General features: G+C 31.3%; 57 protein-coding genes, 1 other RNA gene and 2 other annotated features (2 of these 60 only partly in view). Of the genes, 54 read left to right on the forward strand and 4 right to left on the reverse strand.

Annotation, left to right across the window (positions count from 1 at the left end):
* The 3 genes from hemB to HMPREF2930_RS02785 form a co-directional block, all read left to right on the forward strand.
* A protein-coding gene (gene hemB / locus HMPREF2930_RS02775) for a porphobilinogen synthase (protein ID WP_002448944.1) crosses the window boundary here: on the forward strand, positions 1-958 show its 3' portion. Its footprint begins 17 nt before the window's first position; 958 of the gene's 975 nt are visible here — the last part of the coding sequence; the start codon falls outside the window, past its left edge; it ends in the stop codon at positions 956-958.
* A gap of 21 nt (positions 959-979) precedes the next feature.
* Entirely contained in the window at positions 980-2263 is a 1284-nt protein-coding gene (hemL, locus tag HMPREF2930_RS02780; RefSeq protein WP_017176147.1) for a glutamate-1-semialdehyde 2,1-aminomutase, read from the forward strand.
* Positions 2264-2366: 103 nt separating this feature from the next.
* Positions 2367-3425, forward strand: coding sequence for an AbrB family transcriptional regulator (locus HMPREF2930_RS02785; RefSeq protein ID WP_070597236.1), 1059 nt, complete (start codon positions 2367-2369; stop codon positions 3423-3425).
* 61 nt (positions 3426-3486) lie between these two features.
* On the opposite strand, the gene HMPREF2930_RS02790 is transcribed toward HMPREF2930_RS02785, so the two are convergent.
* Positions 3487-4044 carry a DNA-3-methyladenine glycosylase I gene (locus HMPREF2930_RS02790; RefSeq protein WP_002448956.1) on the reverse strand — a complete coding sequence of 186 codons (558 nt, stop codon included), beginning with the start codon at positions 4042-4044 and terminating at the stop codon, positions 3487-3489.
* Positions 4045-4102: 58 nt separating this feature from the next.
* Positions 4103-4329: a binding site (T-box leader), on the forward strand.
* Positions 4330-4368: 39 nt separating this feature from the next.
* Here HMPREF2930_RS02790 and HMPREF2930_RS02795 point away from each other — a divergent pair.
* The 5 genes from HMPREF2930_RS02795 to HMPREF2930_RS02810 all read left to right on the forward strand — a co-directional run bounded on the left by HMPREF2930_RS02795 (position 4369) and on the right by HMPREF2930_RS02810 (position 10278).
* The gene (locus HMPREF2930_RS02795; RefSeq protein WP_002449015.1) at positions 4369-6999 is read left to right on the forward strand and encodes a valine--tRNA ligase; all 2631 of its coding nucleotides are present in this window, start codon (positions 4369-4371) and stop codon (positions 6997-6999) included.
* Positions 7000-7010: 11 nt separating this feature from the next.
* A complete protein-coding gene (locus HMPREF2930_RS02800) occupies positions 7011-8279 on the forward strand; it encodes a bifunctional folylpolyglutamate synthase/dihydrofolate synthase (RefSeq protein ID WP_017176149.1) in 1269 nt (422 codons plus the stop codon).
* A 249-nt stretch (positions 8280-8528) separates the two neighbouring features.
* Entirely contained in the window at positions 8529-9218 is a 690-nt protein-coding gene (locus HMPREF2930_RS11200) for a prepilin peptidase (protein WP_080580607.1), read from the forward strand.
* A gap of 23 nt (positions 9219-9241) precedes the next feature.
* Entirely contained in the window at positions 9242-9919 is a 678-nt protein-coding gene (gene radC, locus HMPREF2930_RS02805; protein ID WP_017176150.1) for a RadC family protein, read from the forward strand.
* A gap of 77 nt (positions 9920-9996) precedes the next feature.
* A complete protein-coding gene (locus tag HMPREF2930_RS02810) occupies positions 9997-10278 on the forward strand; it encodes a hypothetical protein (protein WP_017176151.1) in 282 nt (93 codons plus the stop codon).
* 90 nt (positions 10279-10368) lie between these two features.
* Here the strand turns inward: HMPREF2930_RS02810 and HMPREF2930_RS02815 are convergent, their stop codons facing one another.
* Positions 10369-10548, reverse strand: a complete 180-nt coding sequence (locus HMPREF2930_RS02815) for a hypothetical protein (protein WP_002455241.1) — start codon at positions 10546-10548, stop codon at positions 10369-10371.
* Positions 10549-10715: 167 nt separating this feature from the next.
* Here HMPREF2930_RS02815 and HMPREF2930_RS02820 point away from each other — a divergent pair, with 167 nt between their 5' ends.
* From HMPREF2930_RS02820 to HMPREF2930_RS02930, 24 genes are all read left to right on the forward strand, one after another.
* The gene (locus tag HMPREF2930_RS02820) at positions 10716-11186 is read left to right on the forward strand and encodes a DUF4930 family protein (RefSeq protein WP_017176152.1); all 471 of its coding nucleotides are present in this window, start codon (positions 10716-10718) and stop codon (positions 11184-11186) included.
* 80 nt (positions 11187-11266) lie between these two features.
* Entirely contained in the window at positions 11267-11395 is a 129-nt protein-coding gene (locus HMPREF2930_RS11740; RefSeq protein ID WP_017176153.1) for a hypothetical protein, read from the forward strand.
* Positions 11396-11563: 168 nt separating this feature from the next.
* Positions 11564-12397 (forward strand): rod shape-determining protein MreC, encoded by an 834-nt coding sequence (gene mreC / locus HMPREF2930_RS02825; RefSeq protein WP_017176154.1) that lies wholly within the window; start codon positions 11564-11566, stop codon positions 12395-12397.
* Positions 12397-12897: a rod shape-determining protein MreD gene (gene mreD, locus HMPREF2930_RS02830; protein ID WP_017176155.1), complete on the forward strand. Its 501-nt coding sequence runs from the start codon at positions 12397-12399 to the stop codon at positions 12895-12897. The genes mreC and mreD overlap by 1 nt, the downstream gene beginning before the upstream one ends.
* Before the next feature lie 54 nt (positions 12898-12951).
* Positions 12952-13035: a sequence feature (ribosomal protein L21 leader region), on the forward strand.
* 13 nt (positions 13036-13048) lie between these two features.
* Positions 13049-13357, forward strand: coding sequence for a 50S ribosomal protein L21 (rplU, locus tag HMPREF2930_RS02835; protein ID WP_002448968.1), 309 nt, complete (start codon positions 13049-13051; stop codon positions 13355-13357).
* Positions 13358-13359: 2 nt separating this feature from the next.
* A complete protein-coding gene (locus HMPREF2930_RS02840; protein ID WP_017176156.1) occupies positions 13360-13680 on the forward strand; it encodes a ribosomal-processing cysteine protease Prp in 321 nt (106 codons plus the stop codon).
* 11 nt (positions 13681-13691) lie between these two features.
* Positions 13692-13976: a 50S ribosomal protein L27 gene (gene rpmA, locus HMPREF2930_RS02845; RefSeq protein ID WP_002449010.1), complete on the forward strand. Its 285-nt coding sequence runs from the start codon at positions 13692-13694 to the stop codon at positions 13974-13976.
* A 143-nt stretch (positions 13977-14119) separates the two neighbouring features.
* A complete protein-coding gene (gene obgE, locus HMPREF2930_RS02850) occupies positions 14120-15412 on the forward strand; it encodes a GTPase ObgE (protein ID WP_017176157.1) in 1293 nt (430 codons plus the stop codon).
* Between the two features lie 12 nt (positions 15413-15424).
* Positions 15425-15880 (forward strand): ACT domain-containing protein, encoded by a 456-nt coding sequence (locus HMPREF2930_RS02855; protein WP_017176158.1) that lies wholly within the window; start codon positions 15425-15427, stop codon positions 15878-15880.
* A gap of 11 nt (positions 15881-15891) precedes the next feature.
* Entirely contained in the window at positions 15892-16497 is a 606-nt protein-coding gene (gene ruvA, locus HMPREF2930_RS02860; protein ID WP_017176159.1) for a Holliday junction branch migration protein RuvA, read from the forward strand.
* Positions 16498-16526: 29 nt separating this feature from the next.
* Positions 16527-17522, forward strand: coding sequence for a Holliday junction branch migration DNA helicase RuvB (gene ruvB / locus HMPREF2930_RS02865; protein WP_017176160.1), 996 nt, complete (start codon positions 16527-16529; stop codon positions 17520-17522).
* 9 nt (positions 17523-17531) lie between these two features.
* Positions 17532-18557, forward strand: a complete 1026-nt coding sequence (queA, locus tag HMPREF2930_RS02870; RefSeq protein ID WP_017176161.1) for a tRNA preQ1(34) S-adenosylmethionine ribosyltransferase-isomerase QueA — start codon at positions 17532-17534, stop codon at positions 18555-18557.
* Between the two features lie 19 nt (positions 18558-18576).
* Entirely contained in the window at positions 18577-19716 is a 1140-nt protein-coding gene (tgt, locus tag HMPREF2930_RS02875) for a tRNA guanosine(34) transglycosylase Tgt (RefSeq protein WP_017176162.1), read from the forward strand.
* Between the two features lie 16 nt (positions 19717-19732).
* Positions 19733-19993 carry a preprotein translocase subunit YajC gene (gene yajC, locus HMPREF2930_RS02880; RefSeq protein ID WP_002448938.1) on the forward strand — a complete coding sequence of 87 codons (261 nt, stop codon included), beginning with the start codon at positions 19733-19735 and terminating at the stop codon, positions 19991-19993.
* 195 nt (positions 19994-20188) lie between these two features.
* Positions 20189-22474, forward strand: coding sequence for a protein translocase subunit SecDF (secDF, locus tag HMPREF2930_RS02885; protein WP_017176163.1), 2286 nt, complete (start codon positions 20189-20191; stop codon positions 22472-22474).
* 125 nt (positions 22475-22599) lie between these two features.
* Entirely contained in the window at positions 22600-24873 is a 2274-nt protein-coding gene (recJ, locus tag HMPREF2930_RS02890; RefSeq protein WP_017176164.1) for a single-stranded-DNA-specific exonuclease RecJ, read from the forward strand.
* 21 nt (positions 24874-24894) lie between these two features.
* Positions 24895-25413, forward strand: a complete 519-nt coding sequence (locus HMPREF2930_RS02895; protein ID WP_017176165.1) for an adenine phosphoribosyltransferase — start codon at positions 24895-24897, stop codon at positions 25411-25413.
* Positions 25414-25746: 333 nt separating this feature from the next.
* Complete coding sequence (locus HMPREF2930_RS02900) at positions 25747-27936, forward strand: RelA/SpoT family protein (RefSeq protein ID WP_017176166.1); 2190 nt, start codon at positions 25747-25749, stop codon at positions 27934-27936.
* 15 nt (positions 27937-27951) lie between these two features.
* Positions 27952-28404: a D-aminoacyl-tRNA deacylase gene (gene dtd / locus HMPREF2930_RS02905; RefSeq protein WP_017176167.1), complete on the forward strand. Its 453-nt coding sequence runs from the start codon at positions 27952-27954 to the stop codon at positions 28402-28404.
* Positions 28401-29276, forward strand: coding sequence for an N-acetylmuramoyl-L-alanine amidase family protein (locus HMPREF2930_RS02910; RefSeq protein WP_017176168.1), 876 nt, complete (start codon positions 28401-28403; stop codon positions 29274-29276). Before dtd ends, HMPREF2930_RS02910 begins: the two co-directional genes overlap by 4 nt.
* A 351-nt stretch (positions 29277-29627) precedes the next feature.
* A complete protein-coding gene (gene hisS, locus HMPREF2930_RS02915) occupies positions 29628-30905 on the forward strand; it encodes a histidine--tRNA ligase (protein ID WP_017176169.1) in 1278 nt (425 codons plus the stop codon).
* The gene (gene aspS / locus HMPREF2930_RS02920) at positions 30905-32671 is read left to right on the forward strand and encodes an aspartate--tRNA ligase (RefSeq protein ID WP_017176170.1); all 1767 of its coding nucleotides are present in this window, start codon (positions 30905-30907) and stop codon (positions 32669-32671) included. The genes hisS and aspS overlap by 1 nt, the downstream gene beginning before the upstream one ends.
* 212 nt (positions 32672-32883) lie before the next feature.
* Positions 32884-33074, forward strand: a non-coding RNA gene (ssrS, locus tag HMPREF2930_RS02925) — 6S RNA.
* 88 nt (positions 33075-33162) lie between these two features.
* The gene (locus tag HMPREF2930_RS02930) at positions 33163-33939 is read left to right on the forward strand and encodes a tRNA threonylcarbamoyladenosine dehydratase (protein WP_002455249.1); all 777 of its coding nucleotides are present in this window, start codon (positions 33163-33165) and stop codon (positions 33937-33939) included.
* Between the two features lie 55 nt (positions 33940-33994).
* Here the strand turns inward: HMPREF2930_RS02930 and HMPREF2930_RS02935 are convergent, their stop codons facing one another.
* The gene (locus HMPREF2930_RS02935; protein WP_017176171.1) at positions 33995-35263 is read right to left on the reverse strand and encodes a replication-associated recombination protein A; all 1269 of its coding nucleotides are present in this window, start codon (positions 35261-35263) and stop codon (positions 33995-33997) included.
* 83 nt (positions 35264-35346) lie between these two features.
* Here HMPREF2930_RS02935 and cymR point away from each other — a divergent pair, with 83 nt between their 5' ends.
* A complete protein-coding gene (gene cymR / locus HMPREF2930_RS02940; RefSeq protein ID WP_002448977.1) occupies positions 35347-35769 on the forward strand; it encodes a cysteine metabolism transcriptional regulator CymR in 423 nt (140 codons plus the stop codon).
* Between the two features lie 109 nt (positions 35770-35878).
* The gene (locus HMPREF2930_RS11395; RefSeq protein ID WP_017176172.1) at positions 35879-36022 is read left to right on the forward strand and encodes an SAS049 family protein; all 144 of its coding nucleotides are present in this window, start codon (positions 35879-35881) and stop codon (positions 36020-36022) included.
* 98 nt (positions 36023-36120) lie between these two features.
* Here the strand turns inward: HMPREF2930_RS11395 and HMPREF2930_RS02945 are convergent, their stop codons facing one another.
* The gene (locus tag HMPREF2930_RS02945) at positions 36121-37125 is read right to left on the reverse strand and encodes an LLM class flavin-dependent oxidoreductase (RefSeq protein ID WP_017176173.1); all 1005 of its coding nucleotides are present in this window, start codon (positions 37123-37125) and stop codon (positions 36121-36123) included.
* A gap of 199 nt (positions 37126-37324) precedes the next feature.
* On the opposite strand from HMPREF2930_RS02945, the gene HMPREF2930_RS02950 reads away from it, so the two are divergent.
* The 20 genes from HMPREF2930_RS02950 to HMPREF2930_RS03045 form a co-directional block, all read left to right on the forward strand.
* The gene (locus tag HMPREF2930_RS02950) at positions 37325-38464 is read left to right on the forward strand and encodes a cysteine desulfurase family protein (RefSeq protein WP_017176174.1); all 1140 of its coding nucleotides are present in this window, start codon (positions 37325-37327) and stop codon (positions 38462-38464) included.
* Positions 38465-38467: 3 nt separating this feature from the next.
* Positions 38468-39580 carry a tRNA 2-thiouridine(34) synthase MnmA gene (gene mnmA / locus HMPREF2930_RS02955; RefSeq protein WP_017176175.1) on the forward strand — a complete coding sequence of 371 codons (1113 nt, stop codon included), beginning with the start codon at positions 38468-38470 and terminating at the stop codon, positions 39578-39580.
* A gap of 86 nt (positions 39581-39666) precedes the next feature.
* Positions 39667-40338 (forward strand): tetratricopeptide repeat protein, encoded by a 672-nt coding sequence (locus HMPREF2930_RS02960; RefSeq protein WP_017176176.1) that lies wholly within the window; start codon positions 39667-39669, stop codon positions 40336-40338.
* A 1-nt stretch (position 40339) separates the two neighbouring features.
* Positions 40340-42763, forward strand: coding sequence for an SF1B family DNA helicase RecD2 (locus HMPREF2930_RS02965; RefSeq protein ID WP_017176177.1), 2424 nt, complete (start codon positions 40340-40342; stop codon positions 42761-42763).
* A 279-nt stretch (positions 42764-43042) separates the two neighbouring features.
* Positions 43043-45673, forward strand: a complete 2631-nt coding sequence (gene alaS, locus HMPREF2930_RS02970) for an alanine--tRNA ligase (RefSeq protein WP_017176178.1) — start codon at positions 43043-43045, stop codon at positions 45671-45673.
* Positions 45674-45737: 64 nt separating this feature from the next.
* Complete coding sequence (locus HMPREF2930_RS02975) at positions 45738-45998, forward strand: IreB family regulatory phosphoprotein (protein ID WP_002448947.1); 261 nt, start codon at positions 45738-45740, stop codon at positions 45996-45998.
* Complete coding sequence (ruvX, locus tag HMPREF2930_RS02980) at positions 45999-46427, forward strand: Holliday junction resolvase RuvX (RefSeq protein WP_017176179.1); 429 nt, start codon at positions 45999-46001, stop codon at positions 46425-46427.
* 14 nt (positions 46428-46441) lie between these two features.
* Complete coding sequence (locus HMPREF2930_RS02985) at positions 46442-46756, forward strand: DUF1292 domain-containing protein (RefSeq protein WP_017176180.1); 315 nt, start codon at positions 46442-46444, stop codon at positions 46754-46756.
* Positions 46757-47016: 260 nt separating this feature from the next.
* Positions 47017-47652: an O-methyltransferase gene (locus tag HMPREF2930_RS02990; protein ID WP_017176181.1), complete on the forward strand. Its 636-nt coding sequence runs from the start codon at positions 47017-47019 to the stop codon at positions 47650-47652.
* A gap of 2 nt (positions 47653-47654) precedes the next feature.
* Entirely contained in the window at positions 47655-48578 is a 924-nt protein-coding gene (locus HMPREF2930_RS02995) for a peptidase U32 family protein (protein WP_017176182.1), read from the forward strand.
* Positions 48579-48591: 13 nt separating this feature from the next.
* A complete protein-coding gene (locus tag HMPREF2930_RS03000; RefSeq protein ID WP_017176183.1) occupies positions 48592-49860 on the forward strand; it encodes a peptidase U32 family protein in 1269 nt (422 codons plus the stop codon).
* Positions 49860-50483 carry a uridine kinase gene (gene udk, locus HMPREF2930_RS03005; protein ID WP_017176184.1) on the forward strand — a complete coding sequence of 208 codons (624 nt, stop codon included), beginning with the start codon at positions 49860-49862 and terminating at the stop codon, positions 50481-50483. The genes HMPREF2930_RS03000 and udk overlap by 1 nt, the downstream gene beginning before the upstream one ends.
* 57 nt (positions 50484-50540) lie before the next feature.
* Entirely contained in the window at positions 50541-51017 is a 477-nt protein-coding gene (gene greA, locus HMPREF2930_RS03010) for a transcription elongation factor GreA (RefSeq protein ID WP_017176185.1), read from the forward strand.
* Positions 51018-51353: 336 nt separating this feature from the next.
* The gene (gene pxpB / locus HMPREF2930_RS03015; RefSeq protein ID WP_017176186.1) at positions 51354-52082 is read left to right on the forward strand and encodes a 5-oxoprolinase subunit PxpB; all 729 of its coding nucleotides are present in this window, start codon (positions 51354-51356) and stop codon (positions 52080-52082) included.
* Positions 52072-53076: a 5-oxoprolinase subunit C family protein gene (locus tag HMPREF2930_RS03020; protein WP_017176187.1), complete on the forward strand. Its 1005-nt coding sequence runs from the start codon at positions 52072-52074 to the stop codon at positions 53074-53076. The genes pxpB and HMPREF2930_RS03020 overlap by 11 nt, the downstream gene beginning before the upstream one ends.
* Positions 53077-53078: 2 nt before the next feature.
* The gene (locus tag HMPREF2930_RS03025; RefSeq protein WP_017176188.1) at positions 53079-53519 is read left to right on the forward strand and encodes an acetyl-CoA carboxylase biotin carboxyl carrier protein; all 441 of its coding nucleotides are present in this window, start codon (positions 53079-53081) and stop codon (positions 53517-53519) included.
* Between the two features lie 14 nt (positions 53520-53533).
* Complete coding sequence (locus HMPREF2930_RS03030) at positions 53534-54895, forward strand: acetyl-CoA carboxylase biotin carboxylase subunit (protein ID WP_017176189.1); 1362 nt, start codon at positions 53534-53536, stop codon at positions 54893-54895.
* Positions 54895-55647 (forward strand): 5-oxoprolinase subunit PxpA, encoded by a 753-nt coding sequence (gene pxpA, locus HMPREF2930_RS03035; protein ID WP_029376819.1) that lies wholly within the window; start codon positions 54895-54897, stop codon positions 55645-55647. The genes HMPREF2930_RS03030 and pxpA overlap by 1 nt, the downstream gene beginning before the upstream one ends.
* 12 nt (positions 55648-55659) lie before the next feature.
* Positions 55660-56898: an NRAMP family divalent metal transporter gene (locus tag HMPREF2930_RS03040; RefSeq protein WP_017176191.1), complete on the forward strand. Its 1239-nt coding sequence runs from the start codon at positions 55660-55662 to the stop codon at positions 56896-56898.
* A 167-nt stretch (positions 56899-57065) separates the two neighbouring features.
* Positions 57066-57671, forward strand: partial view of a 5'-methylthioadenosine/adenosylhomocysteine nucleosidase gene (locus HMPREF2930_RS03045; RefSeq protein ID WP_017176192.1) — the 5' portion only. The gene runs 81 nt beyond the window's last position; only the first 606 of its 687 coding nucleotides appear in the window; the start codon lies at positions 57066-57068; the stop codon falls past the right edge of the window.

Consider the following 57671-nt stretch of genomic DNA (forward strand, 5'->3'; position numbering starts at 1 on the left):
TAGAAGATTACGTTCTTCAGCTACAATGAGAAGTTTAGTAAGAGAAAATCATGTTAGAAAAGAAGATTTAATTTATCCAATTTTTGTAGTAGAAAAAGATAATGTTAGAAGCGAAATTAAATCGTTACCTGGTGTATATCAAATAAGTTTAAATCTATTAGATGATGAAATTAATGAAGCATATGATTTAGGTATTAGAGCGATTATGTTCTTTGGCGTACCTAATGAAAAAGATGATGTGGGTTCTGGTGCATACGATCATAATGGCATTGTTCAAGAGGCAACACGTAGAGCAAAAAAACTTCATAAAGATTTATTAATCGTTGCTGATACTTGTTTATGTGAATATACGGATCATGGTCATTGCGGTATCATTGATGATCATACGCATGATGTTGATAATGACAAATCTTTACCATTATTAGTTAAAACAGCAATTTCTCAAGTCGAAGCTGGCGCTGACATTATTGCTCCAAGTAATATGATGGATGGTTTTGTTACCGAAATTCGACAAGGTTTAGATGAAGCTGGTTATTATAATATTCCAATTATGAGCTATGGCATTAAATATGCTTCTAGTTTCTTTGGACCATTTAGAGATGCTGCAGATTCAGCTCCTTCATTTGGAGATAGAAAAACGTATCAAATGGATCCAGCTAATCGTTTAGAAGCACTAAGAGAATTAGAAAGTGACTTAAAAGAAGGCGCAGACATGATGATTGTCAAACCAGCTTTAAGTTATTTAGATATTGTTAGAGATGTAAAAAATAACACTAATATTCCTGTTATTGCTTATAATGTTAGTGGTGAATATGCTATGACTAAAGCAGCATCTCAAAATGGTTGGATAGATGAAGAACGTGTGGTTATGGAACAAATGGTATCAATGAAACGTGCGGGCGCAGATATGATTATTACTTATTTCGCGAAAGATATTTGTCGTTACTTAGATAAATAATGGTTAAGGAGGAACAAGTTAATGACTTATGAAAAATCACAAGAAGCAATGCGCATTGCTGAAACACTTATGCCTGGTGGTGTCAATAGCCCTGTAAGAGCATTTAAATCAGTAGATACACCAGCAATTTTTATGGATCATGGTGAAGGTTCGAAAATTTATGATATAGATGGCAATGAATACATTGATTATGTATTAAGTTGGGGACCATTAATTTTAGGTCATAAAAATAAACAAGTCATTAGTAAATTACATGATGCTGTAGATAAAGGCACTAGTTTTGGTGCTTCAACACTAGAAGAAAATAAATTAGCTGAACTTGTTATTGAAAGAGTGCCTTCAATTGAAAAAGTAAGAATGGTTTCTTCAGGTACTGAAGCTACTTTAGCGGCATTAAGACTGGCTAGAGGTTACACTGGTAGAAATAAAATTGTTAAGTTTGAAGGATGCTATCACGGACATAGCGATTCATTGCTTATCAAAGCAGGTTCAGGTGTAGCAACTTTAGGTCTTCCAGATTCACCAGGAGTACCTGAAGGCACAGCTAAAAACACAATTACAGTACCTTATAATGATTTAGATGCGATTAAAGTAGCATTTGAAAATTATGGAGATGATATTGCTGGTGTGATAGTAGAACCAGTTGCAGGAAATATGGGTGTTGTACCCCCTAAAAAAGGTTTCTTAGAAGGATTAAGGGAAGTCACTAAAGAATATGGTTCTTTACTTATCTTTGATGAAGTCATGACAGGTTTCCGTGTAGGGTATAACTGTGCTCAAGGTTATTTTGGTGTGACACCAGATATCACATGCCTAGGAAAAGTGATTGGCGGTGGCTTACCTGTAGGTGCTTTTGGAGGCAAAAAAGAAATTATGGATAAAATTGCTCCAGTAGGTAATATTTATCAAGCGGGAACTCTATCTGGTAATCCTTTAGCAATGACAAGTGGTTATGAAACACTAAGTCAATTAACGCCTGAATCATATGAGTATTTCCAAGAATTAGGCGATATATTAGAAAAAGGACTTAAAGAGGTATTTGCTAAACACAATGTTCCTATTACAGTAAATAGAGCTGGTTCTATGATTGGTTATTTCTTAAATAAAGGACCTGTAACCAACTTTGAAGAAGCGAATCAAAGTGATTTAGAGTTATTTAGTAATATGTATAGAGAAATGGCTAAAGAAGGCATATTTTTACCACCTTCTCAATTTGAAGGAACATTCTTATCTACCGCACATACCAAAGAAGATATTGAAAAAACGATTCATGCTTTTGATAATGCATTAAGTAGAATTGTTTAATATTTAAAAGTTAATATAATAAAAGTGGAACAAAGATGAGATAATATCATCGTTCCACTTTTTTTAATTTAAATGCTTTTAATCTAGAAAGAAGTGATGATTTTTGAGGCGAATTTGGCTAAATAATATTATATTATTAATAATAGCGATGATCATGAGTTTAATATTAAAATTATCTCATATGCTTTTACCCTTTATGTTTGGGCCCATTATAGCCTCAATTATTGTGGTTAAAGTACTAAAATTAAATATTAAATGGCCTTTTTGGATTAGTCAGATTGGCTTAATATTACTTGGAGTACAAATAGGATCTACGTTTACGTCACAAGTCATTAATGATATCAAAAATGAGTGGTTAACCATTGTGACGGTGACTGTTTTACTCATCACGTTATCATTATTGATTGCTTATTTTTTCAAAAAAATTGCAAGAGTTAATACTGAAACTGCTATCTTGAGTGTAATACCTGGCGCTTTAAGTCAAATGTTAATTATGGCTGAAGAAGATAAAAAAGCGAATATCTTAGTAGTAAGTTTAACCCAAACTTCTAGAGTTATTTTTGTAGTCGTACTTGTACCACTTATTTCTTTTTTATTTAGCAATTCATCATCAAGTGAAGAGATGATTCATAAAGCTACACCATTAACAAGAGCTTTAAATGTGCCCCAAATTGCTTTAATTATGATTGCTATAGCTTTTGTTTATTTCTTAATGTCAAAAATAAATTTTCCAACAAAACAATTACTCGCTCCAATTGTCGTTTTAATTGTTTGGAATTTATCAACTCATCTGACTTTTACTTTAGATAATTATATTCTTGCTTTTGCACAAGTGATTTATATGATTAGAATTGGTTTACAAATTGCACATTTATTAGGTGATTTAAAAGGTCGCATTGCTATAGCAATTATGTATCAAAATATAAGTTTAATTTTAGGATCATTTTTGATGGTCTTTATTGTTCATTTGTTTACTCATAATTCATTAAACGAATTATTTTTAGGTGGAGCTCCTGGAGGTATGAGTCAAATTGTACTAGTTGCCATAGCTACTGGTGCAGATGTTGCTAAGATATCAAGTTTTCATATCTTTAGGATATTTTTTATATTATTTTTAGTAGCACCAATAATTAATTACTTTTTAAAACGAAAAAAAAAGTGATAATCAATCATAAGGAGTAGAACTACGAATTCAAAATAATCTGTTCTACTCCTTTTAATATTTAATGATTAGGTTTTGAAGGACATCCTTCTAAGTGAGCATCATATAGACCAGCCGCTTCCATAAACGAGAATACAGTCACAGGTCCTAAAAATTTAAAACCATAAGCTTTTAAATCTTTTGAAAGTTGTTTTGCTCTTTCATCAACTGTAATACGTTCTGAGGGAGTTTTATAGTGCAAGTCAATAGGATGTCCATCAACATATGACCATAAAAACTTACTGAAGCTACCATATTCTTTTTCAATTTGTAAATAACCCTTAGCTTGAGATACTATGGCTTCTAATTTCTTTCTATTATGTACGATATTTGGAAAGGTCATTAAAGCATTAATATCTTTCTCTGTCATTTTAGAAATTTTTATAGGATCAAATTGATGAAATGCTTTTTCATAAGCCTCTTTCTTTTTTAATATAGTTAACCAAGATAAACCAGCATGTTGAGATTCAAGTGCAAGTAATTTGAAAAGTGAAAGACTATTAAAATCTGGTTGTCCCCATACTTTATTATGATAATCTAAATAAATAGGGTCTGTAGTTCCAAAGGCACATGCGTTCATAAATATTCCTCCAAAAGATTGACTTATCATTGTTTTCTATTATACTATTAATTAGTAATTAAATATATTTTTTGGGAAGAGTACGTTTGATACTTATCAAAGAGAGCATATGGACGGTGTAAATATGTATAATGATCAAACTGAAGGTAGCCCACAAGTTCTTTTATTGAATACACATATAATAGTAGATAGAAGCGTGTATGAGCGTTAATCATAAATAAGTGCAAGAAGATATGGAGGTATCGTCTTGAATTTAGGTGGTACCACGGAGCATCCGTCCTATATATTAGGAAGGATGCTTTTTTATTTTAGGAGGTTATTTCAATGAAAATGGAATCAAAGTATAATCCTCGTGAAGTTGAAGCGGGACGTTATGAAGAATGGGTAAAAAATGAATACTTTAAACCTCTAGAAGATGAATCTAGAGAAGCATATACAATTGTTATTCCGCCGCCGAATGTGACTGGTAAATTACATTTAGGACATGCTTGGGATACAACATTACAAGATATTATTACTCGAATGAAACGTATGCAAGGATACGATACGCTTTATTTACCTGGTATGGATCATGCGGGTATTGCAACACAAGCTAAAGTAGATGCTAAATTAAAAGAACAAGGTATTTCTCGTCATGATATAGGACGTGAAAAATTTTTAGAACATGCTTGGTCTTGGAAAGAAGAATATGCATCTTTTATTCGTAAACAATGGGCTAAATTAGGCTTAGGTCTTGATTATAGTAGAGAACGTTTTACTCTTGATGACGGCTTAAGTAAAGCGGTTAGAAAAGTATTTGTTGATTTATATAATAAAGGAATTATTTATCGTGGAGAGCGAATTATAAATTGGGATCCAGTCGCACGTACAGCATTGTCAGATATAGAAGTGATTCATGAAGATGTGCAAGGTCATTTTTATCATTTTAAATATCCTTATGCTGATGGTAATGGATATATTGAAATTGCCACAACTCGTCCTGAAACAATGCTAGGGGATACTGCTATAGTCGTTAATCCAAATGATGAACGTTATAAAGATGTTATAGGAAAAAAAGTGATTTTACCAATTATAGGTAGAGAATTACCAATTTTAGCAGATGAGTATGTTGATATTGAATTTGGTAGTGGAGCTATGAAAGTTACACCTGCACATGATCCTAATGACTTTGAAATTGGTCAGAGACATCATTTAGAAAACATTATCGTAATGGATGAAAATGGAAAAATGAATGACAATGCATCTCAGTATGCTGGTTTAGACCGTTTCGAATGTCGTAAAAAATTAGTAGAAGATTTAAAAGCTCAAGATTTAGTGATTAAAATTGAAGAACATATGCATTCTGTAGGTCATTCAGAACGTTCTGGTGCAGTAGTAGAACCTTATTTATCTACACAATGGTTTGTAAAAATGAAACCACTTGCGCAACAAGCACTAGATAATCAAAAAACAGATAATCGAATTGATTTTTATCCACCACGTTTTGAAAATACATTTAATCGTTGGATGGAAGAAATTAGAGATTGGACTATTTCTAGACAATTATGGTGGGGTCACCAAATTCCAGCTTGGTATCATAATGAAACAGGTGAAGTATATGTTGGAGAAGAAGCACCTGCTGATATCGAAAATTGGACTCAAGATGAAGATGTGTTAGATACATGGTTCTCAAGTGCGTTATGGCCATTCTCAACTTTAGGTTGGCCTAATGAAGAAGCAAAAGATTATCAACGTTACTATCCAACGAATGTTCTTGTAACCGGTTATGATATTATCTTCTTCTGGGTAGCAAGAATGATTTTCCAAGGATTAGAATTTACTGGTAAACGACCATTTAATGATGTACTTCTTCATGGTTTAGTAAGAGCTGAAGATGGTCGTAAAATGAGTAAATCACTTGGTAATGGTGTAGATCCAATGGATGTCATCGAAAAATACGGAGCAGATAGTTTACGCTACTTCTTAGCAACTGGTTCTTCTCCAGGTAATGACTTACGTTATTCTACCGAAAAAGTTGAATCTGTATGGAACTTTATTAATAAAATTTGGAATGGTGCTCGCTTTAGCTTGATGAATATTGGAGAAGACTTTAAAGTGGAAGACATTGATTTATCTGGTAATTTATCTTTAGCGGATAAATGGATTTTAACACGACTAAATGAAACAATAGAGACCGTTACTAATCTGAGTGAAAAATATGAATTTGGTGAAGTTGGACGTGCTTTATATAACTTTATTTGGGATGAATTCTGTGATTGGTATATTGAAATGAGTAAAATACCAATGAATGGTGAAGATGAAGCTCAAAAACAAACAACACGTTCTGTTCTAAGTTATACACTTGATCAAATAATGAGAATGCTACATCCATTTATGCCATTTGTAACTGAAAAAATTTGGCAAAGTTTACCGCATGAAGGAGAAACAATTGTAAAAGCAGCATGGCCGACAGTTAAAGAAGAGTTTGTGTTTGATGAAAGTAAACAGACAATGGAACAATTAGTTGAAATTATTAAATCTGTGAGACAATCACGCGTAGAAGTAAACACACCACTTTCTAAATCAATCCCTATTCTCATTCAAGCTAAAAATGAAGAAATTAAAACAATCTTAGAAAAAAATGCGGATTATATTCATAGATTTTGTAATCCAAGTGAATTAACCATCGATACAAATGTAGATATTCCTGAAAAAGCGATGACAGCGGTAGTAGTTGCTGGTAAAGTCATTTTACCGTTAGAAGGACTTATTGATATGGATAAAGAAATTGAACGTTTAGAGAAAGAGTTAGACAAACTTCAAAAAGAATTAGACCGTGTTGATAAAAAATTATCAAATGAGAATTTTGTTAATAAAGCACCTGAAAAAATTATAAATGAAGAGCGCGAAAAACAACAAAAATATCAAGAAAAATATAATGGTGTTAAAAACAGAATTGAACAATTAAAAGCATAGGAGAATTGTCAATGAATTACCTAGATAGCTTATATTGGATACATGAGCGCACTAAGTTTGGTATTAAACCTGGTGTTAAAAGAATGGAATGGATGCTTAACCACTTAAATAATCCTCAATTAAATATTCGCGGTATTCATGTGGGTGGAACAAATGGTAAAGGTTCTACAGTAGCTTATTTAAGAGCTGCATTAGTTGAGAATGGATATGAAGTTGGAACATTTACTTCTCCTTTTATTGAAACGTTTAATGAACGAATTAGTTTAAATGGTTATCCGATCTCAAATGACGAAATAGTTGAATTAGTAAAACGAGTTAAACCAGTAAGTGAAGCGTTAGAACAAGAAACCGAACTCGGTTCTGCAACAGAATTTGAAATTATAACAACAATGATGTTTTTATATTTTGGAGAGATACATCCTGTAGATTTTGTTATTGTAGAAGCGGGACTAGGAATTAAAAATGATTCAACTAATGTGTTTACTCCTATTCTTTCAATTTTGACAAGTATAGGATTAGATCATACTGATATTTTAGGAAGTACGTATTTAGATATCGCAAAAGATAAAGGTGCTATCATAAAACCTAATGTACCCGTCATCTATGCAGTCAAAAATGAGGAAGCTTTAAAATACATTAGAGATTTAGCGGAAAATCAGAATGCAAAGCCAATTGAACTAGATAGAGAAATCATTATTGTATCTGAAGATGATGAATTTACTTATAGATATAAAGATTATGAGTTAGAAACAATCATCTTAGATATGATAGGTGATCATCAAAAAGAAAATGCTTCATTAGCTATTACAGCTTTAATAGAGTTGAACGAAGAAAATATTATTGAATTAGATTTTAATAAAATGATTGATGCTATTGAAAGTGTTTGTTGGACAGGACGTATTGAGCAAGTTAAAGAAAAACCTCTTATTATTATTGACGGAGCACATAATAATGAAAGTGTTGAAGCATTAGTTTCAACAATCAAAAATTATTATGATCTTGAGAAAATGGATGTTTTATTTTCAGCCATTAAAGGTAAACCTGTAAACGAAATGTTAAGTAAATTACAAAATTTAGCTGGTACATTTTATTTTACTGAATTTGATTTTCATAAAGCCTTATCTAAACAAGAATTACTTGAGAGTATAGATGCTGATAACATCGAATATATTGATGATTATGTAGATTTTATAAATCATTATGATGGTGAGGGCTTATTGATTACAGGCAGTTTATATTTTATAAGTGAAGTAAAATCGAAAGTTGAATTTAATTCATAATATATAGTATGTTAAATATCTAAATATAGCTATGAAGAAAGTTACAAATTAAACTTCTTCATAGCTTTTTTATTAGTTATATAATTGATAGATTAAGAGTGGACTGATTATTTTTAATAAAGGTTTTATTCATTTTATTGAATTTAAAATGCTTTAAAGAAGATATATTTATTTATTGAAATGAATTTAATCTAATCCTCGTTATTCCATTTACTTAGACCATATTTTAGTTATAATGAATGATATGAGGTGATCAGTATAATAGTATTATTAGCATTTACGTGTAGTGTAATATTTAGTTTTTTATATCAATTTTCAAGTATAGAGAAAGTGAATCTTCAATATTTCAAGCGACGATCACAATGTGATTATTGTCATACATCATTAAAGTGGTTTGATACTATACCATTATTAAGTTTCATATTCTTAAAAGGACACTCGAGATGCTGTTCAAATCCTTTAAAACGCTCCTATATTATAGGTGAAATATTATCGTTTCTTATTGTCCCATATTTAATATTTATCGATATACATATAAATTATTCTCTCTTTATATTAACTTGTTTAATGTTGATAACGATGTCTCTAACCGATATTCAAACATTAACAATCAACAGTAACTTAATCCTCGTTTTTTTCTTTGTCGGTATCTATATTTCTTCATTACATTTGATTTCATTTATATTTATTTTCTTTCTATTACATACATTTTTTCTGTTAAATTCTAAAAGTATAGGGTACGGTGATATTTTATTACTTAGTATACTTTCTATATTTTATACTTATGAATTTATACTTCATCTAATATTATTAACTTGTGCAATTGGTCTTATGTTTTATATCATCTTGTTTCGTTTTAAGATACGTAAAATCCCACTTATTCCTTTTATTTCAATCTCATATATTTTATTAATTAATTTTTCCAACAATATTATGTAACTAATAAAGAAAAGGTGATGTTTTTGAAAATTAAAGATATGGCCAAAAGTGAGCTTCCTAAAGAGAGACTCATTCAATATGGTGAAAAAAGTTTGTCTAACAGTGAATTATTAGCAATTTTAATTAACACTGGACGACAAGGGGTTTCAAGTATTGATATTGCAAATGAAATGATTAATAAAGTAAATAATTTAAAAGAATTAAAATTACTTTCAATACATGATTTGTTAAAAATAAAAGGTATAGGATTGCATAAAGCAGTGACACTAAAAGCTGCTTTCGAATTGGGAGAAAGAATAAATAAACGTAATTCAATTGAAAAAGTAAAGATTAAATCTCCTAAAGATGTCGCAGATATGATGATGTCTAAAATGAAAGATTTAACTCAAGAGCATTTAGTTGCTTTATTTTTAAATACTAAAAATATAGTGATAAAAGAAGAAACTATATTTATAGGAACATTAAACTCTTCAGTGATACACCCAAGAGAAGTCTTTAATGCTGCCATTAGAGCTTCATGTAATGCAGTAATTGTGATTCATAATCATCCATCTGGAGATGTGACGCCTTCAAAAGAAGATATTGCTACTACCATTAGACTTAAAGAATGTGGACAAATTCTTGGCATTGAATTACTTGACCACATTATTATCGGTGATCAAAAATTTACTAGTTTAGTAGAGGAGGGGTATTTCGTATAAAAGATTAAAAATTATTTATAGTCTCATTGTTAAAATTTTAGTATAATAAGCCTTAATTATATATTTAGAGGTGTATGATGACTTTAATTTTAATCATAGGGGTATTAATACCTATTATTTACATAATGAGATTGAATATTAAACAAAAAACAATTCGTTTAAAAGAAACGCTTAATACCGTGTTATTATCGATTGTTGGTATTACCATTTTTTCTTTTATTGGAGTATTCGTCAACCATACGCATACTCAATTATATATTTTACTCATTAGTGATATAGTAACTGGAACGATATTTGGGTTACTATTAGCAACAATATATAAAATTTATGAATACTTGTCTCAAAGCAATCGTAAATAAAGCTAGTTAACTTTTCATACAATACAATCATAAACGAATTAATAAAGGGTAGATTGTATTAATTACATTGAAAAGTAACTAGCTTTTTCATTATCTTATATAAGCTGAAAGCACATTAAAATTTTCTAAAATCCAAAGAACACCTTGATAGGCTAAATACAGTCCGAGAATAATAAAAGCAGCAGAGATTAAAAATCTTAAAAGTGCAAATCCTACTTTAAAAAGTATAACTGCAAGCAAGATAAGTAAAATAATTGTAAGAATGTTCATTTCTCACACTCCTCTAAATTTATTTTACGAGTGATATTAATTATTATAATATATTTTAAGAAAATGTTAATCAGTCTTAAGAATTTACTTAATTTACTTCTTTAGACCGATGGATAAAATCTATTTTATATTTATAATAATTTAGATTTAAAATTGGAGGGATTTTATTGCGAATGGTTTTTAGTATTTTTAAAAATATAGTAGCAGTTATTGCAATCCTTAGTATTGTTTATTTTGCATTAAAATATGCCCCGTTTTTAAGAGAACAGGACTGGAATCCTATGAATCAACCTCCCAATAACCAATTCGAGCTCTTGCCAAGTAATCAAACATCAACACCAGTGCCTACTAATGGAAAAAGTTATACTATAGAAGAAAATCATTTACTTCAGAATATTCCTGCTAGTCAAACAAAAAATGTGTTTAAATTTATAGATAAAAAAGAATTTATGGAAGTTTCAGGTATAGTTAGAATGGGATATAATGATAATTACATTGTAGGGCAAAGAGATAATGAATTTATCATCTATAAATTCGGAAGTGATACGATTAAAGTCTTTAGTACGGAAATTGAAATGGAACAGGAATTAAATCGCCTAGGACAATCAATCACTTTAAAACCTCAGAATGAGTATTAAAAAATATAATTTGAAAAAAATAAATAAATGCGTTAATGTCTAAAATAGATACAATAATCTTTTGAAGGTTGGTGTAATGTATGTCTGAACAATCTAAAGAAAAACAGGCAAATGAACAAGCAAAAGCACAAAATTTATTTTCTAAATGGAGAAAAGACGAAACGCTCTATGAAGAAGATAAAAAAGATAAGCCGAATAAAGAATCGTAAAATTAAATAAGATGACATTTGATAGGAGCAAGTACTAGAATTCAATGAAGATTCTAACTTGTTCCTTTTTTTCTTTGAAGATAATATTTAATATTATTCTTTATTTCAATCCTAGAGTAATATAAAATAGAATATAATAATTTAAAATAAATAGTAGAGGTGTTATGAGTGTTAAATTTTTTTAAAAATAACAAGTTAATTGTTGTTTTTTGTGCAATAATTATTTTTATTGCATTGATTGGTTTGTCCATTCGTTCACAAACTCAATCACCTCCTGAGCAATATGTGGGGGACTCAGTGTCATTTGGTCAGAGAGTAATTAGTTACCCTGTCAATTTTGTGACTGGAGCTATAGGTAACTTCTTTCAATCTAACAAATCAAATCATAATGAAGTTAATCAATTAAAAGCAAAAAACGAAGCATTAGAAGCGGAAAATAAAAACTTAAAAAAAGAACTTGATATGACTGATGCTTCAAAATACGATGCAATTTCAGGTGCCATCATAGCACGTAATCCAGATCAATGGATGAATACTGTGATTATTGATAAAGGTAAAAAAGCTGGTGTAAGCAATAATATGGCAGTGTTTACTAGTGATGGTTTAATTGGAAGAGTAACTAGAGTGAATCAATTTTCTTCTCAAGTTGATTTACTTTCAACGAATACAAGAGCTGGAAAACTATCAGTCAATATTCAACATCATTCTAAAAATGTTTTTGGATTAATTGATCACTATGATAATAAAACTCAGGAATTAATTATTAGTAATATCAATAATAAGGATAAAATTTCAAAAGGTGACAAAGTAGTAACAAGTGGATTAGCCGATCAATTGCCAAGTGATTTATACATAGGAGAAGTGACGAAGGTAGAAAATGATGAATATGGTTTAGCAAAAGAAGTGAGGGTGAAAACGGGAGCAAATTTATCAGATATTCAACATGTATACATAGCGAAAAAAAGTAATAACACGGATTTCAATGAAAGAGAGACTCGATAATGAAAGCGTTCGTTTATATAATGATCGGTATCATCGTTTTTTATCTTGATACACTTATTGGTTTGGTTATTCCTTTTCATATAGGCAACCTAACATTTATCTTAGTTCCTCATTTAACTCTAATGTATTTATTACTTTTATCAATTTATAGACCATTTATGGTCACATTATTACTAAGCATTTTTTTAGGTATGATAACTGATATCTACTTTGGCAGTGTATATGGTTTATATTTGTTTGGTTATATATTCTTAATAACAATATTTAATAAGTTCTTGAAGATTTTTTACCGAGACTATATTATGGTATATTGGTTCAGTATCATTGGTGTAATGATTCTTGAAATATTTGTAGCAATTATATATTCTGTTATTAGCTATGTAGAATTTGATTTACTAAACTTTATATTACTACGTATTATCCCAACACTTATATTAAATATTATTTTATTAATTATTTTGATGCCTATATTCTTTAAATTCTTTAAAAAGCCAATATAATAGATTGACATTGAATATAAGTAATGGTAAGATGCAATAGTTGAGTAGTTTTATAGCTACATACAACCGCTCAAATACAGGTTTAAGCGTTAAAATGTTATATTTTATCACCTGTATATGGCGTGACTTATAATTATAGGAGGTGCAAGGTATGTTTGCTATTATCGAAACAGGCGGTAAACAAATTAAAGTAGAAGAAGGTCAAGAGATCTTCGTTGAAAAATTAGATGTTAATGAAGGTGATTCATTCACATTTGATAAAGTATTATTTGTAGGTGGAGATTCAGTTAAAGTTGGTGCTCCAACTGTTGAAGGAGCTACAGTAACTGCTACTGTGAACAAACAAGGTCGCGGTAAAAAAATTACTGTTTTCACTTACAAACGTCGTAAAGATTCAAAACGTAAAAAAGGTCATCGTCAGCCTTATACTAAATTAACAATTGATAAAATCAACGCTTAATTATGATTACTGTTGATATTTCAATTAATGATGAAGGTAAAGTAACAGACGTCATCATGGATGGCCATGCTAATCATGGTGATTATGGCTATGATATTGTTTGTGCAGGGGCTTCAGCTGTTCTTTTTGGAAGTGTGAATGCTATTTTAAGTTTAACTTCTGAAAATCCGGATATTGATTATGATGATGACGGTGGTCATTTTCACATTAGATCAGTAGACACTAACAATGAGCAAGCACAATTAATTCTTCAAGCAATGCTTGTGTCTTTACAAACGATTGAAGATGAATATAATGAAAATATAAGATTAAATTATAAGTGAGGTGTATCCCGATGTTAAAATTAAACTTACAATTCTTCGCATCTAAAAAAGGGGTAAGTTCTACAAAAAACGGTCGTGACTCAGAATCAAAACGTTTAGGTGCTAAACGTGCAGACGGTCAATTCGTAACAGGTGGCTCAATTTTATATCGTCAACGCGGTACTAAAATTTATGCTGGTGAAAATGTAGGTCGTGGTGGCGATGATACATTATTCGCTAAAATCGACGGCGTTGTTCGTTTCGAACGTAAAGGTCGCGACAAAAAACAAGTTTCTGTATATGCAGTAGCTGAATAATTTTTGTCTAATTAACACCAGAAGTGAAGACTTCTGGTGTTTTATTTTTGTTTAAAAATGATTATAATAGAATCTAACGTTTTAGAGTTAATGATATAATATTAGCGATGAATTAATAAAATATATAAAAAGAGGTGAGATATATGTTTGTCGATCAAGTAAAAATATCTCTAAAAGCAGGCGATGGAGGTAATGGTATTACTGCTTATCGTAGGGAAAAATATGTACCATTTGGTGGCCCTGCTGGTGGCGATGGAGGTAAAGGTGCTTCAGTCATTTTTGAAGTTGATGAAGGTTTAAGAACACTTTTAGACTTTAGATTTCAACGTCATTTTAAGGCTAAAAAAGGTGAAAATGGTCAAAGTAGTAATATGCATGGTAAAAATGCGGAAGACTTAGTTTTAAAAGTGCCTCCTGGTACCATTATTAAAAGTGTAGAAACTGAAGAAGTTTTAGCAGATTTAGTTGAAGAAGGTCAACGTGCAGTTATTGCTCATGGAGGTCGTGGAGGTCGTGGAAATTCACGTTTTGCAACCCCTCGAAATCCAGCTCCAGACTTTAGTGAAAATGGAGAACCTGGAGAAGAACTAGATGTTACCTTAGAATTAAAGCTACTTGCTGATGTGGGACTCGTTGGATTCCCAAGTGTAGGGAAATCAACATTGTTATCTATTGTATCTAAGGCAAAACCTAAAATTGGAGCTTATCATTTTACAACAATTAAACCAAATTTAGGTGTGGTTTCAACACCTGATCATAGAAGTTTTGTGATGGCGGATTTACCAGGTTTAATTGAAGGAGCTTCAGAAGGAGTCGGTTTAGGTCATCAATTTTTACGTCATGTTGAAAGAACAAAAGTTATTGTTCATATGATAGATATGAGTGGTTCTGAAGGAAGAAATCCACTTGAAGATTATCAAATCATCAATAATGAACTGATAAATTATAAACAAAGATTAGAAGATAGACCTCAAATTATAGTGGCAAATAAAATGGATATACCGGAATCAAACGATAACCTAGAATTATTTAAAAAAGAAATTGATGAAGATGTAACTATTGTTCCAGTTTCTACAATTACAAGAGATAATATTGATCAATTACTATATACAATTGCTGATAAATTAGAAGAAGTAAAAGATATTGATTTTAGTGTAGAAGAAGACGAAGATGCAGGTGTTAATCGCGTATTATATAAACATACACCATCTCAAGATAAATTTACGATTACAAGAGATGATGATGGTGCCTATGTAGTAAGCGGTAATGCAATCGAACGCATGTTTAAAATGACAGACTTTAATAGTGATCCAGCAGTAAGACGTTTTGCACGTCAAATGCGCTCTATGGGTATTGATGATGCATTAAGAGAACGTGGATGTAGTAATGGTGATATTGTTAGAATACTTGGGGGAGAATTTGAATTCGTCGAATAGGAGGGCTTTTTAGTGGACAGCAAAGATTATAAAAAGTTTTATTTAATACGTGAAGACGTTTTACCAGAATCAGTGGTTAAAACGCTTAAAATTAAAGACGCTTTAAAAAATGATGCCACACTGTCCATTTATGAAGCAGTTAAGCAGTTTAATCTATCAAGAAGTGCTTTTTATAAATATAGAGATACTATTTTTCCTGTAGATGAAAAGATTTTTGAACACCGTGAATTCACCTTAATTCTCTATGTTAATGATATAGTAGGAATGCTTGCTCAAGTATTACAAACTATTTCAAAATTAGCGTTATCCGTTTTAACTATTCATCAAAGTGTTCCAATGGAAGAAAAAGCAACGATTACACTCTCTTTGAGTGCAAAAGATCAATCATTATCAATAGAAAAGGTCATGGGCACTTTGAGAAATATTCAACATGTTTATAAAGTTGAATTAATTAGTATGAGTATGTAAGGAAGGTATCTATGTACGCTTATATAAAAGGACATTTATCTCAATTGTTTCCAACACATATTGTTGTAGAAACGTCTAATGGTATCGGTTATGAAATTCAAACTCCAAATTCATATCGATTTCAAAAATATTTAAATCAAGAATGTAAAGTCTTTACTTCACTGATTGTAAGAGAAGACGCACAATTATTATATGGTTTTATTAGCGAAGAAGAAAAAGAGATGTTCTTAAGCTTAATAAAAGTTACAGGTATAGGCCCTAAATCAGCTTTAGCTATTCTAGCAACAAGTACACCTAACGAAGTTAAACGTGCAATTGAAAATGAAAATGATACTTATCTAACTAAATTTCCTGGTATAGGTAAAAAGACTGCACGACAAATTGTATTAGATTTAAAAGGTAAAGTTAAGATTACAGAAGAGACTAGTGAGACCTTATTACAGGTTGAGGGACAAGTTGAAGAAAATGACAATATAATTAAGGAAGCGTTATTAGCGCTTGCAGCTTTAGGATACTCTAAGAGAGAGCTTTCTAAAGTTGAGAAAGTGCTTAATAAAACATCCATCCACTCTGTTGATGAAGCAGTTAAGATTGGTTTAAAAACGCTTATATCTTAATATTATGAACGATAACTGGGGGGATAAATATGGATGATAGAATGGTAGATCAATCATTACACAATGAAGAATCTTCTTTTGAATTCTCACTCAGACCAACTAAATTAAAACAATATATTGGGCAATCATCAATAAAGAATAATTTAGAAGTTTTTATAAAAGCGGCTAAACTAAGGGATGAGCCATTAGATCATGTATTACTTTTTGGTCCTCCAGGATTAGGTAAAACAACACTTTCAAATATTATTGCTAATGAAATGGAAGTCAATATAAGAACTGTATCTGGTCCATCATTAGAGCGACCCGGAGATTTAGCGGCAATTTTATCAGGTTTACAGCCTGGAGATGTTTTATTTATTGATGAAATCCATCGCTTAAGTAGTGTAGTAGAAGAAGTTTTATACTCTGCTATGGAAGATTTTTTCTTAGATATTATTATCGGTAAAGGTGATGAAGCACGTAGTATACGTATTGATTTACCACCTTTTACTCTAGTAGGCGCGACAACACGTGCTGGAAGTCTAACAGGCCCTTTAAGAGATCGATTTGGTGTTCATTTAAGATTAGAGTACTATTCGGAATCAGATTTAAAAGAAATCATTATTCGAACTGCTGAAGTATTAGGTACAAAAATTGATGATGAAAGTGCAGTTGAGCTTGCTAAGCGTTCAAGAGGAACACCTCGTGTTGCAAATCGACTACTAAAAAGAGTAAGAGATTTTCAACAAGTAAATGAAGATGAACAAATTTATATCGAAACAACAAAGCAAGCTCTAAACTTATTACAAGTGGATGATGAAGGCTTAGATTACATTGATCATAAAATGATGAATTGTATTATTAATCAATATAATGGAGGTCCTGTGGGACTGGATACGATAGCAGTGTCAATTGGAGAAGAACGTATTACAATCGAAGATGTCTATGAACCCTTTTTAATACAAAAAGGATTTATAGAACGAACACCAAGAGGTAGAAAAGCGACACCATTTGCCTATGAACATTTCAAAAAAATTAAAGAATGAGGGAATAATATGAACGTTGAGGAGTTTGATTATCATTTACCTGAATCATTGATTGCTCAGACACCTTTAAAAAATAGAGATCAAAGTAGATTACTTGTGCTAGGTAGAAAGACCGGAAATATTGCACATAAACACTTTACAGATATTATGGATTATTTTGAACCTGGAGATACATTAGTATTAAATGATACACGTGTTATGCCAGCACGTTTATTCGGTTTAAAAGAAGAAACAGGTGCAAAGGTAGAAATGTTAATGCTTACTAGAATAGAGGACAATGACTGGGAAGTATTATTAAAACCAGCAAAACGTATTAAAGTAGGTAATACTTTATCATTTGGTAACGGCAAAATCATTGCTGAATGTATAAAAGAATTAGAACAAGGTGGGCGCATTATGCGTTTACATTATGAAGGTATTTTAGAAGAACGCTTAGATGAGTTAGGTGAAATGCCTTTACCACCTTATATTAAAGAACGTTTAGATGATCCGGATAGATATCAAACTGTGTATGCTAAAGAAAATGGTTCCGCTGCAGCGCCTACTGCAGGGTTACATTTTACAGATGAGCTTTTACAGAAAATAAAAGACAAAGGTGTCAATATTGCATTTATTACACTACATGTTGGCCTAGGTACCTTTAGACCAGTAAGTGTGGAGGATATTGATGATCATGAAATGCATAGTGAGTACTATCAAATGACTAAAGAAACGGCAGATATGCTGAATAAAACTAAAGAAAATGGGCATAGAATTATTTCTGTAGGTACGACGTCTACTAGAACGTTAGAAACAATTCGTCGTGATCATGAACAATTTGTCGCTACAAGTGGTTGGACAGATATATTTATTTATCCAGGGTTTGAATATAAAGCAATTGATGGGTTAATTACTAATTTTCATTTACCCAAATCAACATTAGTGATGTTAGTCTCTGCTTTTAGTAGTCGTGAATACATTTTGAATGCTTATAAAGAAGCGGTAAAACTTAAATATAGATTCTTTAGTTTTGGAGATGCAATGTTAATAATTTAATGAATGAGAGGTACAGATTATGCCAGCAGTAACTTATGAGCACATTAAAACATGTAAGCAATCAGGTGCACGTTTAGGGATTGTTCATACACCCCATGGCTCATTTGAAACACCCATGTTTATGCCAGTAGGTACGAAAGCAACAGTTAAAACAATGAGTCCAGAAGAGTTAAGACAAATTGAAGCTAGAATTATATTAGGAAATACGTATCATTTGTGGTTACAACCTGGAAATGATATTATCAAACAAGCTGGGGGCTTACATAAGTTCATGAATTGGGATGGCCCTATTCTTACAGATTCTGGTGGTTTCCAAGTGTTTAGTTTGAGTAATCTTAGAAAAATATCAGAAGAGGGTGTCGAATTTAGACATCATACAAATGGCTCTAAGTTGTTTTTAAGTCCAGAAAAATCAATGCAAATTCAAAATGACTTAGGTTCAGATATTATGATGGCATTTGATGAGTGTCCGCCTATGCCTGCCGAATATAAATACGTAAAAGATTCAATTGAACGTACAACAAGATGGGCTAAACGATGTCTTGAAGCACATCAACGTCCAGAGGACCAAGCATTATTTGGTATTATACAAGGTGGAGAGTACAAAGACTTAAGAGAACAAAGTGCTAAAGAACTTGTATCATTGGATTTTCCTGGATATGCTATTGGTGGTTTATCTGTAGGTGAACCAAAACCAGTGATGTACGATATGGTTGAACATACGGTTCAATTTATGCCAGAAGACAAACCAAGATACTTAATGGGAGTAGGATCACCTGATGCATTAATAGAATGTAGCATTCGCGGTATGGATATGTTTGATTGTGTGTTGCCAACACGCATAGCTAGAAATGGAACATGCATGACATCTCAAGGACGATTGGTTATAAAAAATGCTAAATATGCAGATGATTTTAGTCCTATAGATGCGAATTGTGATTGCTATACTTGTAAGAATTATACACGTGCATATATTAGACATCTAATTAAAGCAGAGGAAACGTTTGGTATCCGTCTTACTACTATTCATAATTTACATTTTCTGCTAAAATTAATGGAAGATATTAGACAGGCCATTCGAGAAGATCGTTTATTAGATTTTAAAGAAGAATTTTTCGAACAATATGGGCTAAATGTAGAGAACCCTAAAAACTTTTAATAAGGAGAACAATATAATGAATGTTTCAGCATTAATCTTGCCTATAATTTTAATTATAGTATTTTATTTCTTTTTAATTAGACCGCAACAAAAACGTGCGAAAGAACATCGTGAAATGATTAGTCGTATCGAAGCAGGTCAAAAAATTACAACTATTGGTGGAATCAAAGGAACTGTTAAAGCTGTGGATGAAACAGCAGTTGTAATCACAGTAAATGGTCATGGTACTGAAATGACATTTGAAAAACCTGCGATTAAACAAGTTGACCCATCATAAATTATAATAACAAGACATTCCAGACAACAAATTGTCGTGGAATGTTTTTTTATTAACTAGCTATCGTGATTACACTAATAAAAAGGTTATGTTAAGATAGATAAGTCTTGTCACATAGATGTAATCTTTAATTCACTTGCACATGGTTTATTAAAAGATTATTCTAATTACATAATTAAATAATGAGGTGTTCATGTGAAAAAAACAAGTAGAATAATTGCATTCATACTCATTGTAGCGCTACTATTTGTAGGTATGGGCTTTACATATAAGAATGTAGTTAAGAATGTAAATCTAGGTTTGGATTTACAAGGTGGTTTTGAAGTATTATATCAAGTTAAACCACTTGGCGGTGATGGTAAAATCGATGATAAGGCTTTACAATCTACTGCTCAAACTTTAGAAAATCGTGTTAATGTATTAGGCGTATCTGAGCCTCATATTCAAGTTGAAGACCCTGATAGAATTAGGGTACAGCTCGCAGGGGTAAAAAATCCTGATGAAGCTCGGAAAATTTTGTCTTCACAAGCAAATCTGACTATACGTGATGCTAATGATCATGTTAAATTAACAGGTAAAGATATTGTACAAGGTTCTGCAAAACAAGAATTTAAACAAGGTACAAACGAACCTGCAGTCACTTTTAAATTAAAAGACCGCGCGAAATTTAAAAAAGTTACAGAAGAAATTTCTAAAAAACAAGAAAACATGATGGTAGTGTGGTTAGATTATAAAAAAGGTGATAGCTATCATAAAGAGTTGGATAAACCTGAAGATAAACGGAAATACGTTTCAGCCGCTTCGGTGGATCAACCTATTAATTCAGACAGTGTAGAAATTTCAGGTGGCTTCCAGGGTCAACAAGGCGTAGAACGTGCTAAGCAAATTGCAGAATTGTTAAATGCAGGTTCATTACCAGTTGATTTAAAAGAAGTTTATTCTAATTCTGTAGGTGCACAATTTGGTCAAGATGCATTAGATAAAACAATCTTTGCATCAATGATTGGTGTTGCAATTATCTATTTATTTATGGTAGGTTTTTACAGATTACCAGGTATTGTGGCAGTGATTGCTTTAACAGTATATGTTTATTTAACATTAGTAGCATTTAACTTTATTTCAGGTGTACTTACATTACCAGGTTTAGCTGCCTTAGTATTAGGTGTAGGTATGGCTGTAGATGCAAATATCATCATGTATGAACGGATTAAAGATGAACTTAGAGTAGGACGAACGCTTAAACAGGCTTATTCTAAAGCAAATAAAAGTTCTTTCTTAACGATTTTTGATTCAAACTTAACAACTGTTATAGCAGCAGCAGTGTTATTCTTCTTTGGTCAAAGTTCAGTTAAAGGATTTGCTACGATGTTATTATTAGGTATTTTAATGATATTCATCACAGCTGTCTTTTTATCAAGAGGACTATTATCACTTTTAGTTTCTTCTAATTACTTTAAGAAGAAATATTGGATGTTTGGTGTAAATAAAAATAATCGCCATGATATCAATGAAGGTGTAGATGTTCATGACTTAAAAACAGCTTTTGAAAAATGGAATTTTGTTAAATTAGCAAAACCATTAATTGGAGTAAGTATTTTAATTTTAGTAATTGGTATAATTATTCTAAGTATATTTAAACTTAACTTAGGTATTGATTTCTCAGCTGGTACAAGAGTAGATCTTGATTCTGATACGAAGTTATCTCAAACTAAAGTTGAACGTACGATAAAAGATGTTGGTTTGACACCTGATCAAATTCAAATTAATGGTAATGATAATAAACAAGCAACAGTTCAATTTAAAAATGATTTATCTAAAGATGAAACTTTGAAACTTAATAAAGTTATTAATGATCAATATGGTCATAAACCGACAGTGAACACAGTTTCTCCAATGATTGGTCAAGAGTTAGCTAAAAATGCAATGAAAGCATTAATTTATGCAGCTATTGGGATTATTATCTATGTTTCATTAAGATTCGAATGGAGAATGGGGCTTTCTGCTGTCTTAGCATTACTTCATGATGTATTTATTATCGTTGCTTTATTCAGTTTATTAAGACTTGAAGTAGATATTACGTTTATCGCTGCAATCTTAACGATTGTAGGTTATTCAATAAATGATACAATTGTTACTTTCGACCGTGTAAGAGAAAATCTTCATAAAATCAAAGTAATAACAGATCCTCATCAAATTGATGATATTGTTAACCGATCTATTAGACAAACAATGACTCGTTCTATTAATACAGTTCTTACAGTCGTTGTAGTAGTTATCGCCATACTTATCTTTGGTGCATCAAGTCTGTTTAACTTCTCATTAGCATTACTTATTGGATTATTATCTGGTGTATTCTCTTCTATCTTTATTGCAGTTCCACTATGGAGCATCATGAAGAAACATCAGTTGAAAAAATCTGAGAACGGTAAGCTTGTAGTTTATAAAGAGAAAAAATCAAATGATGAAAAAATCTTAGTATAATTAAATACATGATATAAAATTAGTGGAAGAAACAAAAGAATTCTAATTGAATTCAGTGTTTCTTCCTCTTTTTATTTATTCTTTTTTTAGGTATAATTGCTTGTGGAAAAAGGAAGGATAACTTTATGATTCAATCTAAATATAAATGGCTTTATGAAGCACCTAAACAAGATATATCGTCTGAGATTATTAAGGAATTTAATTTATCTTCTATTGTAAGAAAGATTTTAGAAAGTAAATCGATTACACAGTATGATGAGATAAATACATTAATTAATGGTACAAATAAAAAGCATGATTCATGGCTAATGAGTGATATGCGAAAAGCTGTTGATCGAATTAATTTAGCGATTGATAAACATGAAAGAATATTAGTGTATGGAGATTATGATGCTGATGGCGTAACATCTACAACGATATTAGTTCAAACACTGCAAAAATTGGGCGCTGAAGTCGGTTGGTATATTCCTAATCGATTTAGCGAAGGTTATGGTCCAAATAAATATGCCTTTCAAAATGCTTACGATGAAGGCGTATCACTTATTATTACAGTTGATAATGGAATACAAGGTCATGAAGAAATTGAAATGGTACAAGCATTGGGAGTCGATGTAATTGTTACAGACCATCATGAAATAGGCCGTACATTACCAAAAGCATATGCCATTATTCATCCTATGCATCCAGAATTTGAATATCCATTTAAATATTTATGTGGAGCTGGTGTCGCATACAAATTATCGCAATGTTTAATAGATCATCCTCCAGAATATTTCATAGCGCTTGCAACTATTGGGACGATTGCAGATTTAGTGTCACTGACTGATGAAAACAGAACGATTGTTCAAGAAGGTCTTAAATATTTAAATCAATCCTGTCCATTTCAAATTCAATCATTATTAAATCAAGCAGGATTTAATGATGAAATAGATGAAGAAACAATTGGTTTCATTATTGGACCTCGTTTAAATGCGGTAGGTAGATTAGAAGATGCGTCATTAGCAGCGGAATTACTGATGGCAGAAGATTCTGAAGAGGCGAATTTTTTAGCTGAACAAGTAGAAGCTTTTAACATTGAACGTAAAGATATTGTCGCTCAAATAACAGAAGAAGCACTATTGATGGCTAATGAAAAAGTTGAAAATGGCGACAAATTTTTACTTTTAGCTAAAGAAGGATGGCATGAGGGAGTATTAGGTATTGTGGCTTCAAAAATTGTAGAAACTTATGCTTTACCCACTCTTATTTTAAATATAGATTTAGAACAACATCATGCAAAAGGTTCAGCTAGAAGTATTGAACAAGTGTCTATGTTCGAAATTTTAAGTGCACATCAAGACTTGATATCTAAATTTGGTGGTCATCATATGGCAGCTGGAATGACGATGGAGATTGATAATATTGATGCATTATCAAAAGGATTAAATGAATGGATGGTTCAGCTTTCTAAACATACTTCTTTAGAACCAACAAAATATATTACGACTAAACTTTCAGAAGATGACATTACTGTATCAAATATTCATGATATTAAAATACTGAAACCGTTTGGTACTGATTTTGAAAAACCTTTATTTGAATTGGATGATACAGAAGTTAATGACGTTAAAGCGATTGGAAAAGATAAAAATCATTTAAAATTAGTAACTGGTCAAGCTAAATTACAACATTTATTTTGGAAAAATGGTGATTTAATGACACAAATAGAATTAGGCCAACCTGTCAATATCATAGGACATTTACAAATAAATGAGTGGAATAACAATCAGACACCTCAAATGATTATACAAGATTTAGCGACTCAAAATGAGCAAATATTAGATTATAGAAGTAAACGTAAACAACTTAATATTGATACGTCATCTAATAATGTTGCTTTTGTCATTCATTCTAAAAAAGAGAAGTTAGGTGAGAATTATTTCCACTACGGTGAAACAATTGATTCATCATATAATACGATTGTGTTTCGTGATTTACCAACTGATTTAGATAGTGTTACACAATCTCTAAAACATTTAGAATACTCACAACTCTATTTAGTATTACACCATCAACATTCAATTTATTTTGAGGGGTTACCGAGTGCTCATCTATTTAAACAAAGTTATAGGGCACTATTTACTAAGAAAGAAATGAACTTAGAAAAAGAAGGGTTACAATTATGTCAATACTTAAATATTAAGCCAAATACTTTAAAGTTTATTTTAAAAGTATTTCTTGACCTAAGTTTTATTTACGAAGAAAATGGTATAATTAAAATAAATGATAATCCAAGTAAACAATCTATTGAGTCGAGTCAAGTTTATAAATCGAGACAGTCAAGAATTGAAGTTGAAAAATTAATGCTTTATGATGACTTTTCACATCTTAAGAATTGGATTAAAGCTCAAAAAGCGTAACGCATAGGAGGAAATTTTTAAATGGATTTAAAGCAATACGTATCTGAAGTACAAGACTGGCCTAAACCAGGTGTTAGTTTCAAAGATATTACAACTATTATGGACAATGGTGAAGCATACGGTTATGCAACTGATCAAATTGTAAAGTATGCAAAAGATTGTAACGTTGATATTGTAGTAGGCCCTGAAGCAAGAGGATTTATTATTGGCTGTCCAGTTGCGTACTCAATGGGAATTGGATTTGCACCTGTAAGAAAAGAAGGAAAATTACCACGTGAAGTTATTCGCTATGAATACGACTTGGAATATGGGACAAATGTTTTAACAATGCATAAAGATGCAATTAAACCAGGACAACGTGTTTTAATCACTGATGATTTATTAGCGACAGGTGGAACAATCGAAGCGGCTATTAAATTAGTAGAAGAATTAGGTGGTATTGTTGTTGGAATAGCTTTTATTATTGAATTAAAATATTTAAATGGTATGGAAAAAATTAAAGACTATGATGTCATGAGTTTAATTTCTTACGATGAATAGTCATTAATTTAGTAACTAGATTAATATATATTAAAGCGAGTGTAGGAATTCAGATTGAATACTATCTCGCTTTTTTTATTATCGTTGCATCATCATTAATCTAATCACATTTATTTATTTAAAAACTTGTAGTATTATATAACTATTATTTAAACCAAAGTTAATCTTTTAGAGATTTTAATACTTTTGTTAAAATTACATTAATACTCACGCATCTTTAATTAATAGGAGTGGTACTCGGATTAATTAAGTAATGAAAAGAAATTTCTTGATTTTCAATGATTCGGTTATCGGTAGAGTATTTGAAATATTAAAAAGTCGGGGTGTCATATATTGAATAACGAGTATCCATATAGTGCTGATGAAGTACTAAATAAAGCTAAATCCTATTTATCAGCAGATGATTATCAATATGTTTTAAAAAGTTATCATATTGCTTATGAAGCACATCAAGGACAGTTTCGAAAAAATGGGCTACCTTATATCATGCATCCAATTCAAGTAGCAGGTATATTAACAGAAATGCGCTTAGATGGACCAACAATTGTAGCTGGCTTTTTACATGATGTGATAGAGGATACACCATATACATTTGAAGACGTAAAGAATATGTTTAATGAAGAAATTGCACGAATTGTAGATGGTGTAACTAAGTTAAAAAAAGTTAAATACCGTTCTAAAGAGGAACAACAAGCTGAAAATCATAGAAAGTTATTTATTGCGATAGCTAAGGATGTTCGTGTCATATTAGTTAAATTAGCTGACCGCTTACATAATATGAGAACGTTAAAAGCAATGGCTAGAGAAAAACAAATTCGTATTTCAAAAGAAACATTAGAAATCTATGCACCTTTAGCGCATCGTCTAGGTATTAATACCATTAAATGGGAATTGGAAGATATTGCGTTACGTTATATTGATAGTGTACAGTATTTTAGAATTGTTAATTTAATGAAGAAAAAACGTAGTGAACGTGAAGCATATATTCAAAATGCTATGGATAAAATTCAAACTGAAATGAATAAAATGAATATCCAAGGTGAAATAAGCGGTCGCCCTAAACATATTTACAGTATTTATCGTAAGATGGTAAAACAAAAAAAACAATTTGATCAAATATTTGATTTATTAGCTATACGAGTGATTGTGAATTCAATTAATGATTGTTATGCTATTTTAGGCTTGGTTCATACATTATGGAAACCGATGCCAGGTCGTTTTAAAGATTATATCGCTATGCCAAAGCAAAATATGTATCAATCATTACACACTACTGTTGTTGGACCTAATGGTGATCCTTTAGAGATTCAAATTCGAACATTTGAAATGCACGAAATTGCTGAGCATGGGGTGGCAGCGCATTGGGCATATAAAGAAGGGAAAACAATAAATTCTAAAACACAAGATTTCCAAAATAAACTTAACTGGTTAAAAGAACTTGCAGAAACTGACCATACATCTTCAGATGCACAAGAATTTATGGAATCACTTAAATATGATTTACAAAGTGATAAAGTATATGCGTTTACGCCTGCAAGTGATGTGATTGAATTACCTTATGGCGCAGTCCCTATTGATTTTGCTTATGCCATCCATAGCGAAGTGGGTAATAAAATGATTGGCGCAAAAGTCAATGGTAAAATTGTGCCTATTGATTATATGCTTAAGACAGGCGATATTATTGAAATTCGCACAAGTAAACATTCATATGGTCCAAGTAGAGATTGGTTGAAAATTGTTAAATCATCTGGAGCAAAAAGTAAGATAAAAAGTTTCTTTAAAAAGCAAGATCGTTCTTCTAATATAGAAAAAGGTAAATTTATGGTAGAAGCGGAAATTAAAGAACAAGGTTATCGAGTTGATGAGATTCTAACAGAAAAAAATATTGAAGTCGTTAACGAAAAATATCATTTTGCCAATGATGACGATTTATATGCTGCAGTAGGTTTTGGTGGTGTTACTGCTTTACAAGTAGTGAATAAATTAACGGAAAGACAGCGTATACAAGATAAACAAAAAGCATTAAATGAAGCACAAGAAGTCATTAAAACGTCACCAATTAAAGAAGATATCATTACTGATAGTGGGGTTTATGTCGAAGGATTAGAGAATGTTTTAATCAAATTATCTAAATGTTGTAATCCAATTCCTGGTGATGATATTGTTGGATATATCACTAAAGGACATGGTATTAAAGTTCATAGATCAGATTGCCCAAATATTAAAAATGAAAACGAGAGATTAATTAATGTCGAATGGGTTAAATCAAAAGATTCAACACAACGTTATCAAGTAGATTTAGAAGTCAATGCATATGATCGAAATGGGTTACTCAATGAAGTGATTCAAGCCGTAAATTCAACCGTAGGAAGTATTATTAAAATGAATGCACGATCTGATATTGACAAAAATGCAATCATTACAATTAGTGTTATGGTTAAAAATGTAAATGATGTATTTCGTGTAGTTGAAAAACTTAAACAATTGAGTGATATTTATACAGTTTCTAGAGTATGGAATTAAAAGAGGTGCTAAGATATGAAAATAGTTGTACAAAGAGTAAAACGAGCATCTGTCACTAATAAATTTATTTATAACCAAATTGAAAAAGGTTATTGTTTATTAGTAGGTGTTGGGAAAAATTCGACGGAATCTGATATAGAAGTATTAGCGAAGAAAATTGTTAATGCACGTTTGTTTGAAGATGATAACGGAAAATTAAATTTAAATATTCAACAAATTAATGGTGCGATTTTATCTATTTCTCAATTTACACTTTATGCAGAAGTTAAAAAAGGTAATAGACCAGGTTTCTCACAATCCATGCGACCTGAAGATGCCAAAATATTATACGATAAGTTTAACTCTGAACTTCAAAAGTATGATATTGATGTTCAAACTGGTGAATTTGGGACAGATATGGAAGTAGAAATTATTAATGATGGTCCCGTAACGATTATATATGAAAGTCAGGATGGCAAAGTAATATGAATAAATTAGATACATGGTTAACCAAACATGATCTAAAAAATATGTTGACGTTAGTAGTAGTGTTATTATTTATTCTTTTTATAATATTATTATTTTTGTTTATGAATCATAATGATCAAGATAGTAATAGACTAACAATAACAGAAGATGCTGAAATAAGAACAGGACCTAATGCAGGATATCCGGTGATATATAAAGTTGAAAAAGGAGATAGTTTTAAAAAATTAAAGACGTCAGGAAAATGGATTGAAGTCCAAAATGCTAAAGGAGATGAAAAAGGATGGGTTGCTGGTTGGCATACGAGTTTGAATATTAAAGCTGATGTCAGTAAACAGGAAAATCCTTTTAAGAATAAAACTGTGGTGCTTGATCCTGGTCATGGAGGGAGTGATCAGGGAGCCTCAAGTTCCACGGCTCTTAAATCTCTCGAAAAAAACTATACTTTGAAAACAGCACTTGAATTAAAACGTGCATTAGAAAAAGCAGGAGCGCATGTTAAATTGACGAGAACAGATGATAGTTATGTAAGCTTAGATAATAGAAAAGCGACAGGTGATGTATTTATAAGTATTCATAATGATTCATTAGATAGTCATAATGCTAATGGCGCTACTGTATATTGGTATCAAAATAGTCAAGAAACATTAGCAGAAGTATTAAATGCGAATATTCAAAAAAAGTCATTACTTTCTAATCGTGGTGTGCGTCAACAAAATTATCAAGTTTTAAGACAAACGAATAAACCAGCTGTGTTACTTGAATTGGGCTATATAAGTAATCCTACCGATGAAAAAATGATTAGAAATCAATTACATAGACAGGTTGTAGAAGAAGCGGTTGTAGATGGATTAAAACAATATTTTGCTTCATAATACTTGCAAACTTTTCCTAAAATCGGTATCATAATCAGTGAACTTTATAAATAATACCGTTTGTATTCTTGAAAAGACTAATGAAATAGTGAACAATCATATTGATTGTGAAGAGAAGTAATCCTAGGCTGAAAGATTACACTAGTACATTGGTATCTTTGAACACAAGAAAAGGTGCTTTGATAAAATAAAGCCGGTTTGCGTACGTTACACGTGATGAGTGGAGAATATTTTTATTCTCAATTAGGGTGGCAACACGGCATATCGTCCCTTATATAGCATGAAGCTATATAAGGGACTTTTTTATTAAAGAAATTTAATAGTTAACAACAATTTAGAAGGAGTGATTGTATGATTAAGATTCCTAGAGGAACGCAAGATATTTTACCTCAAGAGTCTGCAAAATGGCGATATATTGAAAATAAATTAGATGAATTAATGAAATTATACAATTATAAAGAAATACGTACACCAATATTTGAAAGTACTGACTTATTTGCAAGAGGTGTAGGAGATTCTACTGATGTCGTTCAAAAAGAGATGTATACGTTTAAAGACAAAGGCGATAGAAGTATCACTTTAAGACCTGAAGGAACTGCAGCAGTCGTGCGATCATATATTGAAAATAAAATGCAAGGTGAACCTAATCAACCTATTAAGCTTTACTATAACGGACCAATGTTTAGATACGAACGAAAACAAAAAGGACGTTATCGACAATTTAATCAATTTGGTGTAGAAGCAATAGGAGCAGAAAATCCAAGTATTGATGCAGAAGTATTAGCAATGGTAATGCATATATATGAATCATTTGGTTTAAAACATTTAAAGTTAGTGATTAATAGTATAGGAGATCAAGCATCTCGTAAAGAATATAACGAAGCATTAATTAAGCATTTTGAACCTGTCATTGATACATTCTGTAATGATTGTCAATCACGTTTGCATACAAATCCAATGAGAATCTTAGATTGTAAGGTTGATAGAGACAAAGAAGCAGTGAAACATGCTCCAAGAATTACAGATTACTTAAATGATGAATCAAAGGCATATTATGAAGCAGTTAAACATCATTTAGATCAACTAGGTATCAATTATGTTGAAGATCCTAATTTAGTGCGTGGACTTGATTATTATACTCATACGGCATTTGAACTCATGATGGATAATCCAAATTATGACGGTGCTATTACTACACTATGTGGGGGAGGTCGTTATAATGGACTTCTTGAGTTATTAGATGGTCCTAAGCAAACAGGAATAGGTTTTGCCCTTAGTATTGAACGATTACTTCTTGCACTTGAAGAAGAAGACATAGAATTGAATGTGGATGAAGATTTCGATTTATTTGTCGTAACGATGGGTGAAAAAGCAGAAGAATATAGCGTGAAACTTTTAAATGATTTAAGAAAACATGGCGTGAAAGCTGATAAAGATTACTTAAATCGAAAAATTAAGGGACAAATGAAACAAGCTGATCGTTTAAATGCTAAATATACGATTGTAATAGGTGACCAAGAGCTAGACAATAATAAAATTGATGTTAAAGAAATGTCTACTGGTGAAACAAAAACAATTCAATTAGATGAAGTAGTTAGTTTCTTTAATAAAGAAAAGGAGAATAAATAATGGGTAAAAGAACAACATATTGTGGTTTAGTAACTGAAGAATTATTAGGTCAGAAAGTAACACTAAAAGGTTGGGTTCATAACCGACGCGATTTAGGTGGCCTTATTTTTGTTGATTTACGTGATAGAGAGGGAATTGTACAAATTGTATTTAATCCAGATTTTTCAAAAGAAGCTCTATCTATTGCTGAAACTGTAAGATCAGAATATGTAGTCGAAGTTGAAGGTTCAGTAACTAAAAGAGACCCAGAAACAGTTAATCCAAAAATTAAAACGGGTCAAGTAGAAGTTCAAGTATCTAATATTCGTATAATTAATAAATCAGCGACGCCTCCATTTTCAATTAATGAAGAAAATCAAAGTGTTGATGAAAATATTCGTCTTAAATATCGCTATTTAGATTTAAGACGACCAGAATTAGCTCAAACATTTAAAATGAGACATCAAACGACTCGATCAATTCGTCAATACCTTGATAATAATGGTTTCTTTGATATTGAAACACCCGTATTAACAAAATCTACACCAGAAGGTGCGAGGGACTATTTAGTGCCATCTCGTGTACATGAAGGCGAATTTTACGCTTTACCACAATCACCACAGTTATTTAAACAATTATTGATGATTAGTGGTTTTGATAAATACTATCAAATTGTAAAATGTTTCCGTGATGAGGATTTACGTGCTGATCGTCAACCTGAATTCACACAAGTAGATATCGAAATGAGTTTTGTTGATCAAGAAGATATTATTCAAATGGGCGAGGAAATGCTTTCTAAAGTTGTAAAAGATGTAAAAGGTATTGATATTCAAACACCATTCCCTCGTATGACATATGATGAAGCAATGAAACGATATGGTTCTGATAAACCAGATACACGTTTTGGTATGGAATTGCAAGATGTGTCCCAATTAGGAAAAGAAATGGATTTCAAAGTGTTTAAAGATACTGTAGAACACGGCGGAGAAGTTAAAGCAATCGTTGCTGAAGGTGCTGCAGATAACTATACACGTAAAGATATGGATGGATTAACAGAATTTGTAAATATCTATGGTGCTAAGGGTCTAGCTTGGGTGAAAGTTGTAGATGAAGGCTTAAGTGGTCCGATAGCAAGATTCTTTGAAGAAGAGAATGTTAACACATTAAAAGAATTAACAGGTGCTAAACCTGGAGATTTAGTAATGTTTGTTGCAGATAAGCCAAATGTTGTTGCACAAAGTTTAGGTGCACTTCGAATTAAAATTGCAAAAGAATTAAAATTAATTGATGAATCAAAATTAAACTTCTTATGGGTAACAGATTGGCCTTTATTAGAATATGATGAAGATGCTAAACGTTATGTTGCTGCGCATCATCCGTTTACATCACCTAAAGAAGAAGATATTGCTAAACTAGATTCTGAACCTGAAAAAGTTCAAGCAAATGCTTATGACGTTGTATTAAATGGATACGAATTAGGCGGTGGATCAATCAGAATATCTGATGGAGAATTACAAGAAAAAATGTTTGAAGTTTTAGGATTTACTAAAGAACAAGCTAGAGAGCAATTTGGTTTCTTATTAGATGCCTTTAAATACGGCGCACCACCACATGGAGGCATCGCTTTAGGTCTAGATAGACTAGTTATGTTACTCACAAATAGAACTAATTTACGTGATACTATCGCTTTCCCTAAAACTGCTTCTGCAACTTGCTTATTAACGGATGCACCAAGTGAAGTATCAGATAAACAATTAGAAGAATTATCATTAAGAATTCGTCATTAATCTTCATTTTTAAAATAGAATAATTTAGTGCTAAATTGGGACGGGAATTGAGTTTCTGTTCCAATTTTTATATACACTAACTTAAATTTTAAATAACAATAATTATATTATGTAAACTTATATATTTAAAAATATTTTAAAAATAAACATCCTCATACAATATTTAAGGATTTATTTAATAAGCTCTTTATGATAAAATATGTCTATAAGATAGTCATCTGTGTTGTTCGTATGTTTGCTTTTTATTTGGGCCTAACACTTTTTGATCAGGGAGCCCAATAGGTTTTCTTGCAGCGCACACGCCTCATTTGGAGGACTTGCAAAACAAGAAACAGGGCACCCACCTGTATATAGCAGGCCGAATGATCAAGCTTTTTATAACTACGGCAACTACGGACTCTATCGGTACGTAAGGCTTTAGGCCTTACGTATTTTTTTTTGCTTTTTTCTGTTAATATAGTATTAATATTTGCTAAGTAAAGGAGTTAATTATGAAACATCAATTTTCTAGAAATGAATTAGCCTATGGACAAGAAGGACTAGATTTACTAAAAGACAAGACAGTAGCGGTCTTAGGGGTAGGTGGAGTTGGTTCATTTGCTGCTGAAGCTTTAGCAAGAACTAACATTGGTCACATTATTCTTATTGATAAAGATGACGTAGATATCACTAATGTAAACCGTCAAATTCATGCATTAACTACTACCATAGGTCAAAGTAAAGTAACATTAATGGAAGAACGAATTAAACTCATCAATCCAAATTGTAAAGTTACACCTCTTCACATGTTTTATACTGAAGAGACATATGAAGATATTTTTAATAATTACAATATTGATTATTTTATCGATGCAAGTGACACGATTATATACAAAGTTCATTTAATGAAAGAATGTTTAGATAGAGGAATCAAGTTGATTTCAAGTATGGGCGCTGCGAATAAAATAGATCCAACACGTTTCAAAATTGCTGATATTTCAAAAACATATATGGATCCAATGGCAAAAATTATTCGTAACAAGTTGAAAAAACTTGGAATAAAAAAAGGTGTTCCTGTTGTTTTTTCAGATGAGAGTCCAATAGTTATTCGTGAAGATGTTAAGAAAACTGTTGGAGATGCAAATGCAATAAATCGAAAAGGTCAAATGCCTCCATCATCGAATGCATTTGTACCAAGCACAGTAGGTTTAATTTGTGCAAGTTATGTCGTAAATGATATTTTAAAAGATATTCCTGTACGTAGAATTAAAGATAAAGGTAATAACTAACAAAAAACCTATGGAAGAGATGAATGAAGTATTATCATCTTTTCCATAGGTTTTATTAGTTTTTATGATTTAAATTATCATACACTATTTTAAATTGTTGTTCACTTTTAGAAGTTGTTTTTGGTTCATAATATATTTTATTTTTTAAAGCGTCAGGTAAATATTGCTGTTTAATATAACCATTCTCATAATCATGAGGATATTTATAACCGATAGATCGGCCTAAGTCTTTTGCTCCTTGATAGTGACCATCACGTAGGTGATTAGGTATTTGACCAACTTTGCCTTTTCTGATATCACTTAATGCACTATCAATTGCTTTTATAGCTGAATTAGACTTAGGAGATAGTGATAATTCAATTACTGCTTGACTTAGAGGAATTCGTGCTTCAGGCAATCCGAGTCGTTCAGCTGATTGAATAGCTGCTAGTGTTCTTTGACCAGCACTTGGAGAAGCTAAGCCAATATCTTCATAACTAATGACGAGTAAACGTCGTACGATTGTTGGAAGATCACCTGCTTCGATTAGTCTCGCCAAATAATGTAAAGCAGCATTAACGTCACTTCCACGAATAGACTTTTGAAATGCACTCATGACATCATAATGCATGTCACCATCTTTATCACTGATAAAAGCACCTTTTTGTAAACAATCTTTAGCATCTTCTAAAGTAACATGACGTTGATTATTGGAAACTTTAGCACTTAATACTGCTAATTCCAAAGCATTTAAAGCGCTTCTTACATCACCATGACTTTGAGTAGAGAAATATTTTAGTGCATCTTCATCAATTTTTGGTTGATACGATTTTAAACCATTTTGATCATCATTTAATGCTCTAGTTAATGCTTGATATACATCCTTTTCATCAAGTGGATATAATTCAAAAATTTGTACACGTGAGCGAATCGCTGGATTAATTGCATGATAAGGGTTAGAAGTTGTAGCACCAATTAAAATGATTTTACCATTTTCTAAATGTGGTAATAAAAAATCCTGTTTTGCTTTATCTAAGCGGTGAATCTCATCTAATAATAAAATGACTTGTCCTGACATTTTAGCTTCTTCAACTATCATTTGCATATCTTTTTTTGTATTCGTTACTGCATTTAATTGTCTAAATTTATATTCAGTACTGCCAGCAATGGCTTTAGCAATACTAGTTTTTCCAATTCCAGGAGGTCCATAAAAAATCATAGAAGATAATTTTTTAGTTTCTACCATACGTCTTATAATGCCTCTTGGACCAACTAGATGTTGTTGTGAAATAATTTCATTTATATTTGTAGGCCTCATTCTTGAAGCTAAAGGTTCTGTATTCAATTTTTTCACACCTTTCTATTACTATATTAACTGAAAAAATGATAGAATGGGACTATATTATTCGAATTAAGTGAGGTAAAACTATGAAAATATCAACGAAAGGGAGATATGGGTTAACTTTAATGATTTCCCTAGCAAAAAGAGAGGGGCAAGGGTGTGTATCATTAAAAACAATTGCTGAAGAAAATCATTTAAGTGATTTATATTTAGAACAACTCGTGGGTCCGTTAAGAAATGCTGGATTAATTCGAAGTATTCGTGGCGCTAAGGGTGGATATCAATTAAGAGTCCCATCTGAAGAAATTTCAGCTGGCGATATTATTCGCTTATTAGAAGGACCTATTACTATTGTAGAAAGTATAGATTCTGAACCACCAGCACAAAAAGAATTATGGTTGCGAATGAGAGATGCTGTTAGAGAAGTTTTAGATAATACAACATTAAAATATTTAGCTGATTTTGTAGAATCAGATAACGATTTAGATGGTTATATGTTTTACATTTAAAAATTTAAATTTATTATGTTTAAAACTTTTTTGTTGTGGTATTGGATTAATATAAGTAAAAATTATTTATTAAAAATTAAATGCTTAAATTCGAAAGGAGAATTTCAACATGGGATTCATGGATAAAGCAAAAGATGCAGCAGAGAAATTTAAAAATAGCGATAACGAACAAGTAAATAAAGTAAAAGATAAAATTAATGAATATACTGGCGGAAATAATGACAGTAAAGATGACAAAAAAGACAATAAATAATTAAAATTGTGAGTGGTGATTTTGATCATCACTCTTTTTTTATGAAAAATTTAAAACCTGTTGACAATTTATTTATATTCAACAGGTTTTAATCAATATTATTTATTTAATTTTTGAATGACTCGTTTAAAACGCTCATATGATTCAAATTGTCTATCTTGGTCATAAATATAGCTTACGACCATTATTTCATCAATATCACCATATTCCTCTAAAAATGCTTCTAATTTAGCTTTCACTGTTTCTTCAGAACCAATAAGAGAATCATCAAATCTTTGTTTTGCCATTTCATACTCTCTAGGTGTTAAAAGACCTTTTAAATCATCAGTTGGTGGTTGAACTGGTTGCATTCTTCCTCGAGCAATACTAATGAATACTTGTGCTAAAGAACTAGCTAAATATTCTGCTTCTTTATCAGTTTCTGTCACTATAGCATTTAAACATACAATCATATATGGTTTATCTAATGCTTCAGATGGTTCAAATAAGTCGTGATAAATTTCAATTGCTTCTTTCATTTGCTGTGGTGCAAAATGACCTGCAAAAACATAGGGTAGACCTTTTCTAGCTGCTAAATGTGCAGAGTCAGTTGATGATCCGAGTATATACAACGGTACATTTTTCTCTACTGCAGGATAAGCCCTTACATAAGCTTGTTTATTTCCTGGACCAAAATAAGTTTGTAATTGTTCTACTTCTTCAGGGAAAGCATACACACCATTATGTTGATCTCGTCTCAATGCACTTGCTGTCATCATATCAGTACCAGGTGCTCTACCTAATCCTAAATCTACACGATTGGGATAAATGGTTTCTAAGGTACCAAATTGCTCAGCAACAACTAAAGGTGCGTGGTTTGGAAGCATGATGCCACCTGAACCAACTTTAATATTATGAGTATGTTCAAGCGTATGTTGTATTAACAATGATGTAGCTGAGCTTACTAAATTAGGTGCATTATGATGTTCTGCAATCCAATAACGCTCATAATCTAATTCATCTAATTTCTGAGCTAAAGTCACCATATCATTAATTGCATCTTTATCAGTTTGACCTTCTCGTATAGGAACTAAATTTAATGCAGAAAATTTTATATCAGACATAGACTATTTCTCCTTTTTATCTTTATTATCTAATAGTTTAACAACTTAAAACGATTACAGTTATTAAATTGCTCATACTTAAAATAATTATTGAAAGAAAAATAGTTAATATATTAATTCATAAACAAGAAGGTAGAAAATTTTAGAATGAGGTGCTATTATAGGAACATTGATAATATTGTGAGGAGTGTACTTAATAATGGAAGTATATGCAGATTATGCTGCAACTACACCAGTCAAACCAGAAGTTATAGAAGCAATGATGGATATATATCAATCGCACTACGGCAATCCATCTTCTATTCATACAGTAGGTAGAGATGCTAGACGTTATTTAGATGAATCTAGAAGAAATGTAGCTCAATTACTAGGTGCTAAACCAAGCGAAGTCATTTTTACTAGTGGTGCTACAGAATCAAATAATACTGCTATTAAAGGTTTAGTCTATGCTAATGAGCATTTAGGTAATCATATTATTACTACAAAAATTGAACATCATTCTGTATTACACGTATTCGAGCAACTAGAAAAAGAAGGATATGAAGTCACATATTTAGATGTAGATGATACAGGTAAAGTTGATTTGGATCAATTGGAAGAAGCCTTAACAGATGATACTATCTTAGTATCTATTATGTTTGTCAATAATGAAGTGGGCACAGTAGAACCTATTTACGATATCGAAAACATTGTTTCTAATTCAAATGCTCTATTACATGTGGATGCAGTCCAAGCAATTAGCCATTTAGATATTAAATTTAGTGAGTTTAATATTGATACCATGAGTATTACTGCTCATAAATTTGGTGGACCTAAAGGTGTAGGTATTTTATTAGTAAAAAACAATACACCAATCGAGTATTCTCAATTAGGCGGGGAACAAGAAACTAAACGCCGTGCTGGAACGGAAAGTGTTCCACAAATAGTTGGAATGACAAAAGCTCTAGAAATAGCTACTAAAAATCGAGATCAAAATAATATTCATTTAATGCAATTAAAAGAACTATTTTTAGTAAGTTTGCAAGAACGTGCAATTCCATTTGAAGTCAATGGTTCAATGGTAGAAACGACTGGCCATATACTTAATTTATATTTTCCATTTATAGATGTAGAAACAATGTTAACTTTATTGGATTTAGCAAATATTTATGTTTCGTCTGGTTCTGCATGTACAGCTGGTTCAACAACTCCGTCACATGTACTTGCTGCTATGTATGAAGATGAAGATCGTGCAAAACATTCAGTTAGATTTAGTTTTAATGAACTCACAACCGAACAAGATATAAAATATATTGTTGCTGAAATTCATAAAATATATCATAAATTTAAGGAGGAATAGAACTTGTCAAATAAAGATATACGTGTTGTAGTTGGTATGTCTGGAGGTGTAGATAGTTCAGTCACAGCATATCTTTTAAAGGAACAAGGATATGATGTCATTGGTATCTTCATGAAAAACTGGGACGACACAGATGAAAATGGTGTATGTACAGCTACAGAAGATTATAATGATGTCATAGCTGTATGTAATCAAATTGGTATACCATATTATGCTGTGAATTTTGAAAAAGAATATTGGGATAAAGTATTCACATATTTCTTAGATGAATATAAAAAAGGTCGTACCCCTAACCCAGACGTCATGTGTAATAAAGAAATTAAATTTAAAGCATTTTTAGAACATGCATTAAAATTAGGAGCCGATTATGTGGCTACTGGTCATTATGCACGAATCCGTCGACATGAAGATGGTCGCGTAGAAATGTTACGTGGGGTAGATGATAATAAGGATCAAACATACTTTTTAAATCAATTATCTCAAGAACAATTATCTAAAGTCATGTTTCCAATTGGAGACATAGAAAAAAAAGAAGTTCGTAAAATCGCTGAAGAACAAGACTTAGCAACAGCTAAGAAAAAAGATTCTACAGGTATTTGCTTTATTGGGGAACGTAATTTTAAATCATTCCTTTCTCAATATTTACCGGCACAATCTGGTGAAATGAGAACACTCAATGGTAAAAAAATGGGCATACACAGTGGTTTAATGTATTATACTATTGGCCAACGTCATGGACTAGGTATTGGTGGAGATGGAGATCCATGGTTTGTTGTTGGTAAAAATCTTGAAGATAATATTTTATATGTCGAGCAAGGCTTCCATCATGATGCATTATATAGTGATTATTTAATTGCTTCCGACGCATCATTTGTTAATCCAGTTGATTTAGAAAATGGATTTGAATGTACTGCTAAATTTAGATATCGTCAAAAAGACACTAAAGTATTTGTTCAAAAAGAAGATGAACAATCTATTCGAGTTACTTTCGACGAACCTGTTCGAGCTATTACACCAGGCCAAGCAGTGGTATTCTATAATGGAGAAGTTTGTTTAGGTGGCGCTACTATAGACGATGTATATAAAACAACAGGTCAACTTAGCTATGTTGTTTAATTTTTAGTAAACCGTTAACTCATTGTAAATGAGAATTAGCGGTTTCTTTTTAATTGCAAATTTATGTTAGAAATGGAGACATGGAAATGATTGAACAAGAAACAATATATCAGTGGATGAATAATGGTAATTATGAAGAAGCCATTAAAGCATTATTTAATAACATTGAAGAGAATCCTAACATTATTGAAAATTATATTAATGCTGGTATTATTTTAGCTGATGTTGGTGAGATTGAGAAAGCAGAAAGATTCTTCCAAAAAGCAATAACATTAGATGACAAAAATGGTGCTGTTTACTATAATTTAGCTAATCTATATTATGAACAATCTCGTTTTCAAGAAGCAATAAAACTTTATCAACGAGCTTTAAAGTATAATATGAATCCCATTGATACTAATTATATGATTGGTATGTCTTTTAGCCAACTAGATGCGCAAAGAGAAGCATTACCGTTTTTTATGACTGCTGCTGAATTAGATCAAACTTTGGACACAGAAGTTCAATTTCAATATGGTTTAACCTTATGTCATTTAGAAATGTTTCAAGAAGCCATTAAGCAATTAAACTATGTTTTATCTATTAATCCTAATCACGTAGATGCATTATATAATTTAGGTCTGGCAACGTATATGGAAACTGAGGATGCTGATGAAGCAATTCAGTATTTTGATAAAGCAATTCAAATTGATCCTAAACATTTATTAAGTCAGCATGCTAAACAAACATTTAAATCTCTAAAAAATGAGGAGGAATAATATGTCAAACCCTACACTATTTGATTACTCAATGGTTAAAGGAACAGTTGATACCATTCTATTTCAAAATAAAGATAACTTTTATACTGTTTTAAAAGTAGATTCCATTGAAACTAATGAATCATTTGATAATCTGCCTACAGTTGTAGGGTTTTTTCCTAATATTGTTGAAGGAGATGTCTATACGTTTAAAGGACAAATTGTTCAACATCCTCGTTATGGTAAACAACTTAAAGCTGAAACATTTGAAAAAGAACTGCCTCAAACTAAAGATGCCATAATAAGTTATTTATCTAGTGATTTATTTAAAGGTATTGGTAAAAAGACTGCTCAGAATATTGTAAATACATTAGGAGAAAATGCAATAAATGATATTTTAACTGATCCTTCTGTTCTCGAAAACGTTCCTAGTTTAGCAAAATCGAAACAAAAACAGATTGCAGAACAAATTAGTGCAAATCAAGAGTCAGAAAAAATAATGATTCGCTTACATGACTTAGGTTTTGGTCCAAAATTATCCATGGCGATTTATCAATTTTATCAATCAGAGACTTTAAAAATTCTAGAAAACAATCCATACCAATTAGTTTATGATGTAAAAGGTATTGGTTTTCAAAAAGCTGATACATTAGCTAGAAATAATGGTATTGCTTATAACGATTCAGAACGTTTAAAAGCTGGGTTATTATATTCTCTTGAAGAAGAATGTATAAAACAGGGACATACTTATTTAGATGAAAATGCTGTATTAGAAATTACAGAAGATATGCTTTCAGATAAGCATTTAGATGAAACAATTGAACAAGAACAATTAAAACATGTGCTACAAACACTTTTTGAAGAAAAGAAAATTATTTTAGAGAATAGTCATGTTGCGATTCCAAGTTTATACTATTCAGAACTTAAAAGTGTTCAAAATTTGTATCGTATCAACACATACAAAAATCACTTTAAAATAATAGAGCAATCAGATTTACAGATACATATTGGTGAAATAGAAGATCAAAATAATGTTAATTATGCTAAATCACAACAAGAAGCACTTGAAACGGCGATGAATTCGAAAATAATGTTACTAACTGGAGGTCCAGGAACAGGTAAAACAACTGTTATTAAAGGGATTGTAGAATTGTATGCTGAAATTCATGGTCTATCTCTTAAGTATTCCGATTATCAAGAAGATGATTATCCAATCGTATTAGCCGCCCCAACTGGAAGGGCATCAAAACGTTTACAAGAATCAACTGGATTAGAAGCAATGACGATTCATCGATTAATAGGATGGAATCAAGATACTCAACCAGAAGATATTCTTGAAAATGAAATTAAAGCTAAGCTCATTATAATTGATGAAATGTCAATGGTTGATTCTTGGTTGTTCCATCAATTTTTAAGTGCCGTTCCACTAGATGCACAAATTATTTTAGTAGGCGATGAAGATCAATTGCCGTCTGTCGGTCCTGGCCAAGTATTTAAGGATTTAATTGAGTCTAAAGCATTTCCAAGAGTTAATTTAACTGAAGTTTATCGCCAACAAGATGGTTCTAGTATTATTGACTTAGCTCATCGCATGAAACATCATGAGTCAATAGATATTACAAAACGTTATCACGATAGAAGTTTTATTCATTGCAATGTAGAACAAATTCCAACCGTAGTGGAGAAAGTAGTATCTAGCGCTGTAAATAAAGGATATGATATGAGTGATATTCAAGTTTTAGCACCTATGTACAAAGGAAGTGCAGGGATAAAAAGACTTAATCAAGTATTACAAAATATTTTAAATCCTAAAGAAAAAGATACAAGAGAAATAGAGTTTGGCGATATAAAGTTTAGAAAAGGAGACAAAGTTTTACAACTAGTTAATCGACCAAATGACAATATTTTTAATGGTGATATTGGCGTCATAGTAGGTATATTTTGGGCTAAAGAAAATGCACTTAATAAAGATGTACTGATTGTCGATTTTGAAGGAAATGAAATTACATTTACTAGACAAGATTTATTAGAACTTACACATGCTTATTGTACCTCAATCCATAAATCACAAGGATCAGAATTCCCAATTGTTATTATGCCTATTGTCAAACAATATTTTAAAATGTTGCAAAGACCTATTTTATATACAGGTCTGACACGTGCAAAACAATCTTTAGTACTATTAGGAGATCCAAAAGCATTTGACATTGCCTTAAATACTCAAGGTCAAGAAAGACATACACAATTAAAAACACTAATTATAAATTATTTTGGTATGAGTCAGGTTAATATAGACGTAGAAGAGAATGATGAACCGATAAATATAGATGATACAGAGGATAATAATGCAGATGAACACATTACTTTAAGTGAAGAAACAATTTATCAAATTAATCCAATGATTAATATGGGAAATGTTTCACCTTACGACTTTGTTGAACATTGACAATTTAAATAAAAATACTTAAAATAAATTTGAATTCGCATAAAGATGAGTAAACTTTTTAACTTAAGTAGAGATGTACTGGTTGGTGAAAAGTACAAGTTAATCTGTTGAACGCTACTTTGTGTTAACGTTAATATGATAATTAAGTGATGAGAAATTAAATATATTTGAAAAATATTTATTTCTTGTAACTAGGGTGGTACCGCGAAAACGTTCGTCCCTTTGTTGGATGAACGTTTTTTTATTTATAAATGTATTAATTATATTAGGAGTGAAAAAATGAAAAAACTTAAAGCAAGTGATATACGTCAAAAATATATTGATTTCTTTGTTGAAAAAGGTCATATGGTAGAACCATCTGCACCACTTGTGCCTATTGACGATGATTCGTTACTTTGGATAAACTCTGGTGTTGCAACTTTAAAAAAATACTTTGATGGACGAGAAACACCTAAAAAGCCTAGAATAGTGAACTCTCAAAAAGCAATCAGAACAAATGATATTGAAAACGTAGGTTTTACTGCGCGTCATCATACTTTCTTTGAAATGCTTGGAAACTTCTCAATTGGTGATTATTTTAAAAAAGAAGCAATTGAATTTGCTTGGGAATTTTTAACTAGTGACAAATGGATGGGGATGGAACCAGAGAAGCTATATGTAACGATTCATCCAGAAGATGTTGAAGCCTATCGTTTATGGCATGAAGATATTGGCTTAGAAGAAAGTCATATTATTAGAATTGAAGGGAATTTCTGGGATATTGGAGAAGGACCATCAGGACCTAATACCGAAATTTTCTATGATCGTGGTGAAGCATATGGTCAAAATGATCCAGCAGAAGAAATGTATCCTGGCGGTGAAAATGAGAGATATTTAGAAGTATGGAACTTAGTATTTAGTGAATATAACCATAATAAGGATCATACTTATACACCACTTCCAAATAAAAATATTGATACCGGCATGGGATTAGAACGTATGACGTCTATTTCCCAAAATGTTCGTACCAATTATGAAACAGATTTATTTATGCCAATTATTGAAGAAGTAGAGCATATATCAGGAAAAAAATATCTTGAAAATAACGAACAAGATGTAGCATTTAAAGTCATCGCCGATCATATCAGAACAATCTCATTCGCAATCTCTGATGGTGCTTTACCTGCAAATGAAGGGCGCGGTTATGTTTTACGTCGTCTCTTACGTCGTGCCGTACGTTTTAGTCAAACGCTTGGCATTAATGAGCCATTTATGTATAAATTGGTTGATATCGTTGCTGACATTATGGAGCCATATTATCCAAATGTAAAAGAAAAATCGGATTTTATTAAACGTGTTATTAAATCTGAAGAAGAACGTTTCCATGAAACACTTCAAGAGGGTGTATCTATATTAAATCAACTCATTACGCAAGCAAAAGAATCTACACATCAGATTAATGGTTCAGATGCGTTTAAATTATATGATACGTATGGATTCCCAATTGAGTTAACTGAAGAACTAGCAAGTCAAGAAGGTATTACAGTCGACATGGCAACATTTGAAACTGAAATGGAACAACAACGTACTAGAGCGAGAGAAGCTAGACAAAGTTCACAATCTATGCAAGTTCAAAGTGATGTTTTAAAAAATATTAATACTGAAAGTCAATTTGTTGGATATGAAACAACAGAATATCAAACAATTTTAACAGATTTAATTTATAATGGTAAAACTGTTACATCTGCTGAGGCTGGAGAAACAGTTTACTTTATCTTAAAAGAAACACCATTTTATGCAGTAAGTGGTGGACAAGTTGCAGATAAAGGAACAGTAGGAAATGATCATTTCGAAATAGCCGTTCAAGAAGTTACAAAGGCACCAAATGGACAAAATTTACATCAAGGTACAGTTCAATTTGGACAAGTAAGTGTAAATAGTCATGTAGATGCAACTGTAAATAAAGAAGAACGTAAAGATATACAAAAAAATCATAGTGCCACTCACTTACTACATGCTGCATTAAAAGAGATTTTAGGTGAACATGTTAACCAAGCAGGTTCACTCGTTGAAAGTGAACGATTAAGATTTGACTTTTCTCACTTTGGTCCAATGACAGAAGAAGAGATTGATCAAGTTGAAAGAAGAGTAAATGAAGAAATTTGGAAAGGAATTTCAGTTCATATTCAAGAAATGCCTATTCAAGAAGCTAAAGAAATGGGTGCTATGGCTCTATTTGGTGAAAAATATGGTGATATTGTAAGAGTAGTCAATATGGCTCCATTTTCAATTGAATTATGTGGTGGTATTCATGTAGATAATACTGCTGAAATAGGGTTGTTTAAAATTGTAAGCGAATCAGGTACAGGCGCAGGTGTTAGACGTATTGAGGCACTTACCGGTAAAGCTGCATTCTTATATTTTGAAGATATTCAGAATAAATTTAATTCTGTCAAAGAACAACTTAAAGTAAAATCAGATAAACAAGTTTATGATAAAGTTGTTCAAATTCAAGAAAATGAAAAACAATTGAATAAGCAATTAGAGCAACGTAATAAGGAAATTACTTCACTTAAAATGGGTAATATAGAGGATCAAGTAGAAATGATTAATGGATTTAAAGTATTAGCTACAGAGGTAGAAGTATCTAATCCAAAAGAAATCCGTCAAACAATGGATGATTTTAAATCAAAACAACAAGATACAATTATTATTTTAGCAAGTCATGTTGGTGAAAAAGTTTCGTTAATTGCCGCTGTACCTAAAGAGCTTACAAGTCAGGTTAAAGCCGGAGATATCATTAAAAACATGGCTCCAATTGTAGGAGGAAAAGGTGGCGGTCGTCCAGATATGGCACAAGGTGGCGGCACACAACCTGAAAACATCTCAGAATCATTACGCTTTATTAAAGATTATATTAAAAACCTATAACTTTTTAATCAACTGGTGTAAAATTAATATGTAAGTTAATACATGTCAGAGGAGTGTCGCATCTATGGAAAATATTGATAAAACTATGAAATTCGATTATGATGAAATTCCAAAAGAAAATGTCCAAACAGTTTTAAAAAACGTACATCAAACTCTAGAAGAACGAGGCTACAATGCTGTAAATCAAATTGTTGGTTATTTACTTTCAGGAGACCCTGCATACATTCCACGTCAAAATGATGCACGTAATCAAATACGACATATTGATAGAGATGTAATTATGGAAGAACTCGTTTCAAACTACTTAAAAGAGAATAATAAATAAATGTTAAGTCATAAAATTTTAGGATTAGATGTAGGTAGTAGAACTGTAGGTATCGCAATTAGTGATTTGATGGGCTGGACTGCTCAAGGACTAGACACTCTAAGAATAAATGAAGAAAATGAAGAATTTGGTATTGATAGACTGGTTTCAATCATAAAAGACAATAATGTTGGTTCAGTAGTCATAGGATTACCGAAAAACATGAATAATTCTATTGGTTTTCGTGGAGAAGCATCTCTTAAATACAAAGAATTGCTTCAAGAGGCTTTACCAAATATTGAAATTATTATGTGGGATGAACGTTTAAGTACCATGGCTGCTGAGCGCTCATTATTAGAAGCTGATGTCTCAAGACAAAAAAGAAAAAAAGTAATTGATAAAATGGCAGCAGTTTTCATACTGCAAGGCTATTTAGATTCAATTCAATAAAGGAGAATATCATTATGACTGAACATAATCACAATCATAATACAGAATTAAATATTAGTAATGAAGAAGAATTATTAACTTTATTCGATGAAAATGGAAATGAAGTTTTATATCGAAAAATGCTAGAATTTTATCATCCAGAATTTAAAAAAGAGTATGTTATTTTAGCTGAAGAAGGTGCTCAATCTGATGATGATGACATGATTGAGCTCATTCCAATGATTAATGAACCAGATGAATCTGGTGATGGTGGTAAACTTGTTCCTATCGAAACAGATGAAGAATGGGATATGATTGAAGAAGTTGTAAATACAAATATGGAAGAATAAACAGTCTTTTGTTAATAATAAATCTCTAATCAATGTACTTTGGTTAGAGATTTTTAATATTTCAGACTTAAATTTAATTTAGAATTATGATAAAATATTTAAAGTTAAATTACTATAAGCATAAATTTTTAAATATACAGTCAGTTACTATATTTATACATTAAAATATAAAGTAGGTTTATTATTTTATTTTAAATAATGTAATATTAGTTGACTGATTTATTTTTATGCCTATTGATATTAAAAGGGAAGTTATAGAAGTGGAATCAAATCAATCCTATTTATTAAATCTTCATGAACAGTTAGATAATAATATTGAAGAGCTAAGATTTTATGCAGAAGAACATGCTGTTCCTATAGTAGATAAATTAACTTTAGACATGATAAAACAATTAATTAGAATTCATCATTCGAAAAATATTTTGGAAATTGGAACTGCTATTGGATATAGTTCGATGCAATTTGCTTCTGTTTCACCAGATATTTCTATTACTACTATTGAACGTAATGAGAATATGATAAAACAAGCAAAACTTAATTTTAAAAAATTTGAATACGAAAATCAAATTCGCCTTATAGAGGGCGATGCGCTATCACAGTACGATAAAGTGAGCAATCATTTATATGATATGATATTTATCGATGCAGCTAAAGCGCAATCTCAAAAATTTTTTGAATACTATACACCGTTATTAAAAAAAGGTGGCTTAGTTATTACTGATAACGTTTTGTATCATGGATTTGTATCTGATATAGATATTGTACGATCAAGAAACGTTAAGCAAATGGTAAAAAAGGTACAAAAATATAATACTTGGCTTATGAAACAAAAGAACTATAAAACAAATTTTTTAAATATGGATGATGGTTTAGCCATATCTATTAAAGGAGAATGAATATGACTGAATTACTTGTCACTCCAAAATCTTTAAATCATATGAAAACATTGATAGAACTCGGTGCTGATGCATTTGTGATTGGAGAACAAAAATTTGGATTGCGATTACCTGGAGAATTTAATCGTGAAGATGTTAGAAAAGCAGTTAATTTAGCACACGAACATGATAAAAAAGTATATGTGGCAGTTAATGGTATTTTTCATAATTATCATTTAAATGCCTTAGAAAACTATATTGAATTTTTACATGAAATAAGAGTGGATAGAATAATTTTTGGTGATCCTGCTGTCGTGATGTATGTTAAAAAACAAGATAATCCGATACCATTAAATTGGGATGCAGAAACAATTGTTACGAATTATTTCCAATGTAATTATTGGGGTGGAAAAGGCGCTAAAAGAGCTGTATTAGCACGTGAATTAAATCTAGATGAAATTTTAAATATCAAAAAACATGCAAATGTTGAAATTGAAGTTCAGGTTCACGGTATGACTTGTATGTTCCAATCTAAACGTATGTTATTGGGTAATTATTACACTTTTCAAGATAGACAAATGAAAATCCAACGTAGTGAAAATGATCAAGATTTATTATTGTACGATGAAGAAAGAGAAAATAAATATCCTGTTTTTGAAGATTACAATGGTACTCATATTATGTCTCCTAATGATATCTGTTTAATTGAAGAATTAGAGCCATTCTTTGAAGCAAATATCGATTCATTTAAAATTGATGGTATCTTACAAAGTGAAGCATACATTAATACTGTTACAGCACAATATAGAGAAGCCATTGACTTATATCATGAAGATCCAGAAGCTTATGAAGATGAAAAATTTATGTTAATTGATCCAATAGAAGAAATTCAACCTGAACATCGTCCGTTTGATGAAGGGTTCTTATATAAACAAACAGTATATTAAGGGAGGCGCCAGTATGAAGACGTTAAATGAAATTGAAGTAAATGCTAAAAGAAAAATAAAAAAACCTGAATTATTAGCGCCTGCTGGAAACTTAGAGAAGTTAAAGATTGCGGTTCACTATGGTGCTGATGCAGTATTTTTAGGTGGACAAGAATACGGGTTACGTTCTAACGCTGATAACTTTACAATGGAAGAAATTAAAGAAGGCGTTGAATTTGCAAACCGTTATGGTGCAAAAATTTATGTTACGACTAATATTATCGCTCATGATGAAAATATAGACGGTTTAGAAGATTATTTACGTCAATTAGAAGCTACAGGTGCAACAGGAATTATTGTAGCTGATCCACTTATTATTGAAACATGTAAGAAAGTAGCTCCTAAATTAGAAATTCATCTTTCAACACAACAATCTCTTTCTAATTACAAAGCTGTGGAATACTGGAAAGAAGAAGGACTTGATCGAGTAGTATTAGCTCGTGAAACAGGCGCTATGGAAATGAAAGAGATGAAAGACAATGTTGATATCGAAATAGAAGCCTTTATTCACGGTGCAATGTGCATTGCTTATTCAGGTAGATGTACTTTAAGTAATCACATGACAGCACGAGACTCTAACAGAGGTGGTTGTTGCCAAAGTTGTCGTTGGGATTATGATTTACTAGCTGTTGATGAAGAGGGAGAATTAGATTTATTTTATCAAGATGGCGACGTTGTGCCTTTTGCTATGAGTCCAAAAGATTTAAAATTAATTGAGTCTATTCCTCAAATGATGGATATTGGTATAGATTCTTTAAAAATTGAAGGACGAATGAAATCTATTCATTATATTGCTACGGTAGTATCAGTTTATCGTAAGGTTATTGATGCATATGCGGAAGATCCAGATAATTTTAAAATTAAACCAGAGTGGTTAATTGAATTAGACAAATGTGCTAATCGAGATACAGCACCTGCTTTCTTTGAAGGAACGCCTGGGTATGAAGAGCAAATGTTTGGTGTTCAACAAAATAAAAAGTCACCATATGATTTTTGTGGATTAGTTTTAGATTATGACGAAGCAACTCATATTGCTACAATACAACAAAGAAATCACTTTAAACCAGGCCAAGAAATTGAATTTTTTGGACCTGAAATTGAATCATTTAAACAGGTTATTGATGTCATTTATGATGAAGAAGGAAACCACCTTGATGCAGCACGTCATCCTCTTCAAATTGTTCAAATTAAAGTGGATCATCCTATTTATCCTAATAATATGATGAGAAAGGAAATTGGCTAATGACACAGACAACAATCATCGGAATCGCTGGCGGTTCAGGATCAGGAAAGACAACTGTTACAAATGAAATAATGAAAAATTTAGAAGGCCATAGTGTTGCTTTACTTGCTCAAGATTATTATTATAAAGATCAATCGCACTTAACATTTGAAGAACGTCTTGAAACTAACTATGATCATCCTTTTGCATTTGATAATGATTTACTGATTAGTAATTTAAAGGATTTACGTAACGGTCAAGCGGTGGAAGTTCCAACATATGATTATAAAAATCATACTAGAAGTGATGAAACAATTGCATTTGAACCTAAAGATGTTATTATCGTAGAGGGTATATTTGCTTTGGAAAATAAAACATTACGTGATATGATGGATGTTAAAATATACGTTGATACTGATGCTGATTTACGTATTTTAAGAAGACTTGTACGTGATACAAAAGAGCGAGGGCGCTCAATGGAATCAGTTATTAACCAATATTTAAATGTTGTCAGACCTATGCATAATCAATTTATAGAACCAACAAAAAAATATGCTGATATTATTATTCCAGAAGGTGGAAGTAATAAGGTAGCAATTGATATAATGACAACAAAAATACAAACGCTTGTTGGTAAGCATTAACGAATAGTATGTATTTTTTCAGAATTAAATTAACTTGTTGAAAAGGAAGATGAACTTATGGAAAATCAAAAACAATATCCAATGACACAGGAAGGTTATGAAAAATTAGAACAAGAATTAGAAGAACTTAAAACAGTTAAACGTCCTGAAGTAGTAGAAAAAATCAAAGTTGCTAGATCTTTTGGTGACTTATCTGAGAACTCAGAATACGATGCTGCTAAAGATGAACAAGGTTTTATTGAGCAAGATATTCAACGTATTGAACACATGCTTAGATATGCTTTGATTATTGAAGACAACGGTGATAACAATGTTATTCAAATTGGTAAAACTGTTACGTTTGTCGAATTACCTGGCGATGAAGAAGAAAGCTATCAAATTGTTGGATCTGCAGAAGCAGATGCGTTTAAAGGAAAAATTTCGAATGAATCTCCAATGGCGAAAGCACTTATTGGTAAAAGTTTAAATGATGAAGTTCGTGTTCCACTTCCAAATGGTGGAGAAATGAAAGTTAAAATCGTTGATATTAAGTAACAAAAAATCCAAAAATCATTTTGATTTTTGGATTTTTTTATAGTTAAATATTTATAATTATTTAACTAGTAATTAGATATAAGCAAGTACATTCATTTAATTTTTAGAACTTTTACATGACAAAAATATAAATATATGCTTAAATAACAATGTAGATAAATTATATAGTTATCTTGTACTGAAAGGGAGTAAGCGATTACATTAATGCATTACTTACCTTCTTTTATTATTGTCTATTTGAAAGACATATTAAACTACTATGAATACGTGGATATTTTATATTACTAATATATAAAATGAAATACGTTATTTATAATCGAAGGAGGACCATCATCTTTGGAAATAAAGATTATTAATGAACAATCAATTGCGCTTTATTTTAAAGAAGAAATATCTGAAAGTAATTACAGAGATGTTGAATCCGTTACTAAACATATACACGCTAAAAGAATAGATGGTATCAAAGATGTGATACCGTCATATAGAGCAATTATGATAAATTTTGATAATATAAAGCTTAATTTTAAGCAATTAATAGATATATTAGATTTAAAACAGTTAAATGGTGAACATGCTAAAGATATTTCAGATAAAACGATCATACATATTCCAGTATTATATAATTCAGAAGTCGGACCTGATTTACCATATGTAGCTAAACATAACAAACTAACTACTGATGAAGTCATTCAAATCCATACTCAAAATGAATATCTCGTTTACATGTTAGGTTTTATGCCTGGTTTTCCATTTTTAGGTGGATTGGATTCTCGTTTACATACTCCACGTCGAGATGAACCTAGAGTCAAAATTGACGCAGGTTCAGTAGGAATAGCAAATAATCAAACGGGTTTATATCCTTCTGATTCACCAGGTGGTTGGCAAATTATTGGAAGAACACCATTAAAAGTATTTGATATCAACGACGATGAAATGTCTTTATATCAAGCGGGGGATTATATTAAGTTTTATTCTATTGATGAAAATACATTTAACGACATCCAAAGTGAAATAGCAGAAAATCGATTTAATAAAGAAAAGTGGGTGTTAAATCATGTCGATTAGTATTATTCAACCTGGTATGTTTACAACTGTTCAAGATGAAGGAAGATTTGGTTTTCAACACCTAGGTTTTTCAAGTGCTGGTGCTATGGATTTATATAGTTATTTAATTGGTAAGACTTTAATTGGTAATAATGGACCGAGCCTTGAATATACTATTATCGGTCCAACACTTCAATTTAATAAAGATAATACATTTATTTTGACAGGAGCACATGTAAACGCAAAATTAAATGAAGAGACAGTTGATATTAATACTGTAATTTATGCATGCAAAGGCGATATTTTGAAAGTTGGAGCAGTGACTGCAGGCGCTCGTGGTTATATTTTCTTTGGACATCCTTTAGATATTCAACCAATAGCAGAAAGTTATTCGACACATACTAGAAGTAAAATTGGTGGTTACAAAGGGAGACCATTATCAAAAGGAGATTTGATATACTTAAAAGAAAATCCATCTTTCAAACAAAATTTGGGTAAAACAACAGTTTATAATGCTATTCCCGAAGATAATATAATACATATTATTACCGGTCCACAAATTGAAGCATTTTCAAAGGAAAGTATAAATAAGCTCGTTAATATGGAATATAAAGTTTCTGAAAAATCTGATAGAATGGGGTATCGTCTTAATGGTGAGCATATCCCTCCTAAAACTGGGGCAGATATTATTTCAGAACCTGTTGCTTTAGGAAGTATTCAAGTCCCAAATGATGGTAATCCTATTATCTTATTAAATGATAAACAAACTATAGGTGGCTATACGAAAATCGCTACAGTCACTCAACTGGATTTAAATAAAATTGCTCAATTTAAGCCAGGGGATTTAATTCGATTTAAGTGGTCAACGATTGAAGAAGCTACAAAGGTTCAGGAACAATATCTAAATCACTTTAATCATTTAAATGCTGAAATTAACACGTCACCAACCTTTAATATGGGTGAAATGAGACCGACAGCAAAGAAATTGACTAAAATCATTACAGAGGAGAGATAGTTATGGATATAAAAAAAATAGAAGAAGTCATTAAACTTGTAAAATCAAATGATGTAAAAAAATTTAAATATAAAGATAATAAAAACGAAATCGAATTAGATTTTACTGAACAAAGTAACAATCAAAATAATAGTACTCCAGTAATACAATCTGAAGGGAATTCTCAAGACAAAAGTATTTCAGAAAATAACCCTTTAAATGATTCAGCAAAAACAATTACTTCTCCTATGGTAGGAACATTCTTCTTACAAGATAGTAAGGAATTAACGGATCCTATAATTCAAGTAGGTGACAACATTAAATCTGGTGATGTTATCGGATATGTTGAAGCAATGAAAGTAATGAATGAAGTGACTAGTGATATAGATGGTGAGATTACCGACATTGTGGTTGAACATGGTACAAACGTTGAATACGATCAAGTTCTAGTTAAAGTAAAATAAAGGGGGGCAGAAATATGTATCGTTGTTTAGTAGCAAATAGAGGAGAAATTGCGGTACGTATCATTCGAGCGTGTCGAGAAATGGGAATAGAAACTGTCGCAGTATACGCTAAAGGTGATGAAAAAAGTCTTCATGTAAGTTTAGCTGATCAAGCAGTTTGCATTGGAGAAGCAAATCCTTTAGATAGTTATTTAAATATAGAGCGTATTATTGGTGCAGCTGAAATCACAGGTTCTAATGCTATTCATCCTGGATACGGCTTTCTATCGGAGAGTACAACATTTGCCCAAAAAGTTGAAGAAAATGATATTCATTTTATTGGCCCTAACAAAAAAACAATGGAAATGATGGGTGATAAAATAACTGCTCGTCAAACTGTTCATTCAGCAGGAGTGCCAGTTATTCCTGGCTCAACAGATGCAGTAAATTCTGTAGAAGAAATTAAAGAATTAGCAAAAGACATAGGATATCCTTTAGTATTAAAAGCCGCAAGCGGTGGTGGCGGTAAAGGTATTCGAATTGTTAAAGAAGAAAATCAACTTGAAAAATCATTAAAAGAAGCTAAAAGTGAAGGTCAAAAATATTTTAATGATGATCGTGTGTATGTGGAAGCATTTATTCCTGTTGCAAAACACGTAGAGGTTCAAGTGATTGGTGACGGAAAAGAAAATTATGTTCATTTAGGTGAACGAGATTGTTCAGTCCAAAGAAAAAATCAAAAATTAATAGAAGAAGCACCATGTGCAGCATTATCTGAAGAACGACGTGAAAAAATATGTAATGATGCTGTCAAAGTTGCAAAAGCCTCTAATTATCGTAGTGCTGGTACTATTGAATTTTTAGTTACTGAAGATGCACATTACTTTATTGAAATGAACGCAAGAATACAAGTAGAACATACTGTTACTGAAATGCGTGCAGATAGAGATTTATTACAAGCACAATTATATTTGTTATTACATAATAAATTACCGTTTAGTCAAGAAGATATTGTATTCAATGGTCATGTAATAGAGGCACGTATCAACGCTGAAAATCCAGAAAAGAAATTCCAACCTACTCCAGGTAAAGTTAAACGTCTACACTTACCTCAAGGTTTTAATATTAGAGTAGATTCGTTATTATATGCTGGTTATCAAGTATCTCCTTACTATGATTCACTAGTTGCAAAAGTTATCGTAAAAGACTCTAATAGAACTTCTGCGATTAACAAATTAAAAGTGGCACTTGATGAAATGGTAATTGATGGTTTCACTACTACGGCTGATTTTCTATATGCAGTATTAAGTTACCCACCATATGCAAAAGGAAATGCAGAAGAAGTTGATATTAAATTCCTTGAAAAACATCAAATAGTTAAAGGAGTGAAATTATGATGAAAGTTGATTTAAACTGTGATCTAGGTGAAGCATTTGGTAACTATTCATTTGGAGGTGATAAAGATATCATTCCTTTAATTACATCTGCTAATATAGCCTGTGGTTTTCATGCGGGTGATGAAAATGTAATGAATCAAACAGTAAACTTAGCTAAAGAAAATCATGTGAGTATTGGCGCTCATCCCGGATTTCCAGATTTAAAAGGGTTTGGTCGTCGAAAGATGGATATTAGTCCTACCGAAGTATATAACCTAATAGTTTATCAGTTAGGTGCTTTAGAAGGATTTTGTAAAGTACACCAAACACGAATAAATCATGTTAAACCACACGGTGCACTGTATAATATGGGTGCTAAAAATAAAGCAATTGCAAAAGCAATTGCAAAAGCAGTATACGATTTTGATTCTACTATAGTGCTTGTAGGTTTATCTAATTCATTATTAATATCTGAAGCTCAAGCAATCGGATTGAAAACAGCTTCTGAAGTATTTGCTGATAGACGTTACGAAGATAATGGTCAATTAGTTAGTCGTAAAGAACCAGACGCAGTCATTACTGATTCTGACGAAGCATTAAAACAAGTTTTGAAAATGGTAACTGAAAACAAAGTGATAAGTCGCAATGGAAAAGAAATTGATTTGGAAACAGATACAATATGTGTTCACGGTGATGGTAAACATGCACTAGAATTTGTTGAACAAATAAGAAAAAAATTAACGAAAGAAGGCATTGATATTCAATCCTTATAAGGGGGTTTTCTAATGAAAGAAAATTTAAATCAAAAACAAGATAAAGACAATTTTAAATTTACAAAAAGTCATAGACGCTTACTTTATGGATCTGTATTTTTAATGGCTACATCAGCGATCGGTCCTGCATTTCTAACTCAAACTGCTGTGTTTACGGCAGAATTTTATGCAAGTTTCGCTTTTGCAATCTTAATATCTATATTAATTGATATTGGAGCTCAAATTAATATTTGGCGCGTATTAGTTGTAACAGGTTTACGTGGTCAAGAAGTATCAAATAAAGTGTTACCTGGATTAGGAACTTTAATTTCAATATTGATTGCTTTTGGAGGACTTGCTTTTAATATCGGGAACATAGCTGGTGCAGGTTTAGGATTGAATGCAATGTTTGGACTTGATGTTAAATGGGGAGCAGCTATTACAGCCATTTTTGCAATTTTAATATTTGTAAGTAAAAGTGGTCAAAAAATTATGGATATTGTTTCAATGATTTTAGGAGTAATAATGATATTAGTAGTAGCTTATGTCATGGTTGTATCTAACCCACCCTATGGTGATGCACTTGTTCATACAGTTGCACCAGAACATCCTATTAAATTAATTTTACCAATCATTACTTTAGTTGGAGGAACAGTAGGTGGATACATCACATTTGCTGGTGCACATAGAATACTTGATTCTGGAATGAAAGGTAAAGAGTTTTTACCATTTGTGAATCGTTCAGCTATTGCAGGTATCTTAACTACAGGTATTATGAGAACATTATTATTCTTAGCAGTACTTGGAGTTGTAGTGACAGGTGTCACTTTAAATGCAGATAATCCGCCAGCATCAGTATTTGAACATGCTATTGGACCAATAGGAAAAAATATTTTTGGAGTTGTTATTTTCGCAGCCGCAATGTCATCAGTGATTGGTTCAGCATATACAAGTGCAACTTTCTTAAAAACATTACACAAATCATTATTTAATAAAAATAATTTGATTGTCATTGTCTTCATCGTGATTTCAACAATAATTTTCTTATTAATTGGAAAACCAATTAGTTTATTGATTATTGCAGGAGCAATAAATGGATGGATTTTACCGATTACTTTGGGTGCAATATTGATAGCGAGTAGAAAAAAATCAATTGTTGGAGATTATAAACATCCAATATGGATGTTAGTATTTGGCATTGTAGCAGTTATTGTTACAATTATAACAGGTGTATTGTCTCTACAAGATTTAGCTACTTTATGGAAAGGTTAACCATAAATAAATATGTAATTTAAAATTTAACTGTCGACAGTGTTTAACTGTATCGACAGTTTTTTTATTAAATATTTTTCAAGATGATTTAATAAAAAAAGTTAGTCGTGATGAACTAGAAATTATGTTAGAATAACATGTGCTAAGATTAAAGTTGAGGTGTAAATATGATTGGAATTATTGGAGCTATGGAAGAAGAAGTAGCGATTTTAAAACATAAATTAGTGAATTTAAATGAGATTGAAGTAGCACATGTAAAATTTTATCGTGGGCAACTAAATAATAAAGATGTTGTCTTAACACAAAGTGGAATTGGAAAAGTAAATGCTGCAATTTCGACAACACTATTAATTGAAAAATTTAAACCTACATTGATTATAAATACAGGTTCTGCTGGTGCTTTAGATGATAGTTTATCAGTTGGAGATATTTTAATTAGTAATAATGTGATGTACCATGATGCAGATGCAACTGCCTTTGGATACGACATCGGTCAAATACCTCAAATGCCAGCTCAATTTGAAGCTAACCAACAATTACTCCAATTAACTGAAAAAGTTGTAAAACAACAAAATTTAACCGCTAAAATTGGTCAAATTGTAAGTGGCGATAGTTTTATTGGTAGTAGTGAACAGCGATTAAAAATTAAACGTCAGTTTTCAAAAGCTATGGCAGTTGAAATGGAAGCAACGGCTATTGCTCAAACTTGTTATCAATTTAATTTACCTTTTATCGTTACTCGTGCTGTTTCTGATTTAGCAAATGGGGAAGCA

It is taken from the genome of Staphylococcus sp. HMSC068C09 (assembly GCF_001813735.1).
Taxonomy (GTDB): domain Bacteria; phylum Bacillota; class Bacilli; order Staphylococcales; family Staphylococcaceae; genus Staphylococcus; species Staphylococcus hominis.

Bases quoted from the DNA above. Each gene is read 5' to 3' on its own strand.
- alaS (WP_017176178.1), top strand. From the start codon at position 43,043: ATGAAAAAACTTAAAGCAAGTGATATACGTCAAAAATATATTGATTTC.
- yajC (WP_002448938.1), top strand. From the start codon at position 19,733: ATGAATGTTTCAGCATTAATCTTGCCTATAATTTTAATTATAGTATTT.
- HMPREF2930_RS02965 (WP_017176177.1), top strand. From the start codon at position 40,340: ATGTCAAACCCTACACTATTTGATTACTCAATGGTTAAAGGAACAGTT.
- HMPREF2930_RS02800 (WP_017176149.1), top strand. From the start codon at position 7,011: ATGAATTACCTAGATAGCTTATATTGGATACATGAGCGCACTAAGTTT.
- HMPREF2930_RS03025 (WP_017176188.1), top strand. From the start codon at position 53,079: ATGGATATAAAAAAAATAGAAGAAGTCATTAAACTTGTAAAATCAAAT.
- hisS (WP_017176169.1), top strand. From the start codon at position 29,628: ATGATTAAGATTCCTAGAGGAACGCAAGATATTTTACCTCAAGAGTCT.
- HMPREF2930_RS02945 (WP_017176173.1), bottom strand. From the start codon at position 37,125: ATGTCTGATATAAAATTTTCTGCATTAAATTTAGTTCCTATACGAGAA.
- HMPREF2930_RS02910 (WP_017176168.1), top strand. From the start codon at position 28,401: ATGAATAAATTAGATACATGGTTAACCAAACATGATCTAAAAAATATG.
- HMPREF2930_RS02930 (WP_002455249.1), top strand. From the start codon at position 33,163: ATGAAACATCAATTTTCTAGAAATGAATTAGCCTATGGACAAGAAGGA.
- HMPREF2930_RS02995 (WP_017176182.1), top strand. From the start codon at position 47,655: ATGACTGAATTACTTGTCACTCCAAAATCTTTAAATCATATGAAAACA.
- mreD (WP_017176155.1), top strand. From the start codon at position 12,397: ATGAAAGCGTTCGTTTATATAATGATCGGTATCATCGTTTTTTATCTT.
- rpmA (WP_002449010.1), top strand. From the start codon at position 13,692: ATGTTAAAATTAAACTTACAATTCTTCGCATCTAAAAAAGGGGTAAGT.
- HMPREF2930_RS02950 (WP_017176174.1), top strand. From the start codon at position 37,325: ATGGAAGTATATGCAGATTATGCTGCAACTACACCAGTCAAACCAGAA.
- HMPREF2930_RS02960 (WP_017176176.1), top strand. From the start codon at position 39,667: ATGATTGAACAAGAAACAATATATCAGTGGATGAATAATGGTAATTAT.
- HMPREF2930_RS02815 (WP_002455241.1), bottom strand. From the start codon at position 10,548: ATGAACATTCTTACAATTATTTTACTTATCTTGCTTGCAGTTATACTT.
- recJ (WP_017176164.1), top strand. From the start codon at position 22,600: ATGATTCAATCTAAATATAAATGGCTTTATGAAGCACCTAAACAAGAT.
- aspS (WP_017176170.1), top strand. From the start codon at position 30,905: ATGGGTAAAAGAACAACATATTGTGGTTTAGTAACTGAAGAATTATTA.
- pxpA (WP_029376819.1), top strand. From the start codon at position 54,895: ATGAAAGTTGATTTAAACTGTGATCTAGGTGAAGCATTTGGTAACTAT.
- HMPREF2930_RS02795 (WP_002449015.1), top strand. From the start codon at position 4,369: ATGAAAATGGAATCAAAGTATAATCCTCGTGAAGTTGAAGCGGGACGT.
- greA (WP_017176185.1), top strand. From the start codon at position 50,541: ATGGAAAATCAAAAACAATATCCAATGACACAGGAAGGTTATGAAAAA.
- HMPREF2930_RS02985 (WP_017176180.1), top strand. From the start codon at position 46,442: ATGACTGAACATAATCACAATCATAATACAGAATTAAATATTAGTAAT.
- dtd (WP_017176167.1), top strand. From the start codon at position 27,952: ATGAAAATAGTTGTACAAAGAGTAAAACGAGCATCTGTCACTAATAAA.
- HMPREF2930_RS03020 (WP_017176187.1), top strand. From the start codon at position 52,072: ATGTCGATTAGTATTATTCAACCTGGTATGTTTACAACTGTTCAAGAT.
- hemL (WP_017176147.1), top strand. From the start codon at position 980: ATGACTTATGAAAAATCACAAGAAGCAATGCGCATTGCTGAAACACTT.
- ruvA (WP_017176159.1), top strand. From the start codon at position 15,892: ATGTACGCTTATATAAAAGGACATTTATCTCAATTGTTTCCAACACAT.
- HMPREF2930_RS02840 (WP_017176156.1), top strand. From the start codon at position 13,360: ATGATTACTGTTGATATTTCAATTAATGATGAAGGTAAAGTAACAGAC.
- HMPREF2930_RS11395 (WP_017176172.1), top strand. From the start codon at position 35,879: ATGGGATTCATGGATAAAGCAAAAGATGCAGCAGAGAAATTTAAAAAT.
- ruvX (WP_017176179.1), top strand. From the start codon at position 45,999: ATGTTAAGTCATAAAATTTTAGGATTAGATGTAGGTAGTAGAACTGTA.
- HMPREF2930_RS02810 (WP_017176151.1), top strand. From the start codon at position 9,997: ATGACTTTAATTTTAATCATAGGGGTATTAATACCTATTATTTACATA.
- HMPREF2930_RS11740 (WP_017176153.1), top strand. From the start codon at position 11,267: ATGTCTGAACAATCTAAAGAAAAACAGGCAAATGAACAAGCAAAAGCA.
- tgt (WP_017176162.1), top strand. From the start codon at position 18,577: ATGCCAGCAGTAACTTATGAGCACATTAAAACATGTAAGCAATCAGGT.
- ruvB (WP_017176160.1), top strand. From the start codon at position 16,527: ATGGATGATAGAATGGTAGATCAATCATTACACAATGAAGAATCTTCT.
- HMPREF2930_RS03030 (WP_017176189.1), top strand. From the start codon at position 53,534: ATGTATCGTTGTTTAGTAGCAAATAGAGGAGAAATTGCGGTACGTATC.
- queA (WP_017176161.1), top strand. From the start codon at position 17,532: ATGAACGTTGAGGAGTTTGATTATCATTTACCTGAATCATTGATTGCT.
- udk (WP_017176184.1), top strand. From the start codon at position 49,860: ATGACACAGACAACAATCATCGGAATCGCTGGCGGTTCAGGATCAGGA.
- HMPREF2930_RS03040 (WP_017176191.1), top strand. From the start codon at position 55,660: ATGAAAGAAAATTTAAATCAAAAACAAGATAAAGACAATTTTAAATTT.
- cymR (WP_002448977.1), top strand. From the start codon at position 35,347: ATGAAAATATCAACGAAAGGGAGATATGGGTTAACTTTAATGATTTCC.
- HMPREF2930_RS02790 (WP_002448956.1), bottom strand. From the start codon at position 4,044: ATGAACGCATGTGCCTTTGGAACTACAGACCCTATTTATTTAGATTAT.
- HMPREF2930_RS02895 (WP_017176165.1), top strand. From the start codon at position 24,895: ATGGATTTAAAGCAATACGTATCTGAAGTACAAGACTGGCCTAAACCA.
- HMPREF2930_RS02975 (WP_002448947.1), top strand. From the start codon at position 45,738: ATGGAAAATATTGATAAAACTATGAAATTCGATTATGATGAAATTCCA.
- HMPREF2930_RS03000 (WP_017176183.1), top strand. From the start codon at position 48,592: ATGAAGACGTTAAATGAAATTGAAGTAAATGCTAAAAGAAAAATAAAA.
- obgE (WP_017176157.1), top strand. From the start codon at position 14,120: ATGTTTGTCGATCAAGTAAAAATATCTCTAAAAGCAGGCGATGGAGGT.
- rplU (WP_002448968.1), top strand. From the start codon at position 13,049: ATGTTTGCTATTATCGAAACAGGCGGTAAACAAATTAAAGTAGAAGAA.